The sequence below is a fragment of the Thermobifida cellulosilytica TB100 genome (assembly GCF_001517975.1).
Lineage (GTDB): Bacteria > Actinomycetota > Actinomycetes > Streptosporangiales > Streptosporangiaceae > Thermobifida > Thermobifida cellulosilytica.
Genome location: NZ_KQ950180.1, coordinates 911847 through 969282, shown reverse-complemented (window position 1 = coordinate 969282; position 57436 = coordinate 911847). Strand labels below are relative to the sequence as shown.

The following is a 57436-nucleotide window of genomic DNA, read 5'->3' as shown; positions in this document are numbered from 1 at the left end:
GTACTTGATTCCCGGAGGGTATCGCACCATTGACGCTAGCTCATGGCCTCACGCGCCAGAACAGCGTGTTTGAGGGGGTTGATCTTTACACGCCGCCGGTGGAAAAGGCCGTTGACCGCCCAGGGTGTCGGAAATGACGCCGAGGCGGCGGCAGCCGTTACGGTGGAGTCCGGGGCGGCACCGCCCCGCGCGCGGGGGAAGGGGGTGGACGGGACGATGTGGGTCGAGCGGCTGGCACGGGACATCGGCGCGTTGGCCCAGACCGCGGAGGGTACCCGCAACCGCGTGCTGGACCAGGTCAGCCAGTTGACCGCGCGGCACGTGCCCGGCTGTTCCGCGGCGCTCGTGGTGGTCTGGCGCGACACGCGCCCCGAGGAGCGCGGCCCCGGCGCCGACCTGCGGGGGCGCCACGTCGTCGTGGACTACGCCGCCTCCCACTCCGACCTCGCCGCCGCCTTCGAGCACCAGTACGCCACCGACCAGGGGCCGACGGTCCAGGCGGTCCGGGAGGGCGCCACCGTCGTCGTCGAGGACACCCTGACCGACCGGCGGTGGCCGGGCTACACCAGCATGGCCGTGCGGTGCGGGGACCGCTCGTCCGTCACCTACCAGTGCGAGCTGGACGGCGAGCTGCTCACCTTCGGGGTGCACTCCTGCCGGGGGCGCCGGTTCGACCCCGAGGAGGTGGTGCCGCCCCTGGCGATGCTCACCGAGCACACGGCGACCACGCTGCGCAGCATCGGACGGGACGCCGAGGCCGTGCGGGAGGCCGTGCACATGCGCCGGGCGATGACCGCCCGCACCGTCATCGACCAGGCCAAGGGCATCCTCATGCACGCCCGCGGGCTCACCTCGCAGCAGGCGTTCGAGGAACTGCGCAGGGTGGCGCAGCGCAACGGGATGAAGGTCGCCGACGTGGCCCGGCGACTCATGGCCGAACAGGCCACAAGCAACGGACACCAGTAAGAAAAAGGGAAAAGAAGTCGGAATCAGTGACAGAGGTCACTGTTCGGACGGGGCGATTTCCGCGGAGGCGACAATCGTCGAGAATGACGGGGACCGACGGTATCGGAGTGGTCAAAGCGCAACGGCCGATCGGTTTCCCGTCGCCTTCCGGCGCTAGGGTTGCCGCAGGAGTCCCGGACCGGCCCGGCGCCCTCCTCGGGAGCGGCGGGGAGTCCTGCCGGAGCCGCGACGGCGCGGCGGTCGAGTGGGCGAGAGATGTGAGCGCGGAATTCGGCATCACGACCAGGATCGAGGGAGACGTGGCGATCGTCGTCCCCCGGGGAGACCTGGACGCCGTCACCTCCCCCGCGCTGGCCCGCGTGCTCCAGGAGCACCTCGGCGCGGCAGAGCCCTGCCGGGGCGTCGTCCTGGACTTCTCCGGAGTGGAGTTCTGCGACTCCCGGTGCATCGGGGTGCTGGTCGCGAGCTACCGGCACGCGCGGGACCGCGGCATCGGCATGGCCGTCGCCCGCCCGCGGGGAGCCGTGCAGCGGCTGTTCGTGATCGCGGGGATCGACCAGGTCATCACCGTCGAGGAGGACCTGGGACGCGCTGTCAAGGCCGTGACCGCGAACTAGGCCGCCCGCGCTCACAGCCGGAGGTGCACGCGCACCAGCGACCCTCCCGGCCCGCCCCGCACCTCCATGAAGTCGCACACCTGGCGGGTGATCCACAGGCCGTGGCCGCGGGCGCCCAGCGCCCCGCCGACCCGGTAGCCGCCGAGCGGGTCGGTCAGCCCGCCCGCCTCGTCGAACACGTCGCACACGACCCGGCCGTCCCGCCGCCACAGGGCGACCGTCCCCCTGCCCGCGCCGTGCTCCAGGACGTTCGCGGCCAGCTCGTTGACCGCCACCACCAGGTCCTCCGCCCGGCCGCCGGGGACCTCCAGCCGGGCGGCGAGCCGCGCCACCTCGGCGCGCAGGGCGCCCAGGTCCGCGGAGATCCTGATCCGGTGCGCGGGCTCCCCGAGCGGCGCCAGGGGACGGGCGGCGAGCTCCGCCCCCAGTGCGTCGGGCGTGCGGTAACGCGGGCTGGGGCGGGGGCCGCCGCCGTCGGACACCGTGGGATGGGTGCGCCACACCCCGTCCAGCGCGGCGGCGGGCACCGCGCCCGCGTCGTGGACGCAGAACAGCCGGATCCGGTGCCGGGCCAGCGCCAGGTTCAGCACCGAGTCCAGCAGGCGCCACTCGTCCAGGGCCAGCGGGTCGCCCTCGGGCAGGACCGGCTGGCCGACCACGGTGACGGGCCGTCCGGGAGAGGAGCGCGCGAGCCGGTGCAGCGCGGCCAGCGTCCGTCCCGGGGCGGTGTAGAAGGCGGACCGGGGCCGGAACTCGGCGGCGCGGCGCAGCGGCGGTGGCAGGACCGTGGACACGGCCTCCCGTTCGACGTCGCCGAGGACGACGAGGATCCGCCCGCCCTCCCGGTGCGCCGCCCGGACGACCGGCACGACCGCGTCGGCCAGCGCCCGGAGGGAGCGGAAGACCAGGCCGGTGTGGACGAACTCCTCCGGACCGGGGCGCTCCGCCCCGCTCCGCGCTGCCGTGCCCCGGTCCGGAATCGCTCCTCGCCCCCGTGGTCTGCCGGTGCTCCCCGGCGCGCCGTCCGCCACCCGACCGTGCGGCTATGCGTGGTGTCCGGCGGCCAGCGGCAGCGCGGGGGCGCCGGCCAGCAGCCGCTCGTAGATCCGTGCGGTCTCCGCGGCCACCCGGGGCCACTTGAAGCGGGAGACGGCGCGGTCGGCGCCGGCGATCCCGTAGGCGGTGCGCTGGGTGGTGTCGGCGGCCAGTTGCCGCAACGCGCGGGCCAGGGCCGCGGGGCGGGCCGAGCGCAGCAGCACGCCGGTGGTGCCGTCGAGCATGGCCCCGGTCACGCTGCCGACCGCGCGGGCCACGACCGGCAGCCCGCAGGCCATGGCCTCCAGGACGGCCGCGCCGTAGGGGTCGTAGGCGGCGGTGGACACGAACACGTCGGCCGACCGCAGCAGGCGGGGCAGCTCCCGGCGGGTGGCCGCCCCGACGAGGGTGACGCGGTCGTCGACGCCGATCTCCTTGGCGCGCTGCTCCAGGCGGCGGGCGTCCGGGTCGATCGCCAGGTGGTCGGGGTCGGGGCCGCCGACGACGAGCAGTTCCCCGTCGGGCACCCGCGCCATCGTGTCGATCAGGGCGTCGGCGCCGCCCAGCGGGTCCAGCCGGGTGACGGAGACGACCCGCAACTGCTGCCCCGCGCCGGACCGCCGCCGCTGCCACGGGCCGTGGGCGGCTCCCTCGACGGTGAAGTGGTCCACGTCCACGCCGAACGGGACGACGCAGACCCGGCCGCGCGGCACCCCCAGCCGGGCCAGTTCGAAGCGCTGGTCGGCGGAGTTGACCAGGACCGCCCCGGCGCGGTGGGCGAGCGCGGCCTCCAGCCGCACCCGCTGGGGGTTGGCGGGCAGACCCACGCGCTGTTCGCTGACGTTCAGGGAGTGGAAGGTCTGCACGAAGGGGGTGTCGCAGCCGCTGTCGCGCATCGCGGCGAGCACGGCCAGGCCGCTGCTCCACCCGAACGCGTGCACGACGTCGGGGGACTCGGCGCGCAACCGCCCGGCCAGGCCGTGGGCGAAGGCCGCCGTGTGCCGGGTGTGCTCCTCCTCCCGCAGCGGACGCCGCGGTCCCGCCGTGACGGGCGCCACCACGACCCCGCGGCCCATGCGGCTGCGCTCGCCCGAGGCGGGGTCGGTGCAGCGCGTGTGGACGGTGACCCGGTGGCCCAGGCGGGCCAGGTTCCGGGCCAGGTGGTACAGGTGCAGGCTCTCGCCGTCGGTGCGTTCACCCTTGTGTGCGGGGAGCGGGGTGGCGTGTTCGGAAACCAGGGCGATCTTCACGTGCGACTCCTCATCGAAGGTGGCTGGGCATGCCGGTCGACCTCGTGTGCGGAGACGAGAGGGACCTGCGCCGGGCAGGGCGCGGGAAGGGCATGCCGACGGGAGCCCGGACGGGCGGATGAGCTCGTGTGGTGAAACGAGAAAAATGAGAAGCGGGCAGACGCATCACGATCACACCTTTGGCCATTGCGGGAAACACAAAAAGCGCTCGTCCAGAACCACTGGCTACGGCCAGGTGCGAGCGCACAGAGGCGAAGGTGTGTCTGCGTCTTAGACACCCAACTCCGGTAAGTCTGCCAGATGTGAGAGGGAAGGGACAAGTCCCGGCGGTGCGGTCTTCTCCCGAGGGTTCGGGAGTCCCGGCGGTGCCCGTTCGGAGGGGACACGCGCTTTCTGCGGAGAGTGACCGCGGGCGCAAAGGGGGACGAGGACTCCGGGAACGGCGGATTCCGGTGTGACGGGCGGGCCGGGGGACCGCCGGGCGTCGGTTGCGCGGGTGCGTCGCACCGGAGGGAGAGCCGGACCGGACGGCGGACGCACCCGCCGCGGGGCACCCGTCGGCGGTCCGCGGCGGGTCGGAGGACCCGCGCCGGACGGTCCGCCCCGACCGGGAGGCCGAGGTCCCGGCCGGACGACGGCACGGTCGGGGGGGCCCGGGAGCGCGCCGCTCCACGGCGTAGGATGCGACCGCCCGGCACCGTGCCGGGACCGCGGGACGGGGTGGGGAAAACATCCCCGAAAGGGAGTGAACCCCCGCGTCCCGACGGGCATCACATTGCTCAAGGGAACTGAGCGGCCCGGTGGATGTTCCGGGTGGAGACGGCTGGACGGGACCGTGACCACAGACGGCGTTGAGAACGGCGGCGACCGCCCCCGAGCGGCGGTGACGCGCCGACGGGCGGGGGCTGTGGAGCTTACCGCCGCCAGGGACTGCGTACCAGAACGATTTCCGCCATGATGGACACGGATTTTGACCACGGCCGACCGTCCGTCGGTACGGTTACATGATCAACACGCCTTGGCTGCCGTCCAGCCGGGGCGCCGCTTGGCACTGTTCGGCCGCAACGCCGATGAAACAGGAGGTAGGGCGCATGGGTGTCGCTCGTGGGGCAGTCGAGGTCACGGTCCTCACGCACAGAGGCGCTGTTCGCCAGGCCAATGAGGACGCCGTGGTCATGGGCGCGCTCACGGTCGCGGGCGCCGAGATGAACGCACCGGCACACTGCTGGCTCCCCATCGCTGATCCCGTCATCATCGCGGTCGCCGACGGACTGGGAGGCCACGCCGCCGGTGAGATCGCCTCGGAGCACGCGGTGCACCGGATGGCCGAGAGCGGCCCCCAGTTGACCGGGCCGGAATCGGTGGACCTGCTGCTCAAGCACATCGACGACGAGATCAAGGAGCACGCCGGCCAGCACGTGGAGTTCTCGGGCATGGGGACCACGGTCGCGGGTGTGCTGCTGACCCCCGACGCGAACTACTGGTTCAACGTGGGCGACTCCCGCACCTACCGGCTGAAGGACTCCCGGCTGATCCAGCTCTCCGAGGACGACTCGCCGGTGCTGCCGCCCGCGGAGGACGGCCGTCCGGTCACCACGAACTACATCACCCAGTCGCTGGGCGGCAGCGGCAACACCGCCATGGTCCCGCACGTGGGCCAGGACACCGAGCCGGGGCCCGGTGCCTGGCTGATGTGCAGCGACGGACTGTCCGACCTGGTACCGCTGGAGGAGATGGAGCGCATCATCGCCGAGGCGGGCGACGACAACATCGCCGTCTACAACCTGTGGAAGGCCGCGATGAACGCCTCCGGGCGGGACAACATCAGCATCCTGCTGGTGCGCCGCCACTCCTGAGCCCCACCACTGCGGCACCGGCGACACCCCCTCCGGAGGGGGACAAGGAGGGGGACGTCCGCGGCGTCAGTCTCCGGAACCGGGGCGGCGACGCAGGCGGATGACGATGATGGCGATCACCGCGATGCCGCCGATGGCCGCGAGGACGCCCAGGACCGGGGCGAACGGACCGGCGAGGGAGCGGACGTCGGTCGCCGCCTCCTCCTCGACGGAGGCGGGCGGCGGAGTCTCCTCCTCGCCCGGCTCTTCGGCCTCGGACGGGCTCGGGGAGGGTTCGGGGACGGCGGACTCGTCCAGCGTGAAGGACAGGGTGTCCGAGAGCGGGTGACCGTCGGCGGAGACGATCCGGTAGTCGATGGTGTACTCGCCGGGCACGGTCAGCGGGGCCAGTGCGACGGACGCCTCCGATCCGTCGACGACGACCTCCCCGTCCGCGTAGTCGGCACCGTCCGGGCCGGTCACCACGATTCCGTTGCCGCCCTCCAGGACGTCGGCGTTGAAGGTCAGCACCACCTCCTCCGGGGGAGCGTCGAGCGTGGCTCCGTCCTCGGGGGACGAGGAGATCAGGGTGTTGTGCGCCTGGGCCGAGGGGGCGAGGCCCACCGACAGCGGCAGGGCGAGCAGGAGCCCTGCCAGCAGGGCGGCGACGCGGCGGCCGGGGGACTGCACGGGTATGTCTGGCATCTCCAGAGCACCTTTCTGACGGCTGGATCGCGACAGGGCGGGAGAACGCGCGCCCTGGCGGGGCGGCGGTCTTCCAGGAACCCCGTCGGCTCTGACCGTACCCGGACGGCAGAGCGCCTCACCGCGCCCGCGGCGGCCGCGCACACGGACAGGCCGCCGGGTCCGACCACCCGACGGCCTGGTGCGACCTGATTTTCGAGCGGAGTCAGCTCGCCGTTGGCAGAAGTTCCCTGCGCAGGTAGCGGCGTTCCTCGGGGGTGGTGGCCCCCCAGACTCCGTGCGCCTCTCCGGCTCGCAGCGCCCACCGCAGGCAGTCTTGGCGAACAGTACAACTGCGGCAGATGGCCTTGGCGAGCTCCACGGTTTCGCGTCCGGGGCCGGTTGTGCTGACCGGGAAGAAGAGCTCGGGGTCGTACTGGCGGCATGCTCCCTGCCGGACCCAGTCTTCGCTCTCGTGGTAAAGACGGTTCACCAGGCGCCTCCGATCCCTGGCTCGTGGCTTGATCTCCCCGGCGGAAGCGTCGGGGACCGTGGCCCTGTCGCGGGTGTGTGACTCGCTGACTCCGCGGGCCGTTGTGCGGCTGTGTGTCGCCGGCCGCGCGGCGACGTAGTGCGAGGCTGGCCAACACCTCGCGACCGATTGTAGTACTACGTTCGGTCGTACTACATAAGGTCCTACCGAAATTGACCCAAACGTCACACGGATGTCGCGAAGCACGTCCGTTCCTGTGGCAGGGCGAAAACTCCGATCCAGTGGGGTCAGACGGTTGGCAGAGGCGTGTTCCGGGCCGGATTGATTGGACCTTTGCACCGAATTCTTGTGTTCTAAGTCACCCTTAAAGTTCTCTCGGATTCCTCACGGGTCGGCGTGGGCTTTGCGCTACCCACTGCGCGGAGAACCATGCGGCAAGGTTGCGCAAAGTCACGGTCAAGTCCCGGTATCCGCTGGCGGGCGGCGGGAAGGGGGCGGGGCCGCGGGCCGCTTAGCGTGCCGTCGTTGGTGGCGCAAAGTAACCGCCGAGACAAAGAGATCCGTCCTACCCGGCGGAAACACGGCCGAAACATTCCCCGCGGTTTTCATGAAAGTGCTGCTCAGGTTCGTTCGCTAGGGTCCCTCGACGTGCTTGGACGGAAACAGTCAGCAACCGACTCGACCAGTGTGGATACGGAGAGTGATCATGTGGCGGTGTTTCGCGCAGAGGACGTGACCCTGGCCCCGCCCGCCCTCGACGACGGACGGCACCTGTGGCGGCTGGCCCGCGACTCCGGCCTCGACGTGAACTCGCCCTACGCCTACGTCCTGTGGTGCCGCGACTTCGCGGCCACTTCCCTGGCGGCCCGGGACGGGAGCGGCGCCCTGCGCGGCTTCGTCACCGGCTACGTGCGTCCCGAAGCCCTCGACACCTACTTCCTGTGGCAGGTCGCCGTCGACCCCGAGTGCCGTGGCCGCCGCCTGGCCCGCAGGATGCTCGACCGCGTCGGCTCCCGCATCGCAGCGCGCGGAATCCGCTACCTGGAAGCCACGGTCACCCCCGACAACACCGCCTCACGTGCGCTGTTCGCCTCGTTCGCCCGCGACCGCGGCGCCGACCTGACCTGGACACCGCTCTTCACCCGCGCCCACTTCCCCGCGGACGGCCCCGGACCGCACGAACCGGAGGACCTGGTCCGCATCGGCCCGCTGCACTGACCGGGCCCCGACCTGACGCCAAGAAGATCAAGGAGAATCCGCGGTGGACACCTTCTCCCGTCTCGAATCCGAGGTGCGCAGCTACTGCCGGGGCTGGCCGGTCCTCTTCGACAAGGCGCGGGGCAGCCGCGTCTACGACAGCTCCGGCCGCGGCTACCTGGACTTCTTCGCCGGAGCCGGGTCGCTCAACTACGGCCACAACAACCCCCGGCTCAAGGCCGCGCTGCTGGACTACCTGGACGGCGACGCGATCGTGCACAGCCTGGACGCCCACACCGTCGCCAAACGCGACTTCCTGAGCACCTTCGAGGAGGTGGTCCTCAAACCCCGCGGCCTCGACTACAAGGTGCAGTTCCCCGGCCCGGCCGGCACCAACGCCGTGGAGGCCGCCCTCAAGCTCGCCCGCAAGGTCTCCGGGCGCGAGACCGTCATCAACTTCACCAACAGCTTCCACGGCATGACCCTGGGAGCGCTCGCCGTCACCGGCAACTCCGTGAAGCGCGGCGGCGCGGGAGTGCCGCTCGGACACGCCGCCACCATGCCGTTCGACAACTACATGGACGGCCGGACCCCCGACTTCCTGTGGCTGCGCAGCCTGCTGGAGGACAGCGGCAGCGGCCTGGACAGGCCCGCCGCGGTCATCGTGGAGACGGTCCAGGGCGAAGGCGGCGTCAACGTCGCCAGCGCCGGGTGGCTGCGCGGCCTGGCCGACCTGTGCCGGGAGTACGACCTGCTGCTCATCGTCGACGACATCCAGATGGGCTGCGGCCGTACCGGCCCCTTCTTCAGCTTCGAGGAGGCCGGGATCGTCCCGGACATCGTCACCCTGTCCAAGTCGATCAGCGGCTACGGCCTGCCCATGGCGCTCACCCTGTTCCGGCGGGACCTGGACGTGTGGGAGCCGGGCGAGCACAACGGCACCTTCCGCGGGTTCAACCCGGCCTTCCTCACCGCGACCGCCGCGCTCGACACCTACTGGCGCGACGAGAACCTCCAGAACGAGACCCGGGCCAAGGGCGACCTGATCGCCGAACGGCTCGACGCGATCGCCGCCGAGCACGCCGAGGCCGGCGTGACCACCCGCGGCCGCGGCATGGCGCGCGGCCTGGTGCTGCCGGGCAGGGGGGAGGCCACGCGGGTGTGCGCCGAGGCCTTCGAACGCGGCCTGCTCATGGAGACCTCCGGACCCGAGGACGAGGTCGCCAAGCTGCTGCCGCCGCTGACCACCTCCGTCGCCGAACTGGAGGAGGGGCTGGAGATCCTCGCCGAGTCGGTGCGCGCGGTGGTCCGCGCCCCCCAGCCCGCCTGACCCCGACCCCCGCCGCCCGGCAGCCCCGCCCGCCTCCGGACACAGGACCGTGGCGGTGCGCGGGCGCACCCGGCGGCAGGCCCAGCCCTGTCCCGCCCAGTGAAAGGAAGCACCGCATGATCGTGCGCAGTCTGGACGACGTCGACGGCACCGACGCCGACGTCTCCACCGAGAACTGGCGCAGCCGCCGCATCGTCCTGGCCCGCGACGGCGTCGGCTTCTCGTTCCACGAGACCGTCCTCTACGCGGGCACCGAGACCTCGATGTGGTACGCCAACCACGTCGAACTGGTGCACTGCATCGAGGGCGAGGCAGAGGTCACCAACGACGAGACCGGGGAGACGTTCCTCATCCGGCCCGGAATGCTCTACCTGCTCGACGGCCACGAGCGCCACACGGTCCGGCCCAGGACCGACTTCCGCGTGCTGTGCGTGTTCAACCCGCCGGTCACCGGCCGCGAGGTCCACGACGAGAACGGCGCCTACCCGCTGCTCACCGAGGAGGCCGCTGCCGCCGACTGACCCGGAACCCGTGCGCGCCGAACTGTTCGCAGACAAGAGAGAACCCGCGAGGGGGAACCGAATGACTGCCCCGACCCACGAGGCTGCACGACAGACCGCCGACGACTACCCCACCCGCAGGGCGAGCGAGCCCGCCCTGCTCTACCGCAAGCACCCGGTCGTCTGGGGGGACCACGAGGGCCCCATCGACTCCGAGACGCTCGACAGCTACGAGGCCAAGGGCTACCTGCAGGTCGAGCAACTGCTCACCGCCGACGAACTGGCCGCCTGCCGGGCCGAACTGGACCGGCTCAGCTCCGACGAGGACCTCAGGCGCGACGAGCGCGTCGTGGTCGAGCGCACCTCCAACGAGGTCCGCTCCATCTTCGACGTGCACAAGATCAGCCCGCTCTTCGCCGAACTGGTGCGCGACCCGCGCGTCGTGGGCCGCGCCCGCCAGATCCTCGGCTCCGACGTCTACGTGCACCAGAGCCGCATCAACTACAAGCCGGGCTTCGGCGGCGGCGACTTCTACTGGCACTCCGACTTCGAGACCTGGCACGCCGAGGACGGGATGCCGCAGCCGCGGGCGACCAGCATCTCCATCGCGCTCACCGAGAACTACGTGCACAACGGCGCCCTGATGATCATGCCCGGCTCGCACAAGACGTTCGTCTCGTGCGTCGGCGAGACCCCGGACGACCACTACCGGGCGTCCCTCAAGAAGCAGGAGATCGGCGTCCCCGACCAGGACAGCCTCACCATCCTGGCCGAGAAGCACGGCATCGACGTGCTCACCGGCCCGGCGGGCGGCGCGGTCATGTTCGACTGCAACTGCATGCACGGATCCGGCGGCAACATCACGCCGTTCCCGCGGTCGAACATCTTCATCGTGTTCAACAGCGTCGAGAACACCTGCGGCGCACCGTTCTCCGCGCCCCGCCCGCGCCCCGAGTTCCTGGGGGCGCGCGACTTCACGCCCGTGGTGTAGCGGACCGGCGGCGGTGCCCCGCCCCCGCGGGACACCGCCGCCCCGGCCGGATCCCCGACGACCGCCCCGCGAGGGCGCACCCCTCCGAACCCCCGCCCACCCGCACCCGAGCGTCGCGACCCCCGTCGCCCTCCGACGCTCGCTGACAGGAGCGACACCATGACCGAGCACAAGAACCTGGACCGTCGCGGCCTCTTCCGCGCCGGAGGAATCGGACTGGCCGCGGCCGCACTGGGCCCCGCCCTGGCCGCCTGCTCCCGCACCGAGGACACCGTGACCCTGGACAGCCTGCGAGAACAGGGCTACATCCGGGTCGCGATCAACAACGAGGCCCCCTTCGGCTACATCGGCGAGGACGGCGAGGTGACCGGCTCCTCCCCCGAGCTGCTCCGCGCCATCTTCGCGGAACTGGGCGTCGACGAGGTCCGCGCCGAGTCCGTGGCCTGGGACGGACTCATCCCCGGCCTGAAGGCCAGGCGGTTCGACGCGGTGGCCGCCGGGATGTACATCACCCCCGAGCGGTGCGCCGAGGTCGCATTCGCCGAACCCGACTACCGCATCCTCCAGGCCTTCCTCGTCCCCTCCGGCAACCCCCACGGCCTGAGCACCTTCGACGACATCGCCGCCGACCCCGACGTCACGGTGGCCGTGCTCAACGCCTCCGTGGAACAGGGCTACGCCGAGGGCGCGGGCGTGCCCGCCGACCAGATCGAGACGGTCGACAACCAGGTCAGCGCCTACGAACTGCTGCAGAAGGGCCGGGTCGACGCGGTCGCGCTGAGCACCATCTCGCTCAACCGGCTGCTGGAGCAGCGCGGCGGCGACTTCGAGGTCACCGAGGGCTTCACCCCGGTGGTGGACGGCGAGGAGGTCACCCCCGCCGGGGCCCTCGCCTTCCGCAGGAGCGACACCGAACTCCTCGCCGAGGTCAACCGGGTGCTCGCCGAGTTCAAGGAGAACGGCCGGCTGCTGGAGATCATCGAACCGTTCGGCTTCACCGAGCAGGAGCTGCCCGGCGACCTGACCACCGAGCAGCTCTGCCGGGCCTGAGGGCGGCAGCCGACGTGGACTTCTTCATCGACCGGCTCCCGCTCTACCTGAGCGGGGCCGGAACCACCCTCGTGATCACCCTGCTCGGGGCCGCGCTCGCCTTCGTCCTCGCCATGGTCGTGGGCATGCTCGGAACCCTGCGCAACCGGGCCGCCCGCGCCGTCGCCACCGGCTACACCGAGACGTTCCGCGGAGTGGCCGCGCTGGTCCTGATGTACTGGATGGCGTTCGCGATTCCGCAGCTCACCCCCTACGAGATCGACCCGGTGTTCGCCGCGGTGCTGGCACTCGGCCTCAACGTCGGCGCCTACGGGGCCGAGGTGGTGCGGGCCGCGATCAACGCGGTGCCCAGAGCGCAGATCGAAGCCACGATCGCGCTCAACATGTCGTGGTGGCGGCGCACGCGGTCGGTGGTGCTGCCGCAGGCGTGGGCGCAGATGCTGCCCACCTTCGGCAACCTCGTCATCGAACTGATGAAGGCGACCGCCATCGTGTCGCTGATCGGGGTCGCCGACCTGACCCGCGTCGCCCAGGAGCAGCGGGCCGCCACCGGCGAGACGATCGCGGCCTTCACCGGGGCCCTGGTGGTCTACTTCGTGATCGCCCAGCTGCTGATCGTCGGCATGCGGCTGCTGGAACGCCGGGCCAACCGGAGGCTGGGGCGGCTCCCCGCCTCCGACACCGGACTGTGGGCCCTGCTGCGGCCCCCGCCCGCCACCGCGATCGGAGGCGGCCGCCGATGACCTGGGACTGGGAATTCACCGGGAAGATCATCCCCGACCTGCTCGACGGGCTGGTCGTCACCGTCCAGGCCACCCTGCTGGGCTACGTGCTGGCGCTCGTCCTGGGCCTGGCGGTGGCGCTGGCGCGCCGCGTGCCGGTGCTCGGGACCGCGGTGTTCGCGGTCATGGAGTTCATCCGCTGCACCCCGCTGCTGGTGCAGTTGGTCTTCGTGTTCTACCTGGCACCGAGCTACGTCTCGGCGTTCACGGTCGGCGTCGCGGTACTGGGCGTGCACTACGCCGCCTACACCGCCGAGGTGTACCGCTCCGGGATCGAAGGCGTACCGCCGGGACAGTGGGAGGCGTGCCGGGCCCTGAGCCTGCCCCCGCACCGTACCTGGGGCGCGGTGGTGCTGCCGCAGGCGATCCGCAGGGTGATCCCCGCGCTCGGCAACTACCTCATCGCCATGTTCAAGGACACACCCCTGCTGTTCGCGATCACCGTCGGCGAACTGATGTACCAGGCGTCGCGGATCGGCGGCGTGTACTTCCGCTACCTGGAGGCCATGACCCTGGTCGGGCTGTTCTTCCTCCTGGTGAGCGTGCCCTCGGCCGTTCTCATCCGACGACTGGAGCGACGTTATGCCGCAGTATGAAACCCCCCTCGGCGCCGGTCCCGGCGCGGGTGGACCGCTCATCCGCTTCGACGGGGTGGTCAAGCGGTTCGGCGACAACACCGTGCTCGACCACCTGGACTTCACCGTCGCCCCGGGCGAGCGGGTCACCCTCATCGGCCCCAGCGGCTCGGGCAAGACGACCATCCTGCGTCTGCTGATGACATTGGAGCAGGTCACCGACGGCGTCATCTGGGTCGGCGGGGAACCGCTCAGCCACATGCCCAAGGGCGGCCGCCTGGTCCGCGCCAACGAGAGGCACCAGCGCCGGGTGCGCAGGCAGATCGGCATGGTCTTCCAGCAGTTCAACCTGTTCCCGAACATGACCGTGCGGCAGAACATCACCGAGGGGCCCGTCCACAGCCTGGGCGTCCCCCGCGGCGAGGCCGACCGGCGGGCCGCGGAACTGCTGGAGATGGTGGACCTGGCCGACAAGATCGACGCCCACCCCACGCAGTTGTCCGGCGGCCAGCAGCAGCGCGTCGCCATCGCGCGCGCCCTGGCGATGCGCCCGAGAATCCTGCTGCTGGACGAGGTCACCTCCGCCCTCGACCCGGAACTGGTCACCGGCGTCCTCGACGTGCTGCGCACCGTCGCCGAGACCACCGACATCACCATGCTGCTGGTCACGCACGAGATGCAGTTCGCGCGGGACGTCTCCCACCGGGTGCTGATGTTCGACCAGGGCCGCATCGTCGAGGAAGGGCCGCCCGAGCAGATCTTCGGCGACCCCAGGGAGGAACGCACCCGGGCCTTCCTGCACGCGGTCCTGGACTAGGGCCCCGCCGGGGCCGGTACCGCGCACCCCCGCGGCACCGGCCCGGCGGCGCGGACGAGGAGGAGCCCCGGGAAGGGTTCCCCGCCCGGCATGACCCACCACGCGGCTGGGTACACTCCCCCTGGACAAGAGAACAGGGATGCGTCTGGTGCAGGCAATCCGGTCGAAACCCGGAGCGGTCGCGCCACTGTGGACGGGCACAAGCCCGTGAGCCAGAAAACTCACCCGACGCGTGTGGTCTCTGTGGGACGCGTAATCCTGTAAGGAGTGACCATGTCAGCCGTCCATGCCCCCCGGGTCGGCGCGGAGTTGGGCCCCGTCCCGCTCGCGCTCACCGCCACTGCGGTGACCGTCCTCGCCCTCCTCGTCCTCTACCTGGTCGGCTTCGACCAGGGAGCCGTCTCCCGCACGGGAATGTACCTGCACGAACTGATGCACGACGGCCGCCACCTCATGGGGGTCCCGTGTCACTGACCTCCCCCGCCGTCTCCCCGCCGGTCCGTCCGCTGCGGGGCACCTACCTGCAACTGCTGCTCCGCGGGCTGCTGGCCGGACTGCTGGCCGGGCTGGTCGCGGGCGCCGTCGCCTTCCTCCTCGGCGAACCCCAGATCGAGGCGGCCATCGCCCTGGAAGAGCAGGCAGCCGTCTCCCACGACCACGGAGCAGACGAAGGCCACGCCCACTCCCACGGAGAGGACGCACTGGTCAGCCGTACCGGACAGCAGGTGGGACTGTTCCTCGCCACCGGCCTTGCGGGTATGGCGCTGGGAGCGCTCTACGCCTCGGTGCTCTCCGCGGCCCGGCACCGCAGCCGGCTCAGCGGACCGGTGCTCGCGCTGGTCGCCGCCGGACTGGGATGGGCGGCCGTCGCGGCGGTGCCGTTCGGTAAGTACCCCGCCAACCCGCCCGCGGTGGGCGCCCCCGAGACGATCGACCAGCGCACCCTGCTCTGGGCGGCCGCGGTGCTCCTCGGCCTCGCCGCGGCCGCGGCCGCCGTGGCCGCCGCGCGCGCACTGCCGTCCGGGACGTCGCTCGCCTCGCGTCTCACGGCCCCCCTCGCCGTGTTCCTCGCGGTGGTCTGTGTCGGCTACCTCGCCCTCCCCGGAATCGACGAGGTCGGCGAAGACTTCCCCGCCACCTTGCTGTGGGAATTCCGCACGGCCTCGCTGGCCACCCAGGCCAGCCTCTGGCTGGTGCTGGGAGTGGCCTTCGCCTGGCTGACCGAACGGTTCGACCGCCGGTCGGCGGCCGGAACGCGAGGAGACCGATGAGTACGGCACGGGGCCTGCTGGTGGCCGGGACCACGTCCGACGCGGGCAAGTCCGTGGTCACCAGCGCCCTGTGCCGGGCCCTGGCCCGGCGCGGGATCAGGGTGGCGCCGTTCAAGGCGCAGAACATGTCGAACAACTCCATGGTGGTCGCGGACCCCGACGGGCGGGCCGCCGAGATCGGCCGCGCCCAGTGGGTCCAGGCGCTCGCCGCGCGCGCCGAACCCGAGACCGCCATGAACCCGGTGCTGCTCAAACCCGGCGGCGACCGCACCAGCCACGTCGTGCTGCGGGGCCGCCCCTCCGGCCGGTTGCGGGCAGGCGAGTTCGCGGGCGGGCGCGCCACGCTCACCGAGGCCGCGCACGCCGCGCTGGCGGAGCTGCGCTCCCGCTACGACGTGGTGGTCTGCGAGGGCGCGGGCGGCGTCGCCGAGATCAACCTGCGCGCCCACGACTACGTCAACATGGGCCTGGCGCGCGCCGCCGACCTGCCCGTCGTTGTGGTCGGCGACATCGACCGGGGCGGCGTGTTCGCCGCGCTGTACGGGTCGCTGGCCCTACTCGACCCCGCCGACCAGGCCCTGGTTGCCGGGTTCGTCATCAACAAGTTCCGGGGCGACGCGGCCCTGCTGGACCCGGGGCTGAAGACCCTGGAGGACCTGACCGGCCGGCCCGTACTCGGCGTCCTGCCCTGGCAGCGCGACCTGTGGCTGGACTCCGAGGACTCGCTGGCCCTCACCGCCCGCGAGGCGGACGCCGCGGCCGCCCCCGCGCTGCGGGTGGCCGTGGTGATGCTGCCCCGGATCAGCAACTTCACCGACGTCGACGCCCTGTGCCTGGAACCGGACCTGCGCGTCGACTTCGTCACCGACCCCCGGCCGCTGGCCTCCGCCGACGTTGTCGTCCTGCCCGGCACCCGCGCCACCCTCGCCGACCTGGAGTGGCTGCGTTCCCGCGGCCTGGACACCGCGATCACCGGCCACGCCCGCCGGGGCGGCACGGTGCTGGGCCTCTGCGGCGGCTGCCAGATGCTGGGCCGTACGATTCGCGACCCCGACGGCGTGGAGGGCTCGGCCGGGCGCACCGCCGCCGGACTGGGCCTGCTCGACCTGGAGACCGTCTTCACCCGCGACAAGGTGCTGCGCCTGCCCTCCGGGAAGTGGCGGGGCGTGCCCGTCGGCGGATACGAGATCCACCACGGCCGCGTCCGGACCGGCCGGGGCGAGGCGTTCCCCGGCGGACTGCGCGACGGCTCCGTGTACGGCACGATGTGGCACGGCAGCCTGGAACACGACGCGTTCCGGGGCGCGTGGCTGGCGGCAGCCGCCGAGCACGCGGGACGCGACGGCGGCCGGTTCGGGCGGGTCAGCTTCGCCGCCGCCCGCGAGGCCCGCCTCGACCTGCTCGCCGACCTCGTGGAGGAGCACCTCGACATGGACGCCGTGCTGCGCCTGATCGCCGAGGGACCCCCGGTCCTGCCGACCGTGCGGGGAGAGCTGCGGTGACGGTGCTCGTCCTCGGCGGCACGGCCGAGGCGCGCGCCCTCGCCGAGGCGCTCGTCGCCGCCGGGACACCGGTGCTGTCCTCCCTCGCCGGACGGGTCAGCCGACCGCGCCTGCCCGTCGGCGGGGTGCACATCGGCGGCTTCGGCGGGGTCGGCGGACTCGTCGACTTCCTGCGCGGCAACGGGATCACCCGGGTGGTGGACGCCACCCACCCCTTCGCCGCGCGGATCTCCGCCAACGCGGCCGAGGCGTGCGCGCGGACCGGTGTGCCGCTGCTGCGCCTGGTCCGCCCCGGCTGGGCCGACGAGGCGGGCGCGGCCCGCTGGACCTGGGTGGACGACCACGACGAGGCCGCCCGACACGCCGCCGCGCTGGGCCGCCGTGTCCTCCTCACCACGGGACGGCAGACCCTGCACCGCTTCGTCGCCCCGCTCGCCCGGCACACGGTACTGGCCCGGGTGGTGGAGGCCGTGGACCTCGCACTGCCGCCGACGTGGACGCTGCTGCGCGACCGCGGCCCCTACACCCTCGACGGTGAGCGGACACTCATGCGCGAGCACTCCGTGGAGGTGCTGGTCACCAAGGACTCCGGCGGCTCCTACACCCGTGCCAAACTGGACGCCGCCGACGAGCTGGGCGTCGCCGTGGTGGTGGTGCGCCGCCCCCGGTACGGTGGAAACGCCCCCGAGGTCACGGACGTCCCCGCCGTCCTGGAGTGGCTAGGACCCACAAGACGATGATCTTGACGGTAGCGGGGGCGCAACCGCGGGTGACACCCCACTCCCGCCAAGATCATTAAGCCAACCGATCCGGTACCCGCTCCCGGTCACCGGGCGTGGACCGCCGCCGCGAACCGGACCGCGGCCCGCGGACAGCCCGCCCAGTGGGTGTGCAGGTAGGAGGCGTGCAGCGTGGGACGGCCGAGGCCCGCCGGATCAGCGGAGAAACCGTCAGGCCGGCCGTCCAGCAGCCACGCCGGGCCCGCCCGCTCCCCGGTGGACGTGACACCGGTGCGGTGAAACTCGTGCCCGGTCACCCGGTCTCCCGCCTCCGCCAGCAGGGTCTCCTCCGGGGCCAGCGCCGAGTGGTAGCCCAAGGCCAGCTTCGGCGTCATGGCCCCCACCGCGTCGAGCACCCCCACCATCGGCGCTCCGTCCACCTCGCGGCACAGGTACAGCAACCCCGCGCACTCGGCGACCGTCGGCACCCCCGACCGTACCGCCTCCAGCAAGGCCGCGCGCAGCGCCGTATTCTGCGCCAGCTCCGCCGCGTACACCTCGGGGAAGCCACCGCCCAGATAGATTCCGGCGGTGCCGTCGGGCAGGGCGGCGTCGGCCGTCGGGTCGAACACCACCGGGCGGCAGCCCGCGGCGCGCAGCAACTCCTCGGTCTCGGCGTAGCGGAAGGTGAACGCCCTGCCCCCGGCCACCGCCACCACCGGCCCGTCCGCCCGGCGGGCGGCGGGCGGGAAACCCGCCGCGGCGAGCGCCGCCTCCGGCGACCACGGCCGTGCGCGCAGCGGCGGCGCGGACCGCGCGACCTCCACCACCGCGGCCAGGTCCACCTGCGCGGCGATGCGTTCGGCCAACCGGTCCAGGACCGCCGCCGACTCGGCCCGCTCCTGGGCGGGCACCAGCCCCAGGTGCCGCGAGGGGGCGGCGATCCCGTCGTCGCGGCGCAGCGCCCCCAGCACCGGAACACCGATCTCCTCCATCGCGGAGGCGACCTCGGCGGCGTGCCGGTCCGACCCCACCCGGTTCAGCACAACCCCGGCGACCCGCACCCGGCGGTCGAACACCGCCATGCCCGCCACCACTGCCGCCGCCGACCGCGACGTGTGGGACACGTCCACCACCAGCACCACGGGGGCGTCGAGCACGGTGGCCACGTGCGCGGTGGACGCGAACCCGCGTCCCGCGAGCCGCCCGTCGTACAGGCCCATCATGCCCTCGACCACGGCCAGGTCGGCCGGCCGCGGGGTGCGCGCGCCGTGCAGCAGCAGCGGGGCCAGCAGCTCCTCACCGTGCAGGTGCACGTCGAGGTTGCGGCCCGGCCGCCCGGTGGCCAGGGCGTGGTAGCCGGGGTCGATGTAGTCCGGTCCGGCCTTGTGCCCCGACACCTCGTAGCCGGCGGCACGCAGCGCCGCCATGAGCCCGGTGGCCACCGTGGTCTTGCCGGAACCCGAGACGGGGGCGGCGACCACCAGCCGGGGCAGCGGCGTCACCGCATCGTCGTACGGGGGCTCACCACTCAATGCCGCGCTGCCCCTTCTGGCCCGCGTCCATCGGGTGCCGCACCTTCGTCATCTCCGTGACCAGGTCGGCCGCCTCCAGCAGCGCGGGGTGGGCGCGGCGGCCGGTGACCACCACGTGCTGGTGCCCGGGGCGGTCGCGCAGGGCCGCCACCACGTCGTCGACGTCGACCCAGCCCCAGGCGATGGGGTAAGTGAACTCGTCGAGCACGTACAGGTCGTGCCGCTGCTCGGCGAGGCGGCGCTTGACCTCGGCCCAGCCCTCCGCAGCCGCGGCCGCGTGGTCGGCCTCCGTGCCCGCCTTGCGCGACCACGACCAGCCCGACCCCATCTTGTGCCACTCGACCGGACCGCCCACGCCCTTCTCGGCGTGCACCCCGGCGAGCGCCTCCAACGCGGTCTGCTCCCCGATGCGCCACTTCGCGGACTTCACGAACTGGAACACCGCGATGCGCCAGCCCTGGTTCCAGCCGCGCAGCGCCAACCCGAACGCGGCGGTGGACTTCCCCTTGCCGTCACCGGTGTACACCATGAGCAGCGGCCGGTGGCGGCGCTGGCGGGTGGTGAGCCCGTCGTCGGGCACGACGGTCGGCTGTCCCTTGGGCATCAGGCGGCCCTCCCAGTGGCCTCGGCAACGGCGGACGTGATCGATTCGGCGCTGACCTCGCCGACGTGGGTGTACTCGGCCCCCATGCGGCGGGCCAGGGCGGCGGCCAGCCCCATCCGGAACCGGCCCGTCTCAGAGTCGATGACCAGCGCGGCGACCCCCTCGCGGGCCAGGTGGTCGGCGGCGCGCAGGGAGCGTTCCACCGCGGCGGGTCCGGCGGTGGCCCGACCGTCGGTGACCACCACGAGCAGGGCGCGCCGGTCGGGGTCGCGCAGCCGCTCCCGCCGCAGCGTCTCCGCCGCCTCCAGCAGGCCCTCGGCTAGCGGGGTGCGGCCCCCGGCGGGCAGCTCCCGCAGGCGGGCCGCCGCCACGTCCACCGACCCGGTGGGCGGCAGCACCAGGGTGGCGTCCCGGTCCCGGAAGGTCACCAGCCCCACCCGGTCGCGTCTGCGGTAGGCGTCCAGCAGCAAGGCGAGGACAGCCGTCTTGACCTGGGCCATGCGCCGCCGGGCAGCCATGGAGCCGGAGGCGTCCACGCACAGCAGCACCAGGTTGGACTCCCGGCCCTCGAGCACGGCCCGCCGCAGGTCGGCGGGGACGAGGGACAGCCGGGCGGGTCGGGACGCGGCGGAGCGCAGCGCGGCGGCACGGACCGTGGCGGCCAGGTGGATCGGTCCCGTCCCCCGGTCCGCCGGAACGTCGCCGACGGTGCGGCCCGCCGTGGTGACCGCCCGCGAACGGCGGCCCAGCGTGCCGTTGCCGGTTCCGGCGACCGTGAACAGCCGGGCACGGTACGCCTCCTCCGGGGCGGTGACGGACACCGGCGCCGGAACGTCGGGCCGGGGCTCGGCGTCGGGCGGGGCGGAAGCACCGGAGGGGTCCGCGGGCGCGGAGGAAGCGGAGCCCGCGTCGGACGGGACGGGGGAGTCCGGTCCGTCCTCCGGGGCGGGGCCGCCTCCCCCGCCCGGATCGTCCGGACCCGGATCCGGGTCGTCGCCGAGCACCTCGTCGAGCAGGTCCTCGTCCATGCCGGGACTGTCGAACGGGTTGCGCCGACGCCGGTGCGGCAGGGCGAGGCGGGCGGCGGCGCGCACATCGGCCCGGGTGACCTCGGTGCGGCCGCACCAGGCGGCGTGGGCCACGGCCGCGCGGGCGCACACCAGGTCGGCGCGCATGCCGTCCACGTCGAACGCGGCGCACACTTCGGCGACGGCGAGCAGCGCGTCCTCGCCGAGCACCACCTCCGGCAGGCGGGCGCGCGCCGCCGCCACGCGCTCGGACAGCTCCCGCTCCGCCGCGGCGTAGGCGGCGGTGAAGCCCTCCGGGTCGGCGTCGAACGCGAGCCGCCGCCGCACGATCTCCACCCGCAGCGCCGGATCGCGGGGCGCGGCGACCTCCACCGACAGGCCGAACCGGTCCAGCAGCTGCGGACGCAGCTCGCCCTCCTCCGGGTTCATCGTCCCCACCAGGCTGAACCGCGCGGCGTGGGTGAGCGACACCCCGTCGCGCTCCACGGTGGCGCGGCCCATGGCCGCCGCGTCGAGCAGCAGGTCCACCAGGTGGTCGTGGAGCAGGTTGACCTCGTCGACGTAGAGGATGCCGCGGTGGGCGCGGGCCAGCAGCCCCGGCTCGTACTCGACGCCGCCGCCCGACAGGGCCTTCTCCAGGTGCAGGGAGCCCACCACCCGGTCCTCGCCCGCACCCACCGGCAGCTCCACCAGACGCACCGGGCGGCTGACAGAGGCGGCCGACGGGGGATGCGGCCCGTCCGGGCAGGCGGGGTCGGGGGCGGCGGGATCACAGGAGAACCGGCAGTCGGCGACCACGGTGACCGGGGGGAGCAGGGCGGCCTGCGCGCGCACCGCCGTCGACTTCGCAGTGCCCTTCTCACCCCGGACGAGCACACCCCCGATCTCGGGGCTAACACCGGTCAGGATCAGGGCCAGCATCAGGTCGTCGGAACCGACGACGGCGCTGAACGGGTACACGTGCACGCGTTCCTCCACAGGCTCCCGCTGGGGGTGGGCAAAAGCGGCAGCCGTGCCGAGGCCGGTCTTCGGACTTCCTGATCGACACCGTCCGATCGCCTTCCCGGACTCGCGTCCAGTGGTTGCGCGAAGCGCGTGATCGGCGGCTCCCAGGTCACCGCAGCGGGCCTGTGCCGGATTCGCACCGGCTTCCCGATTATCCCCGTGGGGGCACCTCGGTGGTTCTGCCGCGGCCGAGTCTAGCCGGTGGCGGTGCGGGTGCCCGGAGGGCGGGGTCACTTCCCCGGTCGGTTAGGGTTACCCGCCATGGAAACACCGGTCACCGTGGTCGGCGTGGGCGCCGACGGCTGGGAGGGGCTGCCGCCTGCCTCCCGCGCGGCGATCCGCGACGCCGACGTGGTCATCGGCGGCGCCCGGCACCTGGCCCTGGTCCCCGACACCGGGGCAGTACGGGAACCCTGGCCCTCTCCGCTGCTCAGCGGCCTTCCGGCGATGCTGGATCGGTACCGCGGCCGCAGGGTGGCGGTCCTCGCCTCCGGCGACCCCCTGCTGTCCGGGATCGGCACCACCCTGGTGCGGCTGCTCGGTGCGGAAAGGGTGCGGATCCTGCCCGCGGTGAGCTCCGTTGCCCTGGCCCGGGCCCGGATGCGGTGGAGCGCGGAGTCCGTGGACGTGGTGACGCTGGTGGGACGCGACGTCGACGCGGTGCGCCGCTACTTCACCCCCGGACGGCGGCTGGTCGTGCTCTCCTCCGACGGCACCACCCCCGCCCTGGTGGCCGCGCGGCTCGTGGAGGACGGCCTGGGCGACAGCCGGATGACCGTCCTGGCCGACCTCGGCGCCGCGGATGAGACCCGGCACGACGCCACCGCCGCGGAATGGGACGGGCGGGCCGCGCCCGCGCTGAACGTGGTGTGCGTGGAGGTCGCCGGCAGCGGCGGGCATCCCGTCACGCCCGGACTGCCCGACGAGGTCTTCGACCACGACGGCCAGCTCACCAAGCGGGAGCTGCGGATCGCCGCGGTGTGCGCGCTCGGCCCGCGTCCCGGGGCGCTGCTGTGGGACGTCGGGGCCGGAGCGGGGTCGGTGGCCGTGGAGTGGCTGCGCGCCGACCCCCGGTGCCGGGCCGTCGCGGTCGAGCGGCACCCCGAACGGGTGCGCCGCATCGCCCGCAACGCCGCCCGGTTGGGTGTGCCGTCCCTGCGCGTGGTCCACGGCGCCGCCCCCGAGGCACTGGCCGGCCTGGAGTCGCCGGACGCGGTGTTCGTCGGCGGCGGGGCCTCCGACCCGGCCGTGCTGGACCTGTGCTGGTCGGCGCTGCGGCCCGGCGGCCGGATGGTGGTCCACGCGGTGACGCTGGAGACGGAGGCCGCCCTGGTGGAGCGGTGGAAGCGGCACGGCGGCGACCTGACCCGCCTGGCGGTGGAACGGGCCGCGCCGCTGGGCGCCTTCACCGGATGGAGCCCGGCCCGCCCGGTCGTCCAGTGGGCCGCGACCAAGACAGATCAGGAGGACCAGCCATGACCGTCCACTTTGTGGGAGCCGGCCCCGGAGCCGCCGACCTGCTGACGCTGCGCGCGGTGGAGCTGCTGCGCACCACCCCCGTCTGCCTGTACGCGGGCACCTACATCGACGCCGAGATCCTGGCGCACTGCCCCGCCGACGCCGAACTGGTGGACACCCAGCACCTCGACCTCGACCAGATCACCGCCCACCTGGTCGAGGCCGACCGGCGCGGTCTGGACGCGGTCCGGCTCTGCTCCGGCGACCCGTCGGTCTACAGCGCCCTGACCGAGCAGACCCGGCGGCTCGACGCGGCGGGCGTGGCCTGGGACGTCACCCCCGGTGTGCCCGCGTACGCGGCGGCGGCGGCCCTGCTCGGCACCGAGCTGACGGTTCCCGAACTGGTGCAGACCGTGGTGCTCACCCGCACCCAGGCCCGCTCCACGCGGATGCCGGAGTCGGAGGCGCTGGCGAACGTCGCGAAGGTGCGCGGCACTCTCGTGCTGCACCTGGCGATTCGGCGGGTCCGCGCCCTCGCCGAGGAGCTGGTGCCCGAGTACGGGGCCGACTGCCCCGTGGCGGTGGTCGCGCACGCGACCCGCCCCGACGAGCTGGTGCTGCGCGGTACCCTCGCCGACATCGCCGACCAGGTGGAGGCGGCCGGGCTGCGCAAGGCCGCGGTCATCCTGGTGGGTCCGGCCGTGGCCAGCCGGGAGCTGGACGTCTGCCAGGTTGTCGGTTCGCACCTGTACGACCCGGCCCGCGACCGCGGCACCACACCCCGATGATCTTGACAGAAAGGGGCCATGATCTGCGGTTTGGTGCCCCCTCGTGTCAAGATCATCGCGGGGTGGCGGGCGGGGGTTGTCTCCAGGCTGCGGATGGTTCCGTGCTGCGCTGACAGTCTCCGTCTGCTTCGGCCGGGAGGCCCGGCAGCCCTGACCCCCGCTCTGGTCTCGGAGGGATGGCCATCCTTCCGCAGCGCTTCGCCACCGGATACCCGCCGCCCGGCAACCCCTCCCGTACCCGGGGAGCGGTCAGGGCTGCCGCGCCTCGCGGCTGAGGCAGACCGGAAGGGTTGAGATCCTCCACCAGCCCAAGCCATTCGGGGGCCGGGCAGGTGGTGGGGTGGCTGGTTGGTTTCGGCCGGGAGGCCCGGCAGCCTTGACGCTTGCTCCGGTCTCGGAGGGATGGCCACCCTCCTGTAGCACTTTGCCATTGGATACCCGCCGCCCGGCAACCCCTCCCGCACCCGGGGAGCGGTCAGGGCTGCCGCGCCTCGCGGCTGAGGCAGACCGGAAGGGCCAAAATCCTCCACCACCCAAGCCACCCGGAGACCGGACAGGGATCTACCCCCGGAAAACCTGGTGATCATGTCCCCAGCGCCGCAATCGGCCGGGCCGGTGGCGCTGGGGACATGATCACCGACGTTTTCGGTCCCCGCCCGCTAGTCCGGCACGTACCGCCGCGTCCACACCGCGCCTGAGGCGGTCACCGAGGTGCCGGAGGAGCCCACGATGAGCAGGCAGCGCATGTCGACGCTGTCCGGGGCGAGCTTCTCCAGGGTGGTGACCTCCACCGACTCGCCAGCACGGCCCACGTCGCGGCCGACCACCACCACGGTGTCGCCCGGACGGTGCCGCAGCAGCACCTCCCGGGCCCGCGCCACCTGCGTGCGGCGGGACCGGGACGCGGGATTGTAGACCGCGATCACCAGGTCGGCGCGGGCCGCCGCCTCCAGCCGGGCCTCGACGACCTCCCACGGCTTGAGCCGGTCCGACAGGCTTAGCACCGCGAAGTCCCCGCCGATAGGCGCGCCCGCCCGCGCGGCGACCGCCTGCACCGCCGTCACCCCGGGCAGCACCCGCACCGGGACGTCCGCGTAGCGGGGGTCCTGCGCCGCCTCGAACACCGCCGAAGCCATGCCGAACACCCCGGCGTCCCCGCCCGACACCACGGCCACCCGCTCCCCGGCCAGGGCCAGGTCGAGGGCGAGCCGCGCCCGGTCCACCTCCACGGTGTTGCCGCTGGAGTGCCGCCGCTGGCCGGGCCGCACCGGGACCCGGTCCACGTACGGCCCGTAGCCGACGACGTGGTCGACCTCGGCGAGCGCCCGCGCCGCCTCAGGGGTCAGCCACCGCTCGTCGGCGGGGCCGAGCCCCACCACGAGCAGTTCGGCGGGCGCCGCGCGACCGGACGCCGCGGTCTCCCCGGCCGTGTGCGCCCGGGTGGTCAACCCCCGGTTGCGCGGCGCGTCGTCCCCGGTGGTGAGGATCATCGAGAAGTAGGGGACGCTCGCCGGGTCCACGTCCCGCACCGGCAGCACCCGCTGCCCAGACATGGAGGCGCGCTCCACGTAGACCGCGTCGTCGAGCCGCCCGGCCTGCGCCAGGGCGTCGCGGACCCCCTCGAAGGTCCGGCCCAGCTTCATGACCGCCGCGCCGTCGGTGTCGGCCAGCCGCCGGGCCAGTTCCGGCACGGGCAGCGTGCCGGGCAGCACCGTGAACACGTCGGTGCGGCGCACCAGCGGGCGCGCCACCGCCGCGGAGGCCGCGGACACCGACGTCACCCCGGGCACCACCTCGGCGGGGAAGCGCGGCGCCAACCGGTCGTGCAGGTACATGTAGGAGCCGTAGAACAGCGGGTCGCCCTCGCACAGCACGACCACGTCGCGTCCCCGCTCCAGGTGCGCGGCCAGGCGGCGCGCCGACGCATCGTAGAACTCCGCGATGGCGCCCTCGTAGCCGCCGGGATGGTCGGTGGTCCCGGTGGTGACCGGGTAGACGAGCCGTTCCTCGACCACCCCCTCGGGGATCAGGTCGGCGGCGATGGACCGCGCGATGGAGCGGCCGTGGGTACCCGAGTAGTAGGCGACCACGTCGGCCTCGGCGATGAGGCGGGCCGCCTTGCGGGTGATCAGTTCCGGGTCGCCGGGGCCCAGCCCGACTCCGTACAGGTGGCCGGAAGAGCTGCTCATTCCTTCTCCTGGGCGAGGGCGTTGATCGCTGCGGAGGCCATCGCCGAACCGCCGCGGCGGCCGCGCACCACCAGGTAGGGGATGCCTGCCGGGTGCGCGACCAGGGCTTCCTTGGATTCGGCGGAGCCGACGAACCCGACGGGGACGCCGATGATCGCGGCCGGCCGGGGCGCGCCCGCGTCGATCATCTCCAGCAGGTGGAACAGGGCGGTGGGGGCGTTGCCGATCGCGACGACCGCGCCCTCCAGACGGTCCGCCCACAGCGACACCGCCGCCGCCGACCGGGTGGTGCGCCACTGCTCGGCGAGTTCCGGGACACGGGGGTCGTGCAGCAGGCACAGCACCTCGTTGTCGGCGGGCAGCCGGGAGCGCGTCACTCCCGACGCCACCATATACGCGTCGACGAGGATCGGCGCTCCGGCGCGCAGCGCGCCGCGCGCCGCCGACACGAGGCCGGGGTGGACGACCAGGTCGCCGCCGAGGTCGGTCTGACCGCAGGCGTGGATCATGCGGACGGCGACCTTCTCGGCGTCGGCGGGCAGCCTCGACAGGTCGGCCTCAGCCCGGATGGTGGCGAAGGACCGCGCGTAGATGGCGGCGCCATCGGTCTCATAGTCGTAGCGGCGGGGCGGCGGAGCCAGGGGGGTGCGGCTGTCGGAATGCGGTGTCACGTGGTCCTCCCGAGCAGGACGAGGGTGTGGGGCGTGTGCGGGGCGCCGCAGGCGCGCTCGCATCCGGCGACGTGGACGGGGCGTCCGTCGTCGCGGACGTCGGAGGTGGTGAGGCGTCGGACCAGGCCGGCCGCGTGCGACCGGGTGTCGCCCCGGCTCTTCGCGCAACCCGGGGAGCCGACGCAGGCGCTGACCCGGCTCCACGGGGAATCCGGGTCCAGGACTAGTCCCGCCTCGGTGAGCGAGGCCGCGACGCGCTCGACGCGGTCCGCGGGGATTCCGGCGACGACCACGCCCCGCCACGGGGTGAGGACGACCGTGCCCGAGTCCGCGTCGGCCGCGTCGGCGAGCGCCCGCTGCAGGGGCGGGGTGAGAACGCCCAGCGGCACCGAACCCGCCACCGCGGTCGCGGATCCCGCGATGCGGAGAATGCCGTGGAGTTCGCTGCGCCGCCGTTCCACGGCTCCCGGTCCGCCGGACCCGGCGGGGTCTCCGGTCCTTTCCGGGAATTCCTTTCCGTCGAGCAGCTCCCGGCCTTTCCCGGGGAGCCGGTGCACATTCCACCGGTCCCCGCGCACGTCGAGAAACCGGTGGGCCAGCGCGGTCAGTGCCGTGACGATGTCCGCGCCCGCCACCACGGGACCGGGCAAGGCACCGACCCGCACCTGCGCCGACTTCCCGTCGATCGCTCGTGCACCCAGGTCACAGGGCATGTCGGCGAGGTCGGCGCGGCCGTCGTCGAGGCCGAACAGGAACCGCCCCGGCAGTTCTGCCAGACGCGGATCGGCGCACAGCGCCCGGTCCAGGTCGGCGACCACGGGACGCACGTCCATACGTCCGCCGACCATTCCGGAAAGCGGCGAGGCGACGATGTTGCGCACCCGCTCGTGGGCGGGGGACGGCAGGAATCCGGCGGCCGCCACAGCGTCCGGCAATTCGTCCGGAATCTGTTCTCCGGCCGTAGTGGGAATTCCCCTGATCTGCACATTTCCGCGCGAGGTCAGATGGAGGTCGCCGTCGCCGAATTCGGCCGCGATCCGGCTGAGCGCGGCCAGTCCGCGGCGGTCGGTCCGGCCTCCGGGGACACGGATCCGCAGCAGCGCGCCGTCGGCCGCCAGATGCGGCCGCAGCACGCCGGGACAGCGGTCGGGTGGTTGTGGGTCGAACACCGGCACATGGTTGCATACGCCCTCAACTGGTGCGCTATGGTGGGCACGCCGTGGTGACGGGAAGCCGGTGCGAAACCGGCGCGGCCCTCGCCACTGTGATCGAGGAGTCGTCGGGCCTCACCCGGGTTGGGAGACCACCCCGGGGACCACTGGGTGACCACCCGGGAAGGTCGGCCCGCCGGCAGCGACTCGTCAGCCAGGAGACCGGCCACGGCACGTCATGTCCACGAGGGTTTTGGAGACATTGGCTATGGCCTGTTCCGTGCCGCGCCCCGCACCACCCCCGGCGTTCCCGCTGTCTTCGATGGTCGTCGGTTTCTGGGCGGGCCGCCGATGCCCCGCGTAGCGCTGCTCTCCACCTCCGACACCGACCTGCTGTCGGCCCGTGCCAGCGGCGCGGACTACGTCTGGGGCAACCCGTCGCGGCTCGACGTGGCCGGCGACGGCCCCGGTTCGCTCCGCGCCCTCCTCGACGGCGCCGACCTGGTGGTCGTGCGCATCCTCGGGTCCGTCCGCTCCTGGCAGGAGGGCCTCGACCGGGTCCTGGCGCATGGCGTGCCCGTCGTGGTGCTCGGCGGCGAGCAGACCCCCGACGCGGAGCTGATGAGCCACTCCACCGTGCCCCTCGGCACCGCCGCCGAGGCCCACCGGTACCTGGCCTATGGTGGTCCCGCCAACCTCGCCGCGCTGCACGCGTTTCTCAGCGACACCGTGCTGCTGGGCGGTGAGGGCTTCGACCCGCCGACCGAACTGCCCGAGTGGGGCCTGTCGGAGCGGCCCGCCCCGGAGCGCGACGGACTGCCCCGGGTCGGCATCCTGTACTACCGCGCCCACCAGGCCAGCGGAAACACCCGTTTCGTGCACGACCTGGCCGACGCCGTCGACGCCACCGGCGAAGCCGTCGCGGTCCCCCTCTACTGCTCCTCGCTGCGCGGCGCACCCGCGGACCTCCTCGCCACACTCGGCACCCTCGACGCACTGGTGGTCACCGTGCTGGCCGCCGGGGGGACCCGCCCGGCCGCGGCCTCGGCCGGAGGCGACGACGAGGCGTGGGACGTCGGCGAACTGGCGCGGCTTGACATCCCGATCCTCCAGGCGCTCTGCCTGACCTGGGGGCGCGACCAGTGGGCGGCCTCCGACGACGGCACCTCCCCCCTGGACTCCGCCTCCCAGATCGCCGTCCCCGAGTTCGACGGCCGCATCATCACCGTGCCGTTCTCCTTCAAGGAGTTCGACGACGAGGGCCTGCCCCACTACGTCACCGACCCCGAACGGTGCCGCCGCGTCGCCGGCATCGCCGTCGCCCACGCCCGCCTGCGCCACACCCCTCCGGCGCAGCGCCGCATCGCGGTCGTGCTGTCGGCCTACCCCACCAAGCACTCCCGCGTCGGTAACGCTGTGGGCCTGGACACTCCCGTCTCGGCGGTGCGGCTGCTGCGGGCCCTGCGCGACGCCGGGTACGACCTGGGCGACGGACTGCCCGGGCTGGACCTCGCCGACGACACCGAGGCGGGCAACGCGCTCATCCACGCGCTCATCGAAGCCGGGGGCCAGGACGAGGAGTGGCTGACCGCCGAGCAGATGGCGGGCAACCCGGTCCGCATCCCCGCCGAACGCTACCGCGAGTGGATCGCTGACCTGCCCGCCGAACTCACCGACGCGATGGCCGAACACTGGGGGGAGCCGCCCGGCACGCTCTTCGTCGACGACGGCGACATCGTGCTGGCCACCCTCCAGGCGGGCAACGTGGTGCTGATGATCCAACCGCCGCGCGGCTTCGGAGAGAACCCGGTGGCGATCTACCACGACCCCGACCTGCCGCCGCCGCACCACTACCTGGCCGCCTACCGGTGGCTGGAACGCGGCTTCGGCGCGCACGCCATCATCCACCTCGGCAAACACGGCTCCTTGGAGTGGCTGCCCGGTAAGAACGCCGCACTGTCCGCGGCGTGCGCCACCGACGCGGCCGTCGGCTCGCTGCCGCTGGTCTACCCGTTCCTGGTCAACGACCCGGGGGAGGGCGCGCAGGCCAAGCGGCGCGCCCACGCCACCATCGTCGACCACCTCGTCCCGCCGATGGCGCGCGCCGAATCCTACGGCGACATCGCCAAACTGGAGCAGCTCCTCGACGAGCACGCCAACATCGCCGCGATGGATCCGGCGAAACTGCCCGCGATCCGCGCCCGCATCTGGACCCTGATCCAGGCCGCGAAACTCGACCACGACCTGGGCCTGTCCGAACGCCCGCACGACGCCGAGTTCGACGACTTCCTGCTGCACGTCGACGGCTGGCTGTGCGAGGTCAAGGACGCGCAGATCCGCGACGGACTGCACGTGCTGGGTGAGGCGCCCACCGGGGAGGCCCGGGTCAACCTGGTGCTGGCGATCCTGCGCGCCTCCCAGGTGTGGGGCGGGAAGGCCGGGGCGGTTCCGGGGCTGCGCCGCGCGCTTGGCCTGGACGGCGACACCGGGGACCTCGCCGAGGTCGACGCGGCCGAGGCGCGCGCCCGCGCCCTGGTGGAGGGCATGGAAGAGGCCGGCTGGGCCCCGGAGGCGGCCCGCGCCGTCGCCGACCGGCTCGGGGAGACCGCGCCCGACGTCGTCCGTGTCCTGCGGTTCGCGGCCGAGGAGGTCGTGCCGCGCCTGGCCGGGACCGGCCAGGAGCTCGACGCCGTGCTGCACGCCCTGGACGGCGGCTACATTCCGGCGGGGCCGTCCGGGTCGCCGCTGCGCGGCCTGGTCAACGTGCTGCCGACCGGCCGCAACTTCTACACCGTCGACCCGCGCGCCGTGCCCAGCCGCCTCGCCTACGAGACGGGGGCCGCGCTGGCCGACGCCCTGATCGACCGGTACCGGGCCGAGACCGGCGAGTACCCGCGTTCGGTGGGCCTGTCGGTGTGGGGCACCTCGGCCATGCGCACCTCCGGCGACGACATCGCCGAGGTGCTGGCGCTCATCGGGGTGCGCCCCGAGTGGGACGAGGAGTCCCGCCGCGTGCGGGAGTTGGCCGTCGTCCCGCTGGAGGAGCTGGGCCGTCCCCGCATCGACGTCACCGTCCGCATCTCCGGGTTCTTCCGGGACGCCTTCCCGCACGTCGTCGCGATGCTCGACGACGCCTTCCGCATGGTCGCGGAGCTGGACGAAGCGGACGAGGACAACTACGTGCGCGCCCACGTGCGCGCCGACCTCGCCGAGCACGGCGACGCCGACCGCGCGGTGCGGCGTGTCTTCGGCTCCGCGCCCGGCTCCTACGGCGCGGGACTCCTCCAGCTCGTCGACTCCGGTAACTGGCGCACCGACGCCGACCTCGCCGAGGTCTACACCGCGTGGGGCGGTTTCGCCTACGGCCGCGACCTGCACGGCGAACCCGCCGCGGAGGACATGCGCGCCAACTACCGGCGGATCGCGGTGGCCGCGAAGAACACCGACACCCGCGAGCACGACATCGCCGACTCCGACGACTACTTCCAGTACCACGGCGGCATGGTCGCCACCGTGCGCGCCCTCACCGGCGCCGACCCGAAGGCCTACATCGGCGACTCCACCACCCCCGACCGGGTGCGCACCCGGTCGCTGCGGGAGGAGACCGCCCGCGTGTTCCGGTCCCGCGTGGTCAACCCCCGCTGGTTGGCGGCGATGCGCCGGCACGGCTACAAGGGCGCGTTCGAACTGGCGGCAACCGTCGACTACCTGTTCGGCTACGACGCGACCGCCGGGGTGGTCGCCGACTGGATGTACGAGACGCTCGCCCAGACCTACGTGCTGGACGCCGAGAACCAGGAGTTCCTGCGCGAGGCCAACCCGTGGGCGCTGCGCGGCATCGTGGAGCGGCTCTCCGAGGCCGCCGACCGCGGCCTGTGGGAGGAGCCCGACCCGGCGACGATGGACGCGCTGCGCCAGGTCTACCTGGACGTCGAGGGTGACCTGGAGGACCGGGGGACGGGCCGCCCATGACCCGCAGGGCCCTGCTCATCGGTATCGGACCGGGCGGCCCCGACCAGCTCACCGTCGAGGCGGTGCACGCCCTCAACGAGGTCGACGTCTTCCTCGTCGCCGACAAGGAGGCGGAGGCCGGCCGGGCGGGCACCGGGGACCTGGTGGCGCTGCGGGAGGAGATCTGCCGCCGCCACATCACCGGAGACGGCTACCGGGTCGTCACGGTGCCCGACCCGCCCCGCGACCGCGCCCCCGCGACCGACCGCGTCTACGGTGCGGAGGTCCGGGACTGGCACGCCGCCCGGGCCCGCGCCTACGCGCGCGCCGTCGTCGAGCACACCCGGCCCGGCAACACCGTCGGCTTCCTGGTGTGGGGCGACCCGAGCCTTTACGACAGCACGATCCGGGTGGTGGAGCAGATCCGCACCGTCGGCGGGGTGGACCTGGACTACCGGGTAATCCCCGGGGTGAGCAGCGTCCAGCTGCTCGCGGCCCGGCACCGGCTGGTGCTCAACCGTATCGGCGGCCCGGTCACGGTGACCACCGGCCGGCGGTTGGCCGCCGACGTCGCCTCCGGTGCCGACAACCTGGTGGTGATGCTCGACGGCGGTCTGGCCTGCGCCGACCTGGACGGTGACGCCTGGGACCTGTGGTGGGGGGCCAACCTCGGCACCGAACACGAGGAGCTGGTGGCGGGACGGCTCGGCGAGGTCCTCGACGCCGTCCGGGCCGCCCGGGAGCGGGCCCGCGCGGCCCGGGGCTGGGTGATGGACACCTACCTGCTGCGCCGGGCCGCTGCGGACTGACCCCGGCTCACTCCCCGGGCCCCGACGGCCGGCGGGCGAACGCGGCGTCGGCGACCGGCACACCCCCGACGAGGTGGTCGCGGACGACCCGGTCGACGGTGTCCGCATCGGCCAGCCGGTACCAGACGCCGTCCGGGTAGACCACGCCGACCGGGCCGTTCGTGCACGGGAACAGGCAGCCGGTGCGGGTGAGGAGCACGTGGTCGTCCTCGGCCGCGCCGTGCCGCTCCACGGCGCGGACCAGTTCCACGTGGACCCGTTCCGCGCCCAGCGCACAGCAGCGCGGCCCCCGGCACAGCAGCAGGTGGCGGGTGAAGTCGGGTGGGGCCAGCCACGCCGGCGACAGCAGCGGCGCGCCCGTCGCGGGGAACTCCGCCGCTTCCTCGACCGCCCGCCCCACCGCGTCGGCGAGCACGGACACGCCCGTCAGCGGCGGTGCCAGCCGGACCAGCGGCACCCGCTCGGGGTCCGCCTCCCGCAGCCAGTGGCTGACCACCCGGCGCAGCCACGCGGCGGTCGCCCGGTCCTCCACCGTCTGCGGGTGTACGACCGTCACGGCCGCCACCCCCGCGGCGGCGGCCTCGTCCAGCACCTCCGTGACGGTCGGCCCGTTCCCCAGCAGCAGCGCGGTGCGGACGCGGACGCCGGGGAAGCGCTCCGCGAGCCGCTCCGCCAGTGGCCGGAGCACCTCCTCCTGGTCAACGGCCAGGTCGCCGGGGGCAGTGAGGAGAATCCACTCCGGTGCGCTCATCCCTCCTCCTTCTCTCTGGCCGCGCCGCACATCACCACGAGCGGACCGCCGGTGGCGGGGTGGTCGTCCACCACCGCCTCCACCCCGTAGACCTCGCCCAGCAGGGCGGGCGTGAGGACCTGCCGCGGCGTTCCCTCGGCGACCACGCGTCCGCGGTGCAGCACGACCAGGTGGTCGCAGAACATCGCGGCCAGGTTGAGGTCGTGGAACGAGCCGATCGTGGTGAGTCCGAGCCCGCGCACCAGGTCGAGCAGCCGCAGTCCGGCCGCCGGGTCGAGATGGTTCGCCAGTTCGTCGAGGAGTAGGACCCGCGGCTCCTGCGCCAAGACCCGCGCCACCTGCACCTTCTGGCGTTCCCCACCGGACAGGGTGTGCCAGTGGCGGTCCGCGAGCCCGGCCGCGCCGACGCGGGCGAGGGCGCGGGCGACCACGGGGTCGTCCCCGCCGTCCAGGTCGAAGCCGAGACGGCGGCTGTGCGGGACGCGTCCCATCGCGACGACCTGTCGGACGGTCAGGTCGAGTTCGGTCGCGGTGTGCTGCTCCAGGGCGGCGACGCGTCGCGCGAACTCCCGCAGCGGAACGGAGCCCGCATCCACCCCGTCGAGGAGTACCCTCCCCGACGTCGGCCGGGTCCACCGGGCCAGCAGGGAGATCAGGGAGGTCTTGCCCGACCCGTTGGGGCCGATGAGCCCGGTCGTCCGCCCCGCCGGAGCGGTGAACGTGACCTCCCGGAGGACGGGAGTGCCGTCGACGGTCCACGAGGCCCGGCGGAGCGCCACCTCGGGTGGACGGAGGTCAGCCACGGGCGCCTCCCCGACGGCGGAACAGGACGACGAACACGGGCACGCCGAGCACGGCGGTGACGATCCCCAGCGGAAGCTCCCGGTCGGGCAGCGCGCTGCGGCACAGCACGTCGGTCCACACCAGCAGCAGCGCGCCCAGCAGCGCGCTCGCCGGCAGCAGGCGCAGGTGCCCCGCGCCGGTGAGGAACCGGGCGATGTGGGGGACCACCAAGCCGACGAAGCCGACGATCCCCGCCTGCGCGACGAGGACCGCGGTGCACAGCGACACCGCGCAGTACAGCACCCGGCGCACGCCGGCCACGTCGGTGCCGAGGCTCGTCGCCGCGCGCTCCCCGAACGCGAAGGAGTCCAGGTCCCGGGAGTACCAGAGGACGACGGCGAGGGTCACCGCCACCACCGAGGCGGTGACGGCGAGGGAGTTCCAGCGTGCCCCGGCGACCGAGCCGAGCGTCCACTCGGTGATCCTGCGGGCGGCGTCCCGGTCGGAGGCCAGGACGAGGCCGGAGGCGACCGCGCTGCCGAGCTGGCCCACCGCGATCCCGGCGAGGACCAGCCGCGACGTCGGCAGTGCCCCCGTCCGCGCGGAGGCCAGGGCGAACACCAGCGCCAGCGCGGCCAGCGAGCCGAGGAACGCGGCCACCGACGTCGCGCCGAATCCCGCCACCCCGGCGGCGCCCAGCCCGAAAAAGAGGCTCAGCGAGACGCCGAGCAGCGCCCCCGACGACAGGCCGAGCAGGTAGGGGTCGGCGAGGGGGTTGCCGGTGAGGGACTGCAGGACCCCGCCGCACACGGCGAGCCCGGCGCCCGTCAGTATCGCGGCCGCCACCCGGGGCGCGCGCAGGTCGACGACGATGTGCCGGGTCAGGGTGTCGATTCCGGTCTCGGCGCCGAGCTGCGCGGCGACCGCCCGGAACACGGTGGCCACGGACAGGTCCGCGGTGCCGATCACCACGCCGAGGGCGGCGCTGAGCACCAGCGCCGCCGCGCCGACGAGAACGGTGAGCCGGGGTGCGGCACCGGGCCGTGCCTTCACGAGGACGCTCACCGCGGGCCTCCGCCGTCGGCCAGCTGGGCGTCGATCAGCTGCACGGCCTCCACGTTGCGCACCCCGGGAGTGCTGGTGGAGAAGGGTACGGTGATGAACGCCTCCTCCCGTACGGCGGTGAGGTCGCGCAGCGCCGGGTCCTCGCGGAGGAATGCGGTCTTCTCCTCGGCGGTGTCCCACGATGCGTCCACGAGGACGATCAGGTCGGGGTCGGCTTCCAGAACGGACTCCCAGCTGGTCGTCGCCCACTCGCCGGAGAGGTCGGCGAAGACGTTGGCGGCGCCCAGCGCGTCGAGGATCAGCTGCGGGCCGCCTTCGCCCGCGCCGACCATCGGGGTGTCGGTGTCGTTGTCCCACCACAGTACGGACAGCCCCTCGGCGGGGGCACGGCCGCGGATCTCGTCGAGCACGGCCCGCTGCTCCTCGACCAGCGCGTTCCCCTCCTCCTCGCGGCCCAGCAGCAGGGCCAGCTCCTCGATCTGCCGGTGGACGGTGTCCCAGCTGATCTCCGGGACGTCGGCGTCGTCGGGGCAAGCGAACGGCGACAGGTAGGAGGCGATGCCGAGGCCGTCGAGGGACTCGCGGTCGCCCGCGGCCTGGTCGGTGAACGCGCTGGCGTAGGAGCCGACGACCAGGTCGGGGCGCTGCTCCAGGATTGCCTCGCGGCTGGGGTACTCCTCGGACAGGACGGGGACCCGGGCGTAGGCGTCGGCCCATGCCTCGCTGACCTCGTCGTCGAGGTAGGCGGTGCCCACCAGCTGCTCCTCGGCGCCCAGGGCGAGGACGATTTCGGTCGCCCCCTGGTTGAGGGTGATGACGCGCTGCGGGGGCGCCTCCAGTGCGACGGTGTGGCCGCAGTTGGCCACGGTGACGGCCGCCGCGGCGGGCGCGGGGCCGGAATCGGGGGTCTGGTCGCCGCACGCGGTCAGGGCCAGCAGTGCCAGGGGCAGGGCGCGGAGGGGGAAGCGGCGCGGCAGCGGGGACGGGGGAGGGGGGACACGGGTGTGCACCGGTGGTCCGCCTTTCCAAGGAACTCGTGGAAGTCGGGCAAACACCGCGGCCGGTCTCCTGGCTCACAGGGATCCCCCGCCGATGCCTTCCCAGACCTGGTGTGTCCAGTGGCGTCGTACCGGCGGAGTACCTGAATACAGTGGCGAGTCCCGCGTCCGGATTCGCACCGGACTTCCCGAGCACCGCGGCACTAGAGACAGTACAGCAGCGCCGTTTCGGTGTCCCGTTCGCCCCTGGTAGAACCGGGTCAGTCCCCGGGGTGCCGGGGGAGAGAAGCCACCGGCGATCCTGTTTCCAAGGTCATTCCCGGTCGCTCCAATGGCTCTGGAAACAGGATCGCCACTGGTTGGTGCCCTTCGGACCGCGTGCCACGGCCCCTTCCCGGCGCGGTCGTCGCGGGATCGGGATACTGGAACCATGGCCCGCCTGCTGATCGTGCACCACACCGCGTCCCCCTCCACCCAGGCGATGCTGGAATCGGTGCTGGAGGGGGCGCGCACCGACGAGGTCGAGGGCGTGGAGGTGGTGACCCGCGCGGCGCTGGCCGCCACGGCCGTGGACGTGCTCGCCGCCGACGCGGTGGTCCTGGGTACCCCCGCCAACATCGGCTACATGTCGGGTGCCCTCAAGGTCTTCTTCGACACCGTGTACTACCCGTGCCTGGCCGAGACCGCCGGCCTGCCCTACGCGCTGTACGTGCACGGCAACAACGACACCACCGGGGCGGTCCGCGCCGTCGAGTCGATCGCCACGGGCCTGTCCTGGCGCCGCCACCGGCCGCCGGTCACCGTGGTCGGCGACCTCACCCGCGCCGACCGCGAGGCCTGCTGGGAGCTGGGCGCGGTCACCGCGCTGGCCGCCGCCGAACACGCGGAGGCAGCGCGGCGCGCAACCTGACCGGACCCCCGACATCCCGCGTCCCTGCCACGGCGTTCGGCCTGCTTCGGGGCAGACTGGAGGTCCGGCTGTCGAGGGGGACCGGTGGAACGGGTAGGCGCGTGGGTGCTCTGGGCGGGGGCCGCCGTGATCGCGGCCTGCCTGATCGCCACGGTCGCCGCCGCGGGGACCTCCTGGATCGACACCCGCGGCCTGGTCTTCCTGGTGTGGATGTGCTGGGCGCCCGCCGCCGTGGGCATCGCGCTGGCCGCGCTGCTGCCGCCGGACCGCGGCCGGACCGAGCTCGACGACCGGGTTGCCCTGGCGCTCCGGGGCCACCTGCTCGGCCGCGAGCTGATCCGGCTGCTGCTGTGCCTGGTCGCGTTCCCCGTGGGCGCGGTCCTGCTCGCCCGGCTGTTCGGGGTCTTCGACGACGCCCTGTACGTCCTGGGCGCCCCCGTGGCCAGGGCGGTCTTCCTGGGGCTGCTGCCCGTCCTGCTGGTGGACCGGGCCGGGCAGTTGCGGGTGGGCCGCGTCTCGCAGATGCAGGTGCTGGCGGTGCGCGTCGGAGAGGCGTGGCGCTGGTGGGGGGCGGTGCCGGCGGCCGCCGCGCTGGCCGTCGTCGTGCAGTACCGGTGGCCTGCGCTCACCGGCCTGGACGCGGCGCAACTGCTGCTGGGCGCCCTGGCGGTCCTGCTGGTCGTGGCCCTCCCCGAGGAGATCTTCTTCCGCTTCCTGTTGCAGACCAGACTGGAGGCGGTGCTGGGCCGCGGCGCCGGGATCGTGCTGGTCGCGCTGCTGTTCGCGGCCTCCTACGCGGCCCTCGACGGCTACGCCGACTTCTTCCGCCTCGACGCGCACGCCGCGGGCGGCGACTACGCGGTGTCCGTCGCCGCCTACGGGGTCCTCGGGCTGTGCTACGGCTACCTGTGGGCGCGCTACCGCAACATCTGGCTCAACGTCGCGCTGCGCACGGGCCTGCTCACCGCGCTCGTGGGGCCCGCGATCGCCATGTGACGCCGCTCGGCCGCTTCCGGCACGCCGCGGAATTCCGGCACACCCGGACCTCCGGGACAGAAGTCACTCCTGGATTTCGGGAAAAAACAGGGTGTTCCGGTGGTTGCCGTGTTATACGACGAAATCGGAGATATGGAACGGTCGGGCCGCGAGTCCGGCCGCCCGTAGCACCGAAGCGTGGGCAAGCAGGAGTCGAAGGTCGCTGGAGCCGGTTTTTGAGCAAACCGTCACCGGGCATGCTGCCCTGGGGGGTGACAGCGGACCGAGGAGCGCGTGCGGCCGGGAGAACACCATGAGGCGAGGACAGCAGTCCGTGGAGAGGAAGAGGCCTGCGACCGCGGGAGCGGAGGCCGACTTCCCGGCACAGGCGGCCCCGCTGCCCGCCGACCGCTTCATGAACCGCGAGATCGGCTGGCTCCGCTTCAACCAGCGGGTGCTGGAACTCGCCGAGGACACCGAACAGCCGCTGCTGGAACGCGCCCTGTTCCTGTCCATCTTCTCCAGCAACCTCGACGAGTTCTTCATGGTCCGCGTCGCCGGGCTGAAGCGCCGCCTGGCCACCGGCGTCACGGTCGCCTCCCGGCAGAGCCCCCGCGCGCAGTTGAGCGCGATCAGCGAGGTCACCCACGAACTGATGGAGCGGCACGCCAAGTGCTTCCACTCCTCGGTGGCGCCCGCGCTGGCCGAGGCCGGGATCCGCATCGTGCGCTGGAACGACCTCACCAGGGACGAGGCTCAGTACCTGCACCGCTTCTTCCGCCGCACCATCTACCCGGTGCTCACCCCCTTCGCGGTCGACCCCTCCCACCCCTTCCCCTACATCTCGGGACGCTCCCTCAACCTCGCGGTCGCCGTGCGCGACCCCCACACCGGCCGGCAGACGTTCGCCCGCATCAAGGTCCCCTCGGTGCTGCCGCGCTTCATCGAACTCGACGGGCAGCGCTTCGTCCCGGTCGAGGACGTCATCTCCGCGCACCTGCCGCAACTGTTCGAGGGCATGGAGATCCAGGAGCACCACGCGTTCCGGGTCACCCGCAACGCCGACCTGGAGGTGGACGAGGACGAGACCGACGACCTCGTCAAGTCCCTGGAGCAGGAGCTGCTGCGCCGCCGGTTCGGCCCGCTGGTGCGCCTGGAGGTCGAGGAGACCATCTCCGACGGGATCCTCGCCATCCTCCGCGAGGAGCTGGGCGCGGTCGAGGAGGAGATCTACCGCGTCCCCGGGCCGCTGGACCTCGCCGGGCTCGCCCAACTGCACAGGCTGGACCGGCCCGAGCTCAAGTACCCGCCGATGGTCCCGGTGGAGCCGCGCGCCCTCGCCCAGAACGACTTCTTCGCGGTGGTGCGCGAGCGCGAACTGCTCGTCCAGCACCCCTACGAGTCGTTCGCCACCACCACCGAGCGGTTCGTCGAACTGGCCGCGTCCGACCCCAAGGTCGTGGCGATCAAGCAGACCCTGTACCGCACCAGCGGCGACTCCCCGATCGTCGACTCCCTCATCGAGGCCGCCCGCGCGGGCAAGGAGGTCGTCGTCCTCGTGGAGATCAAGGCCCGCTTCGACGAGCAGAACAACATCCGCTGGGCGCGCAAGCTGGAGGAGGCCGGCTGCCACGTGGTCTACGGCGTGGTCGGCCTCAAGACCCACTGCAAGATCGCGCTGGTGGTCCGCCAGGAGGACGACGGCAGCCTGCGGCGCTACTGCCACATCGGCACCGGCAACTACAACCCGAGCACCGCCCGCGTCTACGAGGACTTCGGGCTGTTCAGCGCCGACCCGGAGGTCGGCGAGGACCTCAGCGACCTGTTCAACCACCTCACCGGCTTCTCCCGCAAGAAGCACTACCGGCGGCTGCTGGTCGCCCCGTACGCGCTGCGCGAGGCGCTGATGCGCCAGATCCAGCACGAGATCGCCAACCACGCCCGGGGCCAGCCCGCCCGGATCCGGATCAAGGTCAACTCGCTGGTGGACGAGGAGGTCATCGACGCCCTCTACACCGCCTCCCGCGCCGGGGTCCCCGTCGACCTGTGGGTGCGCGGCAGTTGCGTGCTGCGCCCGGGGGTGCAGGGACTGTCGGAGACGATCCGGGTGCGCAGTATCCTCGGACGGTTCCTGGAACACTCCCGCGTCTTCGTCTTCGAGAATGGAGGGGAACCGCAGGTCTGGATCGGCAGCGCCGACCTCATGCCGCGCAACCTGGACCGCAGGGTCGAGGCGCTGGTCCGGATCGTCGAGCCGGAGCAGCGCGCCCGCCTGGTCGCCCTGATGGACCTGGCCATGGCCGACAGCACGTCGTCGTGGCGCCTCGAACCGGACGGGAGCTGGACCCGCCTCACCCACGACGAGGAGGGCAACCGGCTGCGCGACCTGCAAACCACCCTGCGCGGTGACCGACACCTGCGAGTCGTCGATGGCTGAACCGGACACCCAGACCGCCGCACCGGCCGCCGCACCCGGCGGCCACCTCGAACCTGTCCAGGCCGCGGGCGCGGTGCTGTGGCGGGACACCGACCGCGGGCGCGAGGTCGCACTCGTCCACCGGCCGGGCCGCGACGACTGGACGCTGCCCAAGGGCAAACCCAGGAGCGGCGAGCACCTCCTCGCCGCCGCGGTGCGCGAGGTCCGCGAGGAGACCGGCGTGCACCCGGTGCTGGGCCGCCGTCTGCCGTCGCAGCGCTACCTCAGGAACGGCTGGCCCAAGCAGGTCGAGTGGTGGGCGGCCACCGCCGCCTCGGACAGCTCGCGGTTCACGCCCGACGACGAGGTGGACGCGGTGGAGTGGCTGCCCGTGGCCGAGGCCCGCGACCGCCTCACCCACGACCACGACGTACGGGTGCTGGACGACTTCCAGGCCGGTCCGGCGCGCACGGTCCCGCTGGTCCTGCTGCGGCACGCCGCCGCGGGCGACAAGGCCGCCTGGCGCGGCCCCGACCTGCTGCGCCCGCTGGACGAGACCGGCCGCGCCGAGGCCCTGGAGCTGGCCGGGGTGCTCGGCGCGTTCGGGCCGCTGCGGGTGGTCTCCTCCGCGGCCGCGCGCTGCACCGAGACCGTCACGCCCTACGCGGTCGCCCACGCGGTGCACATCCGCACCGAGAACGCGTTCACCCTCGGCGCGCGCCACGCCGCGGGCGACCCCTACGACAGCGGAGCCGCCCGCGAGGCGTTCCGGGAGCTGCTGGAGCAGCGGCGGCCGACCCTGGTGTGCACGCACGGGGAACTGGTGGCCGACCTCATGCGCGAGGCGTTCGAACGGTCCGGCGCCCCCGTCCCGCAGCAGTTGTCGCTGGTCAAGGGTGCCTTCTGGGTGTTCCACCTCGACGCCCGGGACGGCTCCCTGGCCGCGGCGGAGCGGCACGGCCGGGCCTGACAGGAGACGCGGCTCCCGGGACGGCCGCGGAGGAGGAGAACGTGAAGAGCGACGTGATCGTCAGTGCCGCCAACCCGCTGGTGAAGCGGATACGGCAGATGTCCTCCCGCCGGTACCGCCGCAGGGAGGGCGTGTTCCTGGTGGAGGGCGCCCAGCCGGTGTGGCGTGCCGTGGAGGCCGGATGGGAGGTGGAGACCCTCGTCGTCGCCCCCGACCTGCTCAGCCGGACGGCCGCCGGACTGGTCGCCGAGCAGGAGGCGCGCGGCACGCGGGTGGCCCGGCTCAGCGCCGAGCTGTTCACGCGGCTGTCCGAGCGGGACGGCCCCGCCGGGGTGGCCGCGATCGTCCGGAGCCGCAGCACCCGCCTGGACGACCTCGCCGTGGAGCCGGGCGCGGTCTTCGCGGTGCTGCACCGGGTGGGCAACCCCGGCAACCTCGGCACGGTCGTCCGCACCGTGGACGCGGTGGGCGGCGCGGGCGTGGTGCTGGTGGGGGAGACCGCCGACCCGTACGCCCCGGCGGCGGTGAAGGCCAGCATGGGGTCCCTGTTCGCCGTGGACGTGGCGCACGCCCGCGACGCGGACGCCTTCCTCGACTGGGCGAAACGGCACGGCGTGCAGGTGGTCGCCACCTCCGGGTACGCCGACGCCGACCACTGGAGTGCCGAGTACCGGCCGCCGCTGGCCGTCCTGCTCGGCAGCGAGGGCGACGGACTCCCCGACGACCTGTTGGACCGCGCCGACCTGCGGGTGCGCATCCCCATGACGGGCACCGCCGAGTCCCTCAACCTCGCCGTCGCCGCGGGCGTCGTGCTCTACGAGGTCAGACGGCACGCCCCGGATTTCCGCAGGTGACGGAGGGTAATCAAAACGGGGTGGAACAGGTAGATTGTCGGCATGGACGAACGCAAGGTGTCCCGAAGCGCAGTCATCGCCGCCCCCGCGGAGAAGATCTTCGCGATCATCGCCGATCCGCGCCGCCACCCCGACATCGACGGCTCCGCCATGGTCCGCGGCAACCTGTACGGGCCGGAGCGGCTGGAGGCCGGCTCGACGTTCGGCATGAGCATGAGACTGCTCGGCATCCCCTACCGGACCAGGAACCGGGTCGTGGAGTACGAACCGGACCGCCGCATCGCCTGGCGGCACTTCGGGCCGCACCGCTGGCGCTGGGAGCTGGAGCCGGTCGACGAGAACACCACCCGGGTCACCGAGACCTTCGACTACTCGCACGCGGGCCCCTACGCCTTCCTCTACCGGCTCGTCGGCTACCCGTCGCGCAACGCCCGCGCCATCGAGGCCAGCCTGCAACGGCTCAAGCAGTTGCTGGAGGCGTAGCCGGCAGCGGCGGACCTCCCGCCGGTGACCGGTCCGCCGGTCACGCCGGATAGCACTCCACCTCCGTCGCCTTCACCCCGGCCCACACCCGGACCCCCGGGGACAGCGCCAGTTCGGCGAGCGCGGCCGCCGTGATGTCGGCGTTCACCTCCAGGACGCCGGTGAGGTGCACCCGCACCCGGTCGCCGAAGGGCTCCACGCCGTCCACGGTCAGCGGCCACACGTTGCGCGGGCTGCCCGCGGGCCGCTCCCGGTACAGGGCGACGGCGCGCGGCGGGAACGCGGCGAACACCTCCCCCTCCACGGACTCCGCCACGGTCAGCACCGCCCCCTCGCCCGAGGAGGCGGCCAGCCGCACCCGCGTACCCGAGGCGCGCCCCCGGTACAGGTTCACCCCCACCAGCCGGGCCACGTACCCGGTGCGGGGCCGCCGGGCCACCTCGGCGGGCGAGCCCTCCTGCACGGCCGCGCCGCCCTCCAGCACCAGCACCCGGTCGGCGAGCACCATCGCGTCCAGCGGGTCGTGGGTGACCAGCACGGTCGCCCCGGCGAAGGCCGCCAGGCGGCGGCGCAACTGCGTGCGGACCGACACCCGCGTGTGCGCGTCCAGCGCCGCCATCGGCTCGTCCAACAGCAGCAGCCGCGGGCGCACCGCCAACGCCCGGGCCAGCGCCACCCGCTGCTGCTGGCCGCCGGACAGCGCGCCCGGCCGCGCCGCCGCGTACCCGTCGAGGCCCGCCTCCGCCAGCAGGTCCAGGGCGAGACGGCGGGCCCGCCGCGCGGGCACCCCCCGGCAGCGCGGCCCGAACGCGACGTTCTCCACCACGCTCAGGTGCGGAAACAGCAGGTAGTCCTGGAACACCATGCCGACCGGGCGCCGCTCGGCGGGCGCGGTCGTCACGTCCGCGCCGTCCACCAGGACGTGCCCCTCCGACAGCGGCACCAGCCCGGCGAGCGCGCGCAGCGCCGTGGACTTGCCCGCCCCGTTGGGGCCGAGCAGCGCCAGCACCTGGCCGAGTGCCACGCGCAGCCGCACGTCCAGCCCGAAGCCGGGACGGCGCACCACCAGGTGCGCGTCCAGCACGGCCGCCCCCGGACCGCCGGAGCTCACGGCGTCCCCGTCCAGCGGTCCCGCAGCAGCACCAGGACCAGCACGGACACCGCCAGCAGCACCAGGCTGAGCACGATCGCCGCCTCCGGGCTGCGCTGCATCTCCAGGTACACCGCCAGCGGCATGGTCTGGGTGCGGCCGGGGAAGTTGCCCGCGAACATGATGGTCGCGCCGAACTCGCCGAGCGCCCGCGACCAGCACAGCACCGCGCCCGCCAGCACGCCCGGGGCGACCATCGGCAGCGTCACCCGGCGGAACACCGTCCAGCGGGTCGCGCCCAGGGTGGCCGCGGCCTCCTCGTAGCGCCGGTCCACGCCGCGCAGCGCCCCCTCCACACTGATCACCAGGAACGGCATGGCCACGAACACCTGCGCCACCACCACCGCGGCCGTGGTGAACGGCAGCGAGTACCCGGTCCACTCGTACAGGTACCGGCCGAGCACGCCGTTGCGGCCCAGCACCAGCAGCAGTGCCACGCCGCCCACCACCGGCGGCAGCACCAGCGGCACCGTGACCAGCGCCCGCACCACGCGCCGCCCCGGAAACCCGGTGCGCGCCAGCAGCCACGCCAACGGCACCCCCAGCAGCAGGGAGACCGCGGTCGCCGCGGTCGCCGTGCCCAGCGACAGCAGCAGCGCGTCGCGCACCCCGGCCGACAGCAGCCGGGCGCCCAGGGCGGACCACGGGGCGCGCACCAGCAGCCCGGCCAGCGGCAGCACCAGGAAGCCGAGGCCCAACAGCGCGGGAAGCACCAGGAGCCAGGGGACGCGGCCCGCGGACAGCCGCCCGGACCGCCGACCCCGCTCAGGGAAGGACGAAACCGGCATCGGTCAGCACCTTCTCCCCCTCGGGGGAGGCCACCAGGGCGATCCACTCCGCGGCCAGGCCCGGCTCGGGGCCGCCGTCGACCACCCCGATCGCGTAGTCGTTGACGGCCTCCCCGGACTCCGGGAAGTCGACGCCGAGCACCCCGCCGCCGGCGGACAGCACGTCGGTGCGGTACACCAGGGCGGCGTCCGCCTCGCCCAGCCGCACCCGGGTCAGCGCGGCCTTCACGTCCTCCTCCCAGGACACCGGCTCCACCGCGACCCCGGCGGCCTCCAGCACGGTGCGTGAGGCGGCGCCGCACGGCACCTCCTCGGCGCACAGCACCACGGCGACGCCGTCCGCGGCGAGGTCGTCGAGCGAGCCGACCCCGGCCGGGTTGTCCGGCGGCACCGCGATCTGCAACGTGTTGCGCGCGAACACCTCCGGGCCGAGGGACACGCCGACGCCGTCGACGACCCGGTCCATGGTGGCGGTGTCGGCGGAGGCGAACACGTCGGCGGACGCGCCCCGGACGAGCTGTTCGGCGAGGGCCGAGCTGCCCGCGAAGGAGAACTCCACGGTGACGCCGGGGTGCTCCTCCTCGAACCGCTCCCCCAGTCCGCCGAAGACCTCGGTGAGGGAGGCGGCGGCGAACACGGTGAGGGTCCGCCCGTCCTGCTCGGACGTGCCGGGCGCGCACGCGCAGGCCGCCAGGGCGACGCACAGTGGCGCGGCAAGCCGGGAGAGTCTCACGCGACGACCCTACCGCGCCCCGCCCGCCCCGACCCGGCCGGGCAGGGGCTGACCTGCGAGAGCACCCCGGCGCCTGGTAGTGCTGGCACCACCGCGTTCCGGCGTGGTGCCGCCAGTGCGCCCTGTGCGACGCCCGCCTACGGTTGAGAATCGACCGGCGGTTCGTCGAGGAGCGCGGGAGGTGAGACGGATGACGGACGGCGGATTCGGGGCGTGGCGGGAGCGCCTGGTGTCGGTGCTCCACCTGTTCACCTCGTTCGCGCTGTCCCTGCTCTACCTGACGCCCGCGGCGCTGCTGGTGCTGGTGGTCGGCTCCCTGTCGGCCACGGTGGCCGAGATCGTGCTCGGCTTGGTGACCCTCGACTGGGAGCTGCCCCTGCTGGCCGCCCTGACCCTGGTGTCCCTGCCCGCGGCCACGCTGCTGTCCCGGCTGTTCACCCTGGTCCAGAAGAAGCGGGTGGGCTCGCTGTTCGGCATCGTGGAGACCACGGTGCCCGAGGCCGGCGACGCGCCGCCGCCGCTGCGCGCGCTGCGGTTCGTCCTCGGCCGGGACGCCTGGACCGCGGTGCTCTACAGCACCGTCGCCGGGGCCACCGGCCTGCTGTTCGGGGGCCTGACCGTGCTGCTGGTCGCCTACGGGGCCGGCGGGGTGGTCGGCGGCGTGGTCGCGCTGGCCGTCACCCTGCTGAGCACCGTGTCGGTGCAGACCACCAGCCTGGCCACGGTCCTGGTCTGCCTGCTGGCGGGGCCGCCGCTGGTGGTGGGCGGCCTGTGGGCCGCCCCGCACCTGGTCCGCCTCGACGCCCGCATCATGCAGCGGGTGCTGTTCGACTCCCCGCAGGTGCGGGTCCGCCGCCGGCTGCTGGAGCTCAGCGACTCCCGCTCCCGCATGGTGGACGCGGCCGAGGCCGAGCGCCGCCGCATCGAACGCGACCTGCACGACGGAGCCCAGCAGCGGCTGCTGGCCCTCACCATGACCCTGGCGCGGGCGCGCGCCAAGTTCGAACGCGACCCCGAGCAGGCCCGGCAACTGCTGGAGGAGGCCCAGCGCGAGTCCCGGGCGGTCATGGCCGACCTGCGGGAGGTGGCCCGCGGGCTGCACCCGCGGGTGCTCACCGACCACGGCCTCGACGCCGCGCTCCCGGTCGCCGCCGGACGCTGCCCGGTGCCCGTCCGCCTCGACGTCGACCTGGACGAGCGGCCGTCGCCGCGCGCCGAGGGCGTCGCCTACTACGTGGCCTGCGAAGCCCTCACCAACGTCGCCAAGCACGCCGGGGCCTCGTCGGTGACGGTGCGGGCCGAGCGGGTGGCACGCCGCCGCGGCGGCGACCTGCTCCGCATCACCGTCACCGACGACGGCCGCGGCGGCGCCGACCCGGACGCGGGCACCGGACTGCACGGGCTGTCCGACCGGGTGCAGGCGGTCGACGGCGCGCTGTTCGTGCACAGCCCACCCGGTGAGGGGACCGTCCTCACCGCCGACATTCCCTGGAAGGCGTAACCGTGCGCGTGATCATCGCTGAGGACTCGGTACTGCTGCGCGGCGGCATGGCCCGCCTGCTGGAGGACGCGGGCATCGAGATCGTCGCCCAGGTCGGCGACGCCGACGCGCTGCTCGCCGCGGTCGCCGAGCACGACGACGTGGACCTGTGCCTGGTGGACATCCGCATGCCGCCCACCTACTCGGAGGAGGGCATGCACGCGGCGATCCGCATCCGCGCCGAGCACCCCGACGTCGCGGTCCTGCTGCTGTCGCAGCACGTGGTCGGCACCTACGCCGCGCAACTGCTGGGCGGCGGCGCGGCGAAGGTCGGCTACCTGCTCAAGGACCGGGTGGCCGACATCGACGAGTTCCTGGAGACCCTGCGCCGCATCGCCGACGGGGGGACCGCCATCGACCCGGAGGTGGTGGCGCAACTGCTCAGCCGCAACACCGACAACGCGCTGGACCGGCTGAGCCCGCGAGAGACCGAGGTGCTCGCGGCCATGGCCGAGGGACTCACCAACGCGGGCATCGCCGAGCGGCTGGTCATCACCGAACGCGCGGTGGAGAAGCACGTCCGGTCCATCTTCACCAAGCTCGACCTGCTTCCCGACCCGCACGACCACCGCCGGGTGCTCGCGGTCCTCCAGTACCTGAGAGCCAGTTCGGGGCGGTCGTGACCATCCCGCGCACGAAGAAAGCGAAACCGCGATGACCTTTACCGCCAGAGGACTCTACGCTTCGTCGAGCAAGGCGCCGAGAGACCGCCGGGGCCGGGGCTGGCTGATCGTCGGCGCGTGCATCGGCCTGGCCGCGCTCGGCGTGGGCGCGCTGGGCGCCCTCAACACCGTCGCCACCACGACCAGCACCGAGACGCAGGAGTTCCCCGCCTCGGCCGTCCTGGAGATCGACAACCAGACCGAAGGAGGCGTCACCGTCGTCGTGGGGGACGACGACACGGTCACCGTGGAGATGCGGATGTGGTCCTCCATGACCGCCGTGGCCGGGCAGAAGGCGCAGACCCAGGGAGACCGGCTGCGGCTCGCCGCCCGCTGCGGCAGCGCCCTCGTCTTCGGCCGCTGCGCCGTGGACTACAAGGTCACCGTGCCGGAGGGCACCGAGGTCTCGGTGGTCGCCCTGACCGGGGACGTCCAGGTCACCGGGGTCTCCGCCCCGGTCGACGTCACCACCGACACGGGGGCGATCCAGGTGGCGGACGTCGAGGGCGGGATCACCCTGGAGAGCGACACCGGCAACATCACCGCCGAGGGCTCCGGCCCTTCCGCCGTCGCGACCAGCGACACCGGAACGGTCGACCTGTCGGGCTTCGAGGCCGCCGAGGTGCGGGCGACGACCGCCGTCGGCGACATCTGGATCGGCTCGGGGTTCGAGACCGCCACGGTGCGCAGCGACACCGGGTCCGTGCGGGTCGACACCGACACCGAGTTCCGGACGCTGACCGCCACCACCGACATCGGGGACATCGAACTCCGGGTGCCCGACACCGACTACCGGGTGATCGCCCGGACCGACATCGGCGCGGAGAACATCGCGGTGGACCAGTCCTCCGGCGCCGAACCCTGCATCGAGGCCCGCAGCGACACCGGGTCGATCACCGTCCTGCCGCAGTGACCCTCCCGCCCGCTCCGTCCGCCGGGGCGGGCGGTTTCGGCGCCGATTCCGTTTCGCCGGACAGGCCCGGAACCGCCGCGGGCACGGCGAAATGGCTAGAGTGCGTAGCAGCCGAGACGGAAGAGGGCCGATGGAAGACAACTCGTTCGCCCGGGTATGGCAGGACGTCTTCACCGTGCAGCCCGAGCCTCCGCTGTGGCTCGTCATCACCACCGGAGTGATCGCGCTGCTCGTGGTGGCGACAGGAGGCCGGGCGTGGCGGATAGCCCGCAACGTGGTCACCATCGCCCACGAGGGCGGCCACGCGCTCGCGGCGCTGCTCAGCGGACGCCAACTGGCCGGAGTCCGCCTCCACTCCGACACCTCGGGCGTCACCGTCTCCCGGGGGCGCCCCGACGGCATCGGCATGATCGTGACGATCCTGGCGGGCTACACCGCGCCCGCCGTGGTGGGACTCGTCGGGATCGTGCTGCTCACCGCCGGGCGGATCACCGGCCTGCTGTGGATCAGCATCCTGCTGCTGGCGATGATGCTGCTGCTCATCCGCAACGTCTACGGCGTGGTGTCGGTGGTCGGCACCGGGGCGGTGGTCTTCCTCGTCTCCTGGTTCACCCCCGCCCAGGTGCAGAGCTTCTTCGCCTACCTGTTCACCTGGTTCATGCTGTTCGCGAGCGTGCGCCCGGTGTTCGAACTCCAGTCCCAGCGCCGCCGCCAGCCGTCCCCGCACTCCGACGCCGACCAGCTCGACCGGCTGACCGGGGTGCCCGGCACCGTCTGGGTGATGTTCTTCGGCCTGTTCAACATCGCCGTGGTGGTGCTGGGCGTGTGGCTGCTGCTGTTCCGCTGACGGCGCGGCGGTGCGGGGAGCGCCGCGCGCCGGGTCACGCGGCGGGCGCCTCCAGGGCCGCGGCCACGGTCGGGTGGACGGGAATGCGCGTGTCGATGGCGGTGACCCGCAGCAGCTTGGCGATCCGCTCGGACGGCCCCGCGATGAACAACTGGCAGTGGCGTTCCTGGGCGGCCCGGTAGCTCTGTACCAGCACCCGAAGCCCGCTGGAGTCGATGAAGAAGAGACCGGAACAGTCCAGCACGACACGGCCGCCCGGGTGCTTTTCCAGGGCGGCGGCGACCGCGTCCCGGAAGTCGTGCTCGGTGGCGATGTCGATCTCTCCGCCGAGCACGATGACAGCGGCGCCGTCGCGCTCGTCAACGGTGATCTGCAACGCGGACATGCTGGCTCCGGAAAGATACGCCGATGCTGGCTTCCGGCCGGGAGACGCGGCGAAACAGACCTTCCACCGGCCGGAACGCGGGGACGAGGCACGGGTGGACCTGCTGGCAGGCATGCGAGCGGGCCGGGAGGTCTGTCTCATGTGTGCCACTCCTCGTTTCGACGACACGGACTCGCCGAACGCTACGAGTTTTTCGCGGACCGTGGTGATCAGTCGTCTGGGGCGGTTCGCTCCCGGCGCGGTGGTGGACTCTCGAATGGTCCTACGCGGCACTGCTGCGTCTGATCGTTGCTTGCTCTGCCGCCGAAGGGCGACGTCCGTCCCGGACGATACCACACGCCCGTCGGCGGATTTGGGGTTTTCTCGCCTGTTTTGCTCACACAGTCGCGGTTCGACCGCACTCCGAGACCGCCCGGGGCTCCGCCGACGGCCCCGTGCGCTGCAAGACCCAGGTGCAGGCGGCGAGGGTGAGCGGCACCGACACGGTGAGCGCCAGCGCCGGAATGGCGATCCCCGAATCGTTGAACGCGAACCCCGCCAGCCCGGTCACCAGCGAGCCGGTGATCCCCGCCCGCAGGGTCGGCGCGTACTCGTAGACCCGCCACAGCACGCCCACCCGCCAGTCCAGCGGGTTGTTCAACACGGCGAACAGGAACAGCAGCGCCGCCGCGGCCAGCAGCGTCAACTGCCAGTTGCCCAGGGAGCCCAGCATCGCGTCGAGCTTGCGGGAGACCACCGGCCAGGCCGTGCCGTCCAGGACCTGGCCCGCGAACAGGCCGAAGTGGCTGCGCTCGTTGAGCGGGCGCAGGTAGTCCAGGAACGACAGGGCGGCGATCGCGGCCACCGCGGAGCCGCCGATCAGCGCCAGCCGCACCGGCGTCACCCGCAGGTCGGCGACGATCAGCAGGGTCACCGCCAGGCCCGGCACCAGCGCCAGCACCCCGCCGAAGTCGGTGCCCAGCCCCGGCCAGCCGATCGTGAACAGCGTCGCCAGCCCCAGGAGCAGGCAGAGCGCCACCGCCCAGCCGCGGCGGCCTCGCGCGATCAGCGGGTGCGCGATCCCCGCGGCGGTCATCAGCATGCCCGTGGCGAAGGTGGCGAAGGCGATGTTGCCGAGCCCGTAGAACCGCCCGGCCACGATCGGCGTGTACCCGGTGGGCGAGTTCATCTGAAGGTCCGACCCGGTGCACAGGTCGACGAAGAGCACCAGGGTGGTCACGGCCGCCACGACCGTGGTGGGCGCCAGGATGTCCCGCCGCCACGGCCCGGCGAGCGCGGCCGCCACGATCGCCGCGTCGGCCAGCAGCACCCCGCCCAGCAGCGCCGCCTGCGGAAAGCCCGCCGACCACCACGGCACCAGGTTGACCAGGTAGCTGGAGACGGGGAAGGCGGCCCCGGCGAGCGCCACCACCCGGGTCACCGACAGCACCAGGTGGCGTTTGGCCCGGTCCCGCCTGCCGTAGCGGTTGAGGGCGTAGGCGGCGCAGACGTAGATGAACAACTGGGTCGCCACCAGCCCGCTGAAGAACCCGGGCACCAGCGACTCCACCACCTCCGCGGCGGTGGTGAACTCCACCAGCCGGTCCACGGCCGCCTCCAGCGCCGCGGGACGCGGCGCCTGCCGCCAGGTCCGCCCCACCGTGCCCCGGTCCGGCGGGGTGCCCAGGGAGTGCAGCAGGGTGGTGGTGATGTCGGTCAGCGCCACCAGGCCGGCCCGGCGGGTGGACTCGGAGACCAGATAGCCGCCGTCGAAGTCGGTGCCGTCCGGCCCCGGGCCGTGCAGCAGCGCGGCGTTCAGGCTGGAGGCCCCGGCCTCCACGGAGATCCCCGCGACCAGCAGGGTCGAGCGCGGCGGCAGGCTGGCGTGCACCGCGGCCAGGTCGGCGTCGATCGCGGCGAGCCGCCTCCGCCGCTCCTGGAGCTCGCTGTACTCGGTGGGGTCGGGTTCCGGCTCGGCCTCCTCCGCGGCCTCCTCGGCCAACAGGTCCAGAGCGTCGGGGAAGCGCAGGCTGCCCTGGAGGTCCCGGGGGACCCCGTCCACCGTGCCGTAGCCGAGCCCCTCCTCCACGACGGCCGAGGGCGGCGGGTCGAGGTACAGGTCGGCGAGGTCCTTCAGGTCGACCACGCCGAGCGTGACGCCCTCCCACGAGGAGCGGTCCAGTTCGGCCGGGTCGTCCAGGTAGCGGTCGACCCGCCCGTCGCTGCCCGCGGCGGCCAGCGCCGCCCCCGGGCCGACCGCCAGCGTGGTGCCGCCGTGGGCGCGGACCGTGTCGCCGAGCAGACCCACCCGTGCGCCGAACCGGGACCCGGCGTTGTAGGAGACGTGCTCGGCGTAGTGGGGCACGACCGCGCCCACGCCGTCGGGCTCCGGCAGCAGCGGCAGTTCGCAGATGGAGTAGGTCTGGCGCTCGCTCGCCGCGCGCTGCCCGGCCGAGACGGTCAGCCACCCGTCGACCGGGCAGGTGCGCGAGGTGACGGTGCGGATCGACAGGTTGCCGATGGCGCTGCGCCCGGCCAGCTCCCACAGGTACGGCGTGACCTGCGGGGTGATCTCGTGCCATTGCAGCCCTGGGACGCCGACCAGCACCACCGGCCCGCGGCGCGGGGCGGCGGCGGGGGCCGCGGCCGCCGGAGGCGCCATGCCGACCAGGACGGCCAGAACAGCCAGCGTGGTCAGCACATGGGCGAGCCACCTGCCTCCAGCCACGCCGGGTCCCCCTCACACGATCAGGCCGTGGCCACCACCCTAAGTCACCCGGGCGCTACGGAACGGGGAACGCCGCCGGAGAGGCGTCAGTTTCCGCGGGGACGTGCGGGCTGCGGAGGCAGCGTGCGGCGCTCCGCCCGCGCGGCCGCGCCCACCTTGCTGAGCAGGGACAGGATGACGGCTCCGGCCGCCAGGTTGAGCAGGGCCGTCGCGACCGCGGCCGCCGCCGGGACGCCCTGGGTGAACGGGCTGACCGTGGCGACCACGACGGCCAGGCCGACGATCCAGCAGAAGAAGCTGAGCGGCCGGGGCGTGTGGGGCAGCAGCAGGTGCAGCAGGCCGGTGGCGGCCAGCGCGCCGAGTGCAGCCAGGACCGCGTAGGCGGCCGTGCCCGCCCCGCCGAACTGCCAGGAGTCCTCCGGGGACGGTGCCGATGCGCCGAGGAGGCCGTTGACGAGCAGGGTTCCCGCGAGGACGACGAGCGCCGCGACCACGGCCGTGGCCAGTCCTCCCGCCCACAGGCGTACCGCGTTGACGGGCCGCTCGCCCCCGGCGCCGAATCCATATTCGGTCATGCCGTTACCCCCCGATACGGCACCTATATGGTCGTTTCGGTATATACCCCCTGTATACAAGTGGTAACCTGGCGGCAAGTCCGCTGGCAGAGGCGGCGCCTCCTACCCCGCCTGGCGGACCTCCGCCCACCGGCCGGACCGCTTCCTCCGGTCGCTCGGCACCACCAGGGGGGTACCGGTCTCCGGGTCGGGGATCACCCGGCAGGGCAGCCCGAAGACCTCCTGCACCAGTTCGGCGGTGACGATCTGGCTCGGATCCCCCTGCGCGACCACCGCCCCGTCCTTCATCGCGATCAGGTGGGTGGCGTACCGGCAGGCGTGGTTGAGGTCGTGCAGCACCGCCACCAGCGTGTGGCCGCGCTCCTGGTGCAGGTCGGCGCAGAGGTCCAGCATGTCCAACTGGTGGGCGATGTCCAGGAACGTGGTCGGCTCGTCCAGCAGCAGCAGCGGGGTCTGCTGCGCCAGCACCATCGCCAGCCACACCCGCTGGCGCTGCCCGCCCGACAGCTCGTCCACCAGCCGGTCGGCCAGGTCGGAGACCCGGGTGGCCGCCATCGCCTCGGCGACGACCCGCTCGTCCTCCCGCGACCACTGCCGCAGCAGCCGCTGGTGGGGGTAGCGGCCCCGCGCCACCAGGTCGGCCACGGTGATGCCGTCCGGAGCCACGGACGTCTGCGGCAGCAGGCCCAGCCGCCGCGCCACCTCCTTGGACGGGTACGAGTGGATGGCCTTGCCGTCCAGGTACACCGCCCCCTCCGACGGCCGGATCATCCGCGACAGCGCGCGCAGCAGCGTGGACTTGCCGCAGGCGTTGGGGCCGACGATCACGGTGAAGGAGCGGTCCGGGACGGTGACCTCCAGGTTGCGGGAGACGACGCGCCGGTCGTAGGCCAGGGTCAGGCCCTCTCCCCGCAGGCGGGAGGACGGGGACTGGGACATGTTCTCACCTCGTTTGTCAGGCACGGCCGCTCCGCCACTCCGCGTACAGCAGCCAGACCAGGTAGGTTCCGCCGACGACCGTGGTGACCACGCCCACCGGAAGCTGCACGGGAGCCAGCAGCCGCAGCGCCGCCAGGTCCGAGCAGAGCAGCAGCGCCGCCCCCATGAGGGCGGACGCGGTCAGCGTCGTCCCGTCGGCGCGGGTCAGCCGCCGGGCCAACTGGGGGGCGGCCAGGGCGACGAACGCGATCGGCCCGGACACCGCGATCGCCACCCCCGTCAGCGTGCTCGCCGCGACCAGCGCCAGCGCCTGGGTGCGCTGCGCGGACACGCCGAGCGCCCGCGCGGTGTCCTCGCCCATCTCCATGAGCCGCAGCCGCCCGCCGAGCAGCAGCAGGACCGGGATCAGCACCGCGGAGCCGACACCGACCGAGGCGACGTGCGACCACTCTCGCGAGTTGAGGGTACCGATCAGCCACACCTGGGCGGACAGCGCGTCGGTGAGTTCGGCGCGGGTGATGAGGTACTGCGTCACCGAGCCCAGCAGCGCGCTGACGCCGATGCCCACCAGGACGAGCCGGTAGCCCTGCACGCCCTGCCGCAGGGCCAGCAGGTAGACGAGCGCGGCCGTGCCCACCCCGCCGAGCATCGCCCCCAGCGCCGTGGACAGCATGCCGCCGCCGAACACCAGGATGGTCAGCACCGCCCCCGTGGACGCCCCCGAGGTGAAGCCGATGATGTCGGGGCTGCCCAGCGGGTTGCGCGACAGGCTCTGGAACACCGCGCCCGCCGTGCCCAGCGCCGCGCCCACCAGGACCGCCGTGAGCGCCCGGGGCAGGCGGACCTCGCGGACGAAGAAGCGGTCCAGCCGCTTTCCCCGGCCGGCCAGCGCGGCCAGCACGTTCTCCAACGTGATCGAGTAGTCGCCGACCGTGAGGCAGACCACCAGCGCCGCGACGACCACGGCGCTCAGGGCGAGGCAGACGGCGAGCACGCGCGGGCGCAGCCGGAACGACACCGGGCCCAGGCGGACGGAGCGGAGGGGGACAGCGGTCACAGTCGCGGCATCCTCGTACGGCGGACCAGGAAGACGAAGACGGGGGCGCCGACCAGCGCGGTGATGATGCCGACCTCCAGCTCCCCGTGGGGCAGCACCACCCGTCCCAGCGTGTCGGAGGCCACCAGCAGGACCGCGCCCAGCACCGCCGAGTAGGGCAGCAGCCAGCGCTGGTCCGGACCGGTGAGCAGACGGGCCGCGTGCGGCACGGCCAGGCCCACGAACGCGATCGGCCCGGCGGCGGCGGTGGCCGCCCCGCACAGTAGCACCACGGCGGTCGCGGTCAGCGCCCGCACCCGGCCGATGCGCGCGCCCAGCGCGGCGGCGAGGTCCTCGCCCAGCGCGATCGCGTTCAGCGACCGGCCCAGCGACAGCGCGAGCAGCACCCCGCCGACGAGGAACGGGGCGACCGAGCCGAGGATCTCCAGGTCCCGCCCGGTCAGGGAGCCCACCTGCCAGAACCGGATCTCCTCGAAGACGAAGTCGTCGAACAGGACGACGCCGTTGGTCACGCCCAGCAGCACCGCGCTGACGGCGGTCCCCGCCAGGGCGAGCCGCACCGGGGTCGCACCGGTCCGCCCCCGGCTGCCCAGGAGGTAGACGAGGACCGAGGCCGCCGCGGCGCCGACGAAGGAGAACCAGACGTAGACGTCGACACCGGTCAGCCCGAACAGGTGGATCGCCGCCACCACGGCGGTGGTGGCCCCCATGTTGACGCCGAGCAGGCCGGGATCGGCCAGCGGGTTGCGCACCAGCGCCTGCATGAGCGCCCCGGCCAGGCCGAGGGCCGCGCCGACCGCGACCCCCAGCGCGGTCCGGGGGACGCGCAGCCCGCGGATCACCGTGTGGTCGTAGGAGCCGTCGAAGTGCCACAGCGCGTCCCACACCACGCCCGGCGGGATGGGTTTGGCGCCCACCGCCAGGCCGAGCAGCGCGGCCAGCGCCAGCACCCCCAGCGCCAGCAGCAGCCCGCCGGCGCGCAGGGCGTGGGCCGCGGCCCGGGCGGAGGTGCGCCGGGTGAGCGCGGCCCGGGCGGCGGACGCGTCGTCGAGGTCGATGCGGTCGGCGTCGACCGTGGCCAGTCGTTCCAGGCTCACCGGACGCCGATCCGGGCACAGGAGTACCGCAACGGCAGGGGCACCGTAGTCCTCCGGGGACACACCGTCAGAAACTTAGACAAGGCTAACCTACGGTGCGTCCCTTGCTGAAGGGGAGGAAACCGGAAGCCCTGCCGGGGCCGGTCCGGTCAGCGGTAGCCCGGGGGATCCGTCCGCGAATCGTCCTCGCTGCGGTCGCGCCCGGTGCCGTCGTGCTCCGGATCCGAGGTGAAGATGTCCCCGCGGTAGCCCGGGTAGTAGGTGGCGCCGGTGCCGTGCAGGCCGCCGGGCCGAGGCCTCCCGCCAGGGGAGCTCCCGGTCCCGGGAGCGGGGTCCGACGGCAGCCGGTAGCCGCCGGGACCGGGCTCCGAGGGGAGCCGGTAGGGCGGGGCCGCGCCGTCACCGGAGGCGGGGGCCGCCCCGTGGGACGGGGACGGGGGAGGCGAGAAGCTCCCGGTGTCCCCGGCGCCGTAGCGCGGGGCGTCGCCGCCGGTGGGCGCGGTGTTCCAGGAGCCGGTGGTCTCGGCGGAGGGCTGGGGGTTCCAGGAACCGGTGGTCTCCGAAGAGGGCTGGGGGTTCCAGGTGGGCGAGCCGCCGAAGGGGGAGTCGGAGCCCGTGTCCGGGGACGCGCCGTAGCGCGGGGCGTCGCCGCCGGTGGGCGCGGTGTTCCAGGAGCCGGTGGTGTCGCCCGCGGGAGCGTTCCACGAGCCGGTGGTCTCCGAAGAGGGCTGGGGGTTCCACGAGCCGGTGGTGTCGGCCGCGGGGGTGTTCCACGAGCCGGTGGTCTCCGCAGAAGCGCCCTGGGAGCCCCAGGCCGGAGAACTGCCGGAGGCGGGAGTGTTCCAGACCGTGTTGGCGTCGGGCTCGTTGTCCTGGGCGTTCCAGGAGGAGGTGCCGCCCGTGGGGGGCGGGTTCCAGGAGCCGGTGGTCTCGGCGGAGGGCTGGGCGTTCCAGGAGCCGGTGGTCTCGGCGGAGGGCTGGGCGTTCCACGAACCGGTCGTCTCCGAAGAGGCCTCCTGAGAGCCCCAGGCCGGA

At 73.4% G+C, this 57436-nt stretch carries 52 protein-coding genes, 1 pseudogene and 3 riboswitches; of the genes and pseudogenes, 29 read left to right on the top strand and 24 right to left on the bottom strand.

Going from position 1 to position 57436, the window contains the following annotated elements:
- Positions 1-216: 216 nt before the first annotated feature.
- Positions 217-966, top strand: a complete 750-nt coding sequence (locus AC529_RS04190; protein ID WP_068753619.1) for an ANTAR domain-containing response regulator — start codon at positions 217-219, stop codon at positions 964-966.
- A 257-nt stretch (positions 967-1223) separates the two neighbouring features.
- Complete coding sequence (locus AC529_RS19410; protein ID WP_232306565.1) at positions 1224-1583, top strand: STAS domain-containing protein; 360 nt, start codon at positions 1224-1226, stop codon at positions 1581-1583.
- Positions 1584-1594: 11 nt separating this feature from the next.
- Here the strand turns inward: AC529_RS19410 and AC529_RS04180 are convergent, their stop codons facing one another.
- Positions 1595-2614, bottom strand: a complete 1020-nt coding sequence (locus tag AC529_RS04180) for an anti-sigma factor RsbA family regulatory protein (RefSeq protein ID WP_068753617.1) — start codon at positions 2612-2614, stop codon at positions 1595-1597.
- Between the two features lie 12 nt (positions 2615-2626).
- Complete coding sequence (locus tag AC529_RS04175) at positions 2627-3868, bottom strand: glycosyltransferase (RefSeq protein WP_068753615.1); 1242 nt, start codon at positions 3866-3868, stop codon at positions 2627-2629.
- Positions 3869-4959: 1091 nt separating this feature from the next.
- On the opposite strand from AC529_RS04175, the gene AC529_RS04170 reads away from it, so the two are divergent.
- Positions 4960-5724, top strand: a complete 765-nt coding sequence (locus AC529_RS04170; protein WP_068753613.1) for a PP2C family protein-serine/threonine phosphatase — start codon at positions 4960-4962, stop codon at positions 5722-5724.
- Positions 5725-5790: 66 nt separating this feature from the next.
- On the opposite strand, the gene AC529_RS04165 is transcribed toward AC529_RS04170, so the two are convergent.
- Together AC529_RS04165 and AC529_RS19405 are read right to left on the bottom strand one after the other, a co-directional pair.
- Positions 5791-6408, bottom strand: coding sequence for a copper resistance CopC family protein (locus AC529_RS04165; RefSeq protein ID WP_068753611.1), 618 nt, complete (start codon positions 6406-6408; stop codon positions 5791-5793).
- 205 nt (positions 6409-6613) lie between these two features.
- Positions 6614-6880, bottom strand: a complete 267-nt coding sequence (locus AC529_RS19405) for a WhiB family transcriptional regulator (RefSeq protein ID WP_083947907.1) — start codon at positions 6878-6880, stop codon at positions 6614-6616.
- 714 nt (positions 6881-7594) lie between these two features.
- On the opposite strand from AC529_RS19405, the gene ectA reads away from it, so the two are divergent.
- From ectA to AC529_RS04105, 12 genes are all read left to right on the top strand, one after another.
- The gene (ectA, locus tag AC529_RS04160) at positions 7595-8098 is read left to right on the top strand and encodes a diaminobutyrate acetyltransferase (RefSeq protein ID WP_232306564.1); all 504 of its coding nucleotides are present in this window, start codon (positions 7595-7597) and stop codon (positions 8096-8098) included.
- A 43-nt stretch (positions 8099-8141) separates the two neighbouring features.
- Positions 8142-9407: a diaminobutyrate--2-oxoglutarate transaminase gene (ectB, locus tag AC529_RS04155; RefSeq protein ID WP_068753608.1), complete on the top strand. Its 1266-nt coding sequence runs from the start codon at positions 8142-8144 to the stop codon at positions 9405-9407.
- A 116-nt stretch (positions 9408-9523) separates the two neighbouring features.
- Complete coding sequence (locus AC529_RS04150; protein WP_068753606.1) at positions 9524-9928, top strand: ectoine synthase; 405 nt, start codon at positions 9524-9526, stop codon at positions 9926-9928.
- Between the two features lie 61 nt (positions 9929-9989).
- Positions 9990-10898 (top strand): ectoine hydroxylase, encoded by a 909-nt coding sequence (gene thpD / locus AC529_RS04145; protein ID WP_068753604.1) that lies wholly within the window; start codon positions 9990-9992, stop codon positions 10896-10898.
- A gap of 159 nt (positions 10899-11057) precedes the next feature.
- Entirely contained in the window at positions 11058-11948 is an 891-nt protein-coding gene (ehuB, locus tag AC529_RS04140) for an ectoine/hydroxyectoine ABC transporter substrate-binding protein EhuB (RefSeq protein ID WP_068753602.1), read from the top strand.
- A 14-nt stretch (positions 11949-11962) separates the two neighbouring features.
- Positions 11963-12691 (top strand): ectoine/hydroxyectoine ABC transporter permease subunit EhuC, encoded by a 729-nt coding sequence (ehuC, locus tag AC529_RS04135; protein ID WP_068753601.1) that lies wholly within the window; start codon positions 11963-11965, stop codon positions 12689-12691.
- Positions 12688-13326 (top strand): ectoine/hydroxyectoine ABC transporter permease subunit EhuD, encoded by a 639-nt coding sequence (gene ehuD, locus AC529_RS04130; RefSeq protein ID WP_068753600.1) that lies wholly within the window; start codon positions 12688-12690, stop codon positions 13324-13326. The genes ehuC and ehuD overlap by 4 nt, the downstream gene beginning before the upstream one ends.
- Positions 13313-14122: an ectoine/hydroxyectoine ABC transporter ATP-binding protein EhuA gene (gene ehuA / locus AC529_RS04125; RefSeq protein WP_068753599.1), complete on the top strand. Its 810-nt coding sequence runs from the start codon at positions 13313-13315 to the stop codon at positions 14120-14122. Before ehuD ends, ehuA begins: the two co-directional genes overlap by 14 nt.
- 273 nt (positions 14123-14395) lie before the next feature.
- The gene (locus AC529_RS04120; protein ID WP_068753598.1) at positions 14396-14596 is read left to right on the top strand and encodes a CbtB domain-containing protein; all 201 of its coding nucleotides are present in this window, start codon (positions 14396-14398) and stop codon (positions 14594-14596) included.
- Positions 14587-15393 carry a CbtA family protein gene (locus tag AC529_RS04115; protein WP_083947906.1) on the top strand — a complete coding sequence of 269 codons (807 nt, stop codon included), beginning with the start codon at positions 14587-14589 and terminating at the stop codon, positions 15391-15393. The genes AC529_RS04120 and AC529_RS04115 overlap by 10 nt, the downstream gene beginning before the upstream one ends.
- Positions 15390-16895 (top strand): cobyric acid synthase, encoded by a 1506-nt coding sequence (locus AC529_RS04110; protein WP_068753596.1) that lies wholly within the window; start codon positions 15390-15392, stop codon positions 16893-16895. Before AC529_RS04115 ends, AC529_RS04110 begins: the two co-directional genes overlap by 4 nt.
- Positions 16892-17635: a cobalt-precorrin-6A reductase gene (locus tag AC529_RS04105; RefSeq protein ID WP_068753594.1), complete on the top strand. Its 744-nt coding sequence runs from the start codon at positions 16892-16894 to the stop codon at positions 17633-17635. Before AC529_RS04110 ends, AC529_RS04105 begins: the two co-directional genes overlap by 4 nt.
- An 86-nt stretch (positions 17636-17721) precedes the next feature.
- On the opposite strand, the gene AC529_RS04100 is transcribed toward AC529_RS04105, so the two are convergent.
- From AC529_RS04100 to AC529_RS04090, 3 genes are read right to left on the bottom strand one after another with little or no spacing between them, the layout of a single operon-like run.
- Complete coding sequence (locus tag AC529_RS04100) at positions 17722-19149, bottom strand: cobyrinate a,c-diamide synthase (RefSeq protein ID WP_232306563.1); 1428 nt, start codon at positions 19147-19149, stop codon at positions 17722-17724.
- Entirely contained in the window at positions 19139-19753 is a 615-nt protein-coding gene (cobO, locus tag AC529_RS04095) for a cob(I)yrinic acid a,c-diamide adenosyltransferase (protein ID WP_068753592.1), read from the bottom strand. The genes AC529_RS04100 and cobO overlap by 11 nt, the downstream gene beginning before the upstream one ends.
- Entirely contained in the window at positions 19753-21702 is a 1950-nt protein-coding gene (locus tag AC529_RS04090) for a VWA domain-containing protein (protein WP_198156320.1), read from the bottom strand. Before AC529_RS04090 ends, cobO begins: the two co-directional genes overlap by 1 nt.
- An 81-nt stretch (positions 21703-21783) precedes the next feature.
- Positions 21784-21974: riboswitch (cobalamin riboswitch) on the bottom strand.
- 73 nt (positions 21975-22047) lie between these two features.
- Here AC529_RS04090 and AC529_RS04085 point away from each other — a divergent pair.
- Positions 22048-23265 (top strand): bifunctional cobalt-precorrin-7 (C(5))-methyltransferase/cobalt-precorrin-6B (C(15))-methyltransferase, encoded by a 1218-nt coding sequence (locus tag AC529_RS04085; protein ID WP_068753588.1) that lies wholly within the window; start codon positions 22048-22050, stop codon positions 23263-23265.
- Positions 23262-24032, top strand: a complete 771-nt coding sequence (cobM, locus tag AC529_RS04080; protein ID WP_068753587.1) for a precorrin-4 C(11)-methyltransferase — start codon at positions 23262-23264, stop codon at positions 24030-24032. The genes AC529_RS04085 and cobM overlap by 4 nt, the downstream gene beginning before the upstream one ends.
- A 659-nt stretch (positions 24033-24691) precedes the next feature.
- Here cobM and AC529_RS04075 read toward each other — a convergent pair.
- The 3 genes from AC529_RS04075 to cobG are packed head-to-tail and all read right to left on the bottom strand — an operon-like array spanning position 24692 to position 28061.
- On the bottom strand, positions 24692-26221 hold the full coding sequence (locus AC529_RS04075) for a precorrin-2 C(20)-methyltransferase (protein ID WP_068753585.1): 1530 nt from the start codon (positions 26219-26221) through the stop codon (positions 24692-24694).
- Positions 26218-26892 (bottom strand): precorrin-8X methylmutase, encoded by a 675-nt coding sequence (locus tag AC529_RS04070; RefSeq protein WP_068753583.1) that lies wholly within the window; start codon positions 26890-26892, stop codon positions 26218-26220. Before AC529_RS04070 ends, AC529_RS04075 begins: the two co-directional genes overlap by 4 nt.
- Positions 26889-28061 carry a precorrin-3B synthase gene (gene cobG / locus AC529_RS04065; RefSeq protein ID WP_068754499.1) on the bottom strand — a complete coding sequence of 391 codons (1173 nt, stop codon included), beginning with the start codon at positions 28059-28061 and terminating at the stop codon, positions 26889-26891. The genes AC529_RS04070 and cobG overlap by 4 nt, the downstream gene beginning before the upstream one ends.
- A gap of 34 nt (positions 28062-28095) precedes the next feature.
- Positions 28096-28288, top strand: a riboswitch (cobalamin riboswitch).
- Between the two features lie 106 nt (positions 28289-28394).
- On the opposite strand from cobG, the gene cobN reads away from it, so the two are divergent.
- Together cobN and cobF are read left to right on the top strand one after the other, a co-directional pair.
- Complete coding sequence (gene cobN, locus AC529_RS04060; RefSeq protein WP_068753580.1) at positions 28395-32015, top strand: cobaltochelatase subunit CobN; 3621 nt, start codon at positions 28395-28397, stop codon at positions 32013-32015.
- Positions 32012-32803, top strand: coding sequence for a precorrin-6A synthase (deacetylating) (gene cobF, locus AC529_RS04055; RefSeq protein WP_068753578.1), 792 nt, complete (start codon positions 32012-32014; stop codon positions 32801-32803). The genes cobN and cobF overlap by 4 nt, the downstream gene beginning before the upstream one ends.
- Positions 32804-32810: 7 nt before the next feature.
- Here cobF and AC529_RS04050 read toward each other — a convergent pair whose 3' ends face one another.
- The 4 genes from AC529_RS04050 to AC529_RS04035 are packed head-to-tail and all read right to left on the bottom strand — an operon-like array spanning position 32811 to position 36412.
- A complete protein-coding gene (locus AC529_RS04050) occupies positions 32811-33554 on the bottom strand; it encodes a (2Fe-2S) ferredoxin domain-containing protein (RefSeq protein ID WP_068753576.1) in 744 nt (247 codons plus the stop codon).
- A complete protein-coding gene (locus AC529_RS04045; protein WP_232306562.1) occupies positions 33551-34357 on the bottom strand; it encodes an ABC transporter ATP-binding protein in 807 nt (268 codons plus the stop codon). Before AC529_RS04045 ends, AC529_RS04050 begins: the two co-directional genes overlap by 4 nt.
- Positions 34350-35402, bottom strand: coding sequence for a FecCD family ABC transporter permease (locus tag AC529_RS04040; RefSeq protein ID WP_232306561.1), 1053 nt, complete (start codon positions 35400-35402; stop codon positions 34350-34352). The genes AC529_RS04045 and AC529_RS04040 overlap by 8 nt, the downstream gene beginning before the upstream one ends.
- The gene (locus AC529_RS04035) at positions 35399-36412 is read right to left on the bottom strand and encodes an ABC transporter substrate-binding protein (RefSeq protein WP_198156283.1); all 1014 of its coding nucleotides are present in this window, start codon (positions 36410-36412) and stop codon (positions 35399-35401) included. The genes AC529_RS04040 and AC529_RS04035 overlap by 4 nt, the downstream gene beginning before the upstream one ends.
- 31 nt (positions 36413-36443) lie before the next feature.
- Positions 36444-36615: riboswitch (cobalamin riboswitch) on the bottom strand.
- A 215-nt stretch (positions 36616-36830) separates the two neighbouring features.
- Between AC529_RS04035 and AC529_RS04030 the strand changes: the two genes are divergently transcribed.
- The 6 genes from AC529_RS04030 (at position 36831) to AC529_RS04005 (ending at position 43008) form a co-directional block, all read left to right on the top strand.
- Positions 36831-37310, top strand: a complete 480-nt coding sequence (locus tag AC529_RS04030; protein ID WP_068753573.1) for a flavodoxin family protein — start codon at positions 36831-36833, stop codon at positions 37308-37310.
- Between the two features lie 84 nt (positions 37311-37394).
- A complete protein-coding gene (locus AC529_RS04025; protein WP_157080043.1) occupies positions 37395-38306 on the top strand; it encodes a CPBP family intramembrane glutamic endopeptidase in 912 nt (303 codons plus the stop codon).
- A gap of 376 nt (positions 38307-38682) precedes the next feature.
- Positions 38683-40722: an RNA degradosome polyphosphate kinase gene (locus AC529_RS04020; RefSeq protein ID WP_232306608.1), complete on the top strand. Its 2040-nt coding sequence runs from the start codon at positions 38683-38685 to the stop codon at positions 40720-40722.
- A complete protein-coding gene (locus AC529_RS04015) occupies positions 40715-41671 on the top strand; it encodes an NUDIX hydrolase (protein WP_068753570.1) in 957 nt (318 codons plus the stop codon). The genes AC529_RS04020 and AC529_RS04015 overlap by 8 nt, the downstream gene beginning before the upstream one ends.
- 41 nt (positions 41672-41712) lie before the next feature.
- Positions 41713-42525 (top strand): TrmH family RNA methyltransferase, encoded by an 813-nt coding sequence (locus AC529_RS04010; RefSeq protein WP_198156282.1) that lies wholly within the window; start codon positions 41713-41715, stop codon positions 42523-42525.
- A 42-nt stretch (positions 42526-42567) separates the two neighbouring features.
- Entirely contained in the window at positions 42568-43008 is a 441-nt protein-coding gene (locus AC529_RS04005) for an SRPBCC family protein (RefSeq protein WP_068753568.1), read from the top strand.
- 40 nt (positions 43009-43048) lie between these two features.
- Here AC529_RS04005 and AC529_RS04000 read toward each other — a convergent pair whose 3' ends face one another.
- Genes AC529_RS04000 through modA form a run of 3 tightly spaced genes read right to left on the bottom strand, consistent with a single transcriptional unit; the run spans position 43049 to position 45679 of the window.
- Positions 43049-44119, bottom strand: coding sequence for an ABC transporter ATP-binding protein (locus AC529_RS04000; RefSeq protein ID WP_068753566.1), 1071 nt, complete (start codon positions 44117-44119; stop codon positions 43049-43051).
- Positions 44116-44946, bottom strand: a complete 831-nt coding sequence (locus AC529_RS03995) for an ABC transporter permease (RefSeq protein WP_068753564.1) — start codon at positions 44944-44946, stop codon at positions 44116-44118. Before AC529_RS03995 ends, AC529_RS04000 begins: the two co-directional genes overlap by 4 nt.
- Positions 44924-45679, bottom strand: coding sequence for a molybdate ABC transporter substrate-binding protein (gene modA / locus AC529_RS03990; RefSeq protein ID WP_068753562.1), 756 nt, complete (start codon positions 45677-45679; stop codon positions 44924-44926). Before modA ends, AC529_RS03995 begins: the two co-directional genes overlap by 23 nt.
- Before the next feature lie 190 nt (positions 45680-45869).
- Between modA and AC529_RS03985 the strand changes: the two genes are divergently transcribed.
- The 4 genes from AC529_RS03985 to AC529_RS03970 all read left to right on the top strand — a co-directional run bounded on the left by AC529_RS03985 (position 45870) and on the right by AC529_RS03970 (position 49641).
- Positions 45870-47180 carry a sensor histidine kinase gene (locus tag AC529_RS03985; RefSeq protein WP_068753560.1) on the top strand — a complete coding sequence of 437 codons (1311 nt, stop codon included), beginning with the start codon at positions 45870-45872 and terminating at the stop codon, positions 47178-47180.
- A gap of 2 nt (positions 47181-47182) precedes the next feature.
- Positions 47183-47842, top strand: a complete 660-nt coding sequence (locus AC529_RS03980; protein WP_068753558.1) for a response regulator transcription factor — start codon at positions 47183-47185, stop codon at positions 47840-47842.
- 31 nt (positions 47843-47873) lie between these two features.
- Positions 47874-48794 carry a DUF4097 family beta strand repeat-containing protein gene (locus AC529_RS03975; RefSeq protein WP_068753556.1) on the top strand — a complete coding sequence of 307 codons (921 nt, stop codon included), beginning with the start codon at positions 47874-47876 and terminating at the stop codon, positions 48792-48794.
- Positions 48795-48924: 130 nt separating this feature from the next.
- The gene (locus AC529_RS03970) at positions 48925-49641 is read left to right on the top strand and encodes a M50 family metallopeptidase (protein ID WP_068753554.1); all 717 of its coding nucleotides are present in this window, start codon (positions 48925-48927) and stop codon (positions 49639-49641) included.
- 34 nt (positions 49642-49675) lie between these two features.
- Here AC529_RS03970 and AC529_RS03965 read toward each other — a convergent pair whose 3' ends face one another.
- The 7 genes and pseudogenes from AC529_RS03965 to AC529_RS20320 form a co-directional block, all read right to left on the bottom strand.
- The gene (locus tag AC529_RS03965) at positions 49676-50026 is read right to left on the bottom strand and encodes an STAS domain-containing protein (RefSeq protein ID WP_068753552.1); all 351 of its coding nucleotides are present in this window, start codon (positions 50024-50026) and stop codon (positions 49676-49678) included.
- Between the two features lie 376 nt (positions 50027-50402).
- Complete coding sequence (locus tag AC529_RS03960) at positions 50403-52733, bottom strand: hypothetical protein (RefSeq protein ID WP_068753551.1); 2331 nt, start codon at positions 52731-52733, stop codon at positions 50403-50405.
- Positions 52734-52819: 86 nt separating this feature from the next.
- Entirely contained in the window at positions 52820-53308 is a 489-nt protein-coding gene (locus AC529_RS03955) for a DUF6069 family protein (protein ID WP_068753548.1), read from the bottom strand.
- Positions 53309-53410: 102 nt separating this feature from the next.
- Positions 53411-54247 (bottom strand): ABC transporter ATP-binding protein, encoded by an 837-nt coding sequence (locus AC529_RS03950; protein WP_068753546.1) that lies wholly within the window; start codon positions 54245-54247, stop codon positions 53411-53413.
- Between the two features lie 16 nt (positions 54248-54263).
- On the bottom strand, positions 54264-55304 hold the full coding sequence (locus tag AC529_RS03945) for a FecCD family ABC transporter permease (RefSeq protein ID WP_068753544.1): 1041 nt from the start codon (positions 55302-55304) through the stop codon (positions 54264-54266).
- Entirely contained in the window at positions 55301-56362 is a 1062-nt protein-coding gene (locus AC529_RS03940) for a FecCD family ABC transporter permease (protein WP_394326432.1), read from the bottom strand. Before AC529_RS03940 ends, AC529_RS03945 begins: the two co-directional genes overlap by 4 nt.
- Before the next feature lie 188 nt (positions 56363-56550).
- Positions 56551-57436 (bottom strand): annotated as a pseudogene (locus tag AC529_RS20320) (hypothetical protein); the annotation flags it as partial.

Bases quoted from the DNA above. Each gene is read 5' to 3' on its own strand.
- AC529_RS04190 (WP_068753619.1), top strand. From the start codon at position 217: ATGTGGGTCGAGCGGCTGGCACGGGACATCGGCGCGTTGGCCCAGACC.
- AC529_RS04170 (WP_068753613.1), top strand. From the start codon at position 4,960: ATGGGTGTCGCTCGTGGGGCAGTCGAGGTCACGGTCCTCACGCACAGA.
- AC529_RS04165 (WP_068753611.1), bottom strand. From the start codon at position 6,408: ATGCCAGACATACCCGTGCAGTCCCCCGGCCGCCGCGTCGCCGCCCTG.
- AC529_RS04150 (WP_068753606.1), top strand. From the start codon at position 9,524: ATGATCGTGCGCAGTCTGGACGACGTCGACGGCACCGACGCCGACGTC.
- thpD (WP_068753604.1), top strand. From the start codon at position 9,990: ATGACTGCCCCGACCCACGAGGCTGCACGACAGACCGCCGACGACTAC.
- ehuB (WP_068753602.1), top strand. From the start codon at position 11,058: ATGACCGAGCACAAGAACCTGGACCGTCGCGGCCTCTTCCGCGCCGGA.
- ehuD (WP_068753600.1), top strand. From the start codon at position 12,688: ATGACCTGGGACTGGGAATTCACCGGGAAGATCATCCCCGACCTGCTC.
- ehuA (WP_068753599.1), top strand. From the start codon at position 13,313: ATGCCGCAGTATGAAACCCCCCTCGGCGCCGGTCCCGGCGCGGGTGGA.
- AC529_RS04120 (WP_068753598.1), top strand. From the start codon at position 14,396: ATGTCAGCCGTCCATGCCCCCCGGGTCGGCGCGGAGTTGGGCCCCGTC.
- AC529_RS04110 (WP_068753596.1), top strand. From the start codon at position 15,390: ATGAGTACGGCACGGGGCCTGCTGGTGGCCGGGACCACGTCCGACGCG.
- cobO (WP_068753592.1), bottom strand. From the start codon at position 19,753: ATGCCCAAGGGACAGCCGACCGTCGTGCCCGACGACGGGCTCACCACC.
- AC529_RS04090 (WP_198156320.1), bottom strand. From the start codon at position 21,702: ATGCTGGCCCTGATCCTGACCGGTGTTAGCCCCGAGATCGGGGGTGTG.
- AC529_RS04085 (WP_068753588.1), top strand. From the start codon at position 22,048: ATGGAAACACCGGTCACCGTGGTCGGCGTGGGCGCCGACGGCTGGGAG.
- cobM (WP_068753587.1), top strand. From the start codon at position 23,262: ATGACCGTCCACTTTGTGGGAGCCGGCCCCGGAGCCGCCGACCTGCTG.
- AC529_RS04075 (WP_068753585.1), bottom strand. From the start codon at position 26,221: ATGAGCAGCTCTTCCGGCCACCTGTACGGAGTCGGGCTGGGCCCCGGC.
- cobN (WP_068753580.1), top strand. From the start codon at position 28,395: ATGCCCCGCGTAGCGCTGCTCTCCACCTCCGACACCGACCTGCTGTCG.
- cobF (WP_068753578.1), top strand. From the start codon at position 32,012: ATGACCCGCAGGGCCCTGCTCATCGGTATCGGACCGGGCGGCCCCGAC.
- AC529_RS04050 (WP_068753576.1), bottom strand. From the start codon at position 33,554: ATGAGCGCACCGGAGTGGATTCTCCTCACTGCCCCCGGCGACCTGGCC.
- AC529_RS04030 (WP_068753573.1), top strand. From the start codon at position 36,831: ATGGCCCGCCTGCTGATCGTGCACCACACCGCGTCCCCCTCCACCCAG.
- AC529_RS04015 (WP_068753570.1), top strand. From the start codon at position 40,715: ATGGCTGAACCGGACACCCAGACCGCCGCACCGGCCGCCGCACCCGGC.
- AC529_RS04005 (WP_068753568.1), top strand. From the start codon at position 42,568: ATGGACGAACGCAAGGTGTCCCGAAGCGCAGTCATCGCCGCCCCCGCG.
- AC529_RS03995 (WP_068753564.1), bottom strand. From the start codon at position 44,946: ATGCCGGTTTCGTCCTTCCCTGAGCGGGGTCGGCGGTCCGGGCGGCTG.
- AC529_RS03985 (WP_068753560.1), top strand. From the start codon at position 45,870: ATGACGGACGGCGGATTCGGGGCGTGGCGGGAGCGCCTGGTGTCGGTG.
- AC529_RS03975 (WP_068753556.1), top strand. From the start codon at position 47,874: ATGACCTTTACCGCCAGAGGACTCTACGCTTCGTCGAGCAAGGCGCCG.
- AC529_RS03970 (WP_068753554.1), top strand. From the start codon at position 48,925: ATGGAAGACAACTCGTTCGCCCGGGTATGGCAGGACGTCTTCACCGTG.
- AC529_RS03965 (WP_068753552.1), bottom strand. From the start codon at position 50,026: ATGTCCGCGTTGCAGATCACCGTTGACGAGCGCGACGGCGCCGCTGTC.
- AC529_RS03955 (WP_068753548.1), bottom strand. From the start codon at position 53,308: ATGACCGAATATGGATTCGGCGCCGGGGGCGAGCGGCCCGTCAACGCG.
- AC529_RS03950 (WP_068753546.1), bottom strand. From the start codon at position 54,247: ATGTCCCAGTCCCCGTCCTCCCGCCTGCGGGGAGAGGGCCTGACCCTG.